This is a genomic window from Polyangium sorediatum, from assembly GCF_029946465.1.
In the GTDB taxonomy this organism is placed as follows: Bacteria; Myxococcota_A; Polyangia; order Polyangiales; family Polyangiaceae; genus Polyangium; species Polyangium fumosum.
The window spans coordinates 115344-167190 of the sequence record NZ_JARZHI010000022.1 but is presented as its reverse complement, the minus strand read 5'-3'; the positions used below and the strand labels follow the sequence as shown (position 1 = coordinate 167190).

Here is a 51847-nt window from a genome sequence, read left to right as displayed (position 1 = left end):
CCCTCTCGCCCGGGCAAAGCCCGGTCGATTCACCCCCCGAGGCGAGCTCGCTTCGCGATCTCGCAGAGCATCGAACCGTTCGATGCTCTAGCTCCCGGGAGCGACGTGCCCGAGGCGCGCCGCGGCGTCGAGCACCCGTGGTGAGGACCCGATGCCTCACCCGTCGCGGCGTCGAGACATCATCCTACCCGCGCGCGGCCCGACCCTCCTACGCAGGTTCCTCGGTATTTTCGGGGGTTCACCCTCTGGCACGACGGTTGCCATTGCGCGCAGAACTTCGCCCCTGTACACCCTCCGGTCCCGAGGAACCATGTCCCGACGTACACTCCTTTCGGCCGCGATGCTGGCCGCCCTCCTCTCCGCGCCTGCGGCCTCCCACGCGCAGAACGCCGCCACCAAACAATACGTGGACGTCGCGATCGCCGACCCGCCCAAGCAGGACGGGCTCGAGATCACCATGAAAAACGGCGCCACGTTCTCGCTCGTGGACACGCGCGACGTCGTCGGCGTCACGCCGAATGGCTCCACGCTCACCGTGGGCCTCAAGTTCGACGGCGTCGCGACGTACCGGCGTCGCGGCCACGAATGGCGCACCGTCCTCGGCATCAACGAGGCGCTCACGAAGACGCCGGCCCTCGAAGAGCCCGTCAAGAGCGCCGACGCCTTCACCATCGAGAGCACCTACCTTTATTTCGTGCGTCCCTGGTTTGGCCCCTTCGCCCGCCTCACCCTGGGCACGCCCCTCTTCCGTGGATTCGACGTCCGCCCCACCGACACCACGTACTCCATCGCCCGCGTCGCCGGCACGGTCGATACCGTCACCTCGCGCCGCCTCACGCTCACCGATCCGTTTCGTCCGCTCACGCTGAAAGAGACCGTCGGCCCCTTCGCGCGCCCTGTCTCCGGGGATCGGTTCAACCTGGAGACCCGCATCGGCGTCGGCGGATTGCAGACGTTTGCCGACGGCCAGCTCATCTTGAAGGACGACACGGCCACGGCCGATCGCGTCGAGGTGCAGGAGCTCCGCGACGTCCTCCAGGTCGGCGTCGAGGGGTCGCTCGAAATGTGGGGCTCGTTCTCGGACAAGAAGATCTCCTACAAAGTCGGCGTGGGTGCGCTGATCCCGGCGTGGAACAATGACATCCCCGCGGCCGGGGAAAGCAAAAAGAACCCGTTACAGCTCACGAACCTGGACATCGGCGCCGCCATTTCCTTCAAAGTCGTCGAGTGGGCGACGCTCGATTACGAGCTCAAGCTCGTCCGCCAGCCCCAGCTCACCGATCAATGGCAGATACGTAACGGAATGATGCTCACGCTCGGCCTCGGATACTCCAGAAAACCCCCCGCGCCGCCCGAGCCTGCGAAGCCCGCGAAACCCGCGGCGGAGGCCGCGCCGGCCGAAGCGACCCCCGCGCCGGCGCCAGCCCCGAAATAAGCATCGTTCGTGGCGGACGACCGGCCCGAACGGCCGGGCACGTCATGTGCAAATCCCCTGCGGGTCCGGGCACTTCTGCGAAGAGAAGGCTCATGACGACGGGGGGAACCGATTGAAATCCAACAAATACATCGTCTTCATTGCCGCGCTCCTCGCGCCGGCGTGCACACCCGACGAGCCCTCCACCCAGTCCGCGGGAAAATCTCTCCTCGACCCGCCGGCGGAGGGCGCGGGCCTTCAATATCGGATGACCTCCACCATCGCCTCGGGGACCGAATCCTACGGTTGCCAGCTCTTCCAGGTGCCGCCCGAGGGGCTCGTGATCCGGGGGCAGGACGTCGTGTTCGGCCTGGGCGGACATCACGTCCTTTTGTATCGGACCCCGTACAAGGAGATTCCGTCCCACGACGAGGAGGGGATTGCCGTCGACGCCCTCACGGAGCACGATTGCTCGCAGGGCGCCACCGCGCGCTGGAAGGTCGACGCCGTGCTCGGCGGATCCGAGAGCTTCGGCAGCGTGGGGATGCTCCATCGATTGCCCGACGGCGTCGGCGTCATCGTCGAGCCCTCCACGGTGCTCGTCATGAGCACCCATTACCTCAATACGACCACCGCCCCGATCGAGGTCGACGCCCGCATCAACGTCTACACCATGCCCCGCGAGGACCTCCGGATCGAGGCCGGCCTCTTGTACATGGACAACCACGTCCTCCGCGTGCCGCCCCTCGGCGAGGCCGCGGCGCGCATGCGTTGCCCCGTGCCCGCCGACGTGCAGGTGGTGAGCTTGCAATCGCACATGCACGCGCGCGGCGCCTCCTTCGACGCCGCGCTCCGCGCGCCCGACGGGACGACCACGTCCATCTATTCGACGACGTCCTGGCAGGAGCCGCCCGTACGCGAGCTCGATCCGCCCCTGGTCTTCCGTCAGGGGAGCACCCTCGACATCCGCTGCAATTACCGAAGCAGCGAGACGCGGCCCATCGCATATGGCCTCTCCTCGACGGACGAGATGTGCCAGCTCATCGGCCCGTATTTTCCGAAAAACGAGGCGTTCGAGCGGTGCCAGGATACGAGCGGCGCGCCGTCGGCGACGTGGGTGGGCAGCGGGAAGGCCAGCGGGACGGAGACCGTCACGTGCCTCGGGGAGGCGTTGAAGGGCGAGAAGGGCGTGGGCTACGCGTATTACGATTGCGTGCACCGCGCCTGTCCCGCCGTCGCGGCCGAGGTCTCGGCGCTCGTGCGTTGCCACGAGGTGAAGCGCGGCAAGGAATGCGCGCAGCGGTGCCAGGGCAGTGATCTCGGCGATTGCGCGGCCTGCCTCGCGCAGGCCTGCGGCGTGGAGGATCAGGCCGCGTGCGACGCGACGTGCGGGTGAAGGGGCATGAGGCTCAGACGGTCGGCGCGACCGTCGCGCCCGCCTGCGTGATCTCGGGCTTCCTCCGGCCGTGACGGTAGGCGCCCACCGCGACCACGATTCCACCGATCACGTTCATGGCCAGCGCGAGACAGACATTGATCAGCGACTCCGCCGTCCCCATCGCCACGAGCGGGGCCATGTTCGGGGCCTCGGCCGCGTACATCAGCGTCGTGACGATCCCCGTGCAGAAGCCGAGGAAGCCCGCGGTCAGGGTGAGGAGCGCGAGCACGGCGGGCAGGAGGAGCCGCCCTTTGCCGGGGTTTCTCGCGTACCCGAGGGCCGCGCCGAACAGAATGATGCCGAAGAAGAGCGTCGGGTACATCCCGAAGCCGCCAAGCCTGAATGCCTCTCCCATGGGAAACCTCCGTTGGTCAGGGTCGTTCGTGGGTCGTATGTCGCCCCGCCGTGGATCCAGCGGGGCGGTGCAGTCGGACCCCGGCCGCGCGTGGATGTTCCCGGGATCGAGCCGTGCCCGACCGCGCATTTTCTTCGCGCCTGCGTGAAAGCCGCGCCATGCGCCCACGCGCGTCACGATCCCCACCCCGCGCTCATCCAGGAGGAGCGGCGCGACGTCGTCGGGTGGGCGGTACCGGCTCTCGGAGAGTGTGGGCGGGTCCTCTAGCCGTGCAGGGGGGGCGGCGCCGCGCGGCACCGCCCCTGAAGATGCCTCGGGGCTATCTCACAACTCGCAATGGGTCGCGGTGGTCGCGTCCTGACGATAGACCCCGGGTTTGCCTGTGACCGGCCGGAAGTCGTACGTGCAGTCGCCGAGCGGCGGGAAGTTCGGGAATCCGGCGCGCTTGAAGACGGCGATGCTGTTTTTCAGGTTGTCCTGCGTCGGCTTGAAGTGCCCGCTGTCATTCGTGATCCATTGAATCGCGCCGTTCGTGACCTGGATCGTGCCTGCACCGATGACGGCGATCCGTTGCTGAACGCTCGCTGCCGGCTCCTGGCTCGGCGTCGGCAATCCGTAGACCGATCCCATCAGGATTCCTGCGTGCGTGGTCAGCCTCGGCTTGTTGCAAGTCGCGGTCGATCCGCCTGGTGCGACGGACGCCGGAATGCAGTTGGCCGTTCCGCGAACCTGGATGTAACGCCCGTCGACGTTGACCAGGTAGATCTTGCTGGTTCTTCCGTCGATCACGTACAGCGTTTCCCTGTGCTGGCCCCCCGTCCACGTATTCACCAAGGTATTGTCGGACTTGTAATACGCGAGCCCGTCGCTCTTGAAGATGACTTCATACGAGGCGAGAGCGTCGTTCGGGATGCCCTTTGCACAAGTGGGCTTGCTCAGCCACGACTCGCACACGCCGTTGTCCTTGGTGCCGTTGTCGTTGTATTCATAGAAGACAGTAAATTCTTTGCAAATCTGATTCTCGGGACAGGCGGGCTGGCAGGTGCCGTTCCCGCCGACGCTCAATCCCGGTGCGCAACTGGTCCCATACCCAGTACACGAACACGATTCCTCGATGCAGCAGAAGTTGAACGGAAAGTAGACGCACTGTTCCCGCGTGCACGTGGTGCACGGCCTCTGATTGACATTGCCGCAGGACGATGAGCTGCTCGCCGCCGCCACCAATCTCGACGACACCGACCCCGTCGTCGAAGGGAGCGTTCCTCGGCTTTGCTGGATGTCGGCCTCGGTGATCGTGTATCCCTTGCTGGCGGCGACTGCGATGAGTCGTTCGTCCGTCGTGGCTGCGCGCAAGGCGGCCATCAGACCGTGATCACCGACCGCGGCGTTCAGCAATGCAACCATCGCCGCGTTGTACGTCGGTTGCGCCGGGTCAGGCGGCTGGGTACACGTGACCGTCGAATACGGAGAGGCAACGGTGGCGGTGGCGAAGTCGAACCACGGTTTTTGCGTCGAGGCGCAAAGCTGCATGCCGGCGGCGTGCTCCACGTACGGGTCGAGCAATTGATTCGCACCGGCGCCGAAGGGTGCGGCGGTCCCGTAATTCGCGGCGCCGTTGGTCCAGGACGCCGTACCGCTCGTGGCCGTCGGCCAGAGGACGTAACTCGCATTCGTGCGGCTGCCGATCTGAGGAACGAAGAGATCGTTCCAGTTCAGCGTGATGGTCTGGTTCGACTGGCCAAAGAAGGAGATGGTCTGGTTCGTCGCATCCACGGTGATGTCCCACACGTAATGCGCGCCCGTTCTCTCGAGGAGAGAAACGACGTTGCCGCCCGCGTCGTATCCGACGATGGCCATGCCATTCCTGTCGTCGGCATAGCTCAACGCCCAGAACGTGATCCCGTTGCCGGTGCCCACGACGGGACAACTCCCGCTGCTGTTCAATGTGTCCGGTCCGTCGAGACACGTTGCCCTCAGGCCGATGGGGAGGCGAGGCGGCGGCGTCGCGTCGACGTCTTCGACCGTCGGCGTAACCACGCCGCTCGGCGCCGGCGTCGTATACGTGCAGCCGCAAACGGCCAGGCCTGCGTTCGCCGCGATGCACGATGCCACGGGCGGGTGACTCCGAACGTTGCTCCAGTTCCCCGCGAATGCCATCTTGAATCTCGCGCAAACGGGCGTGCAGACGCCGGCAGCCGCCGAATTGTTCGCGATCTGCGGACTGCAGCGATCACCCTCTGATGCGCGGGCCGCGGGAGAAACGAGAAGAAATAAGGCGAGACATACGACGTACGAGCTCTGGTTCCGCGTCATGGTCATTCCCCCTCTCTTCCATATCCGATGCCTTCAATAGCAATATCGCAGGAATGATGGTTGTCTGCAGCGGCGAATGAGGCGTGTCAACTGGGCCGTCGTTGCGCGCGCCATGCATGTCGATCTCGCTCGCGAACGCAAACTCTCGAAGCTCGACCATCTCTTCGTCCTCCTCGCCGAAGGCGCGCCCTCGGAGAGGCTGCGTCGATGCGCGCAGGACCCCTTCGCAGGACAGGAGAGGTCGCGACGGTCTCTCGACGGGGTCGCCACGTGGCGACGGCCGCCGGTCCTCGTGCACCAAGGGGGTCGCCACGTGGCGACGGCCGCCGGTCCTCGTGCACCGAGGGGGTCGACACGTTTCTACCCTCGCCTGTCGTCGTGCACCGAGGGAGTCGCCTCGCGTCGACCCCCGTCGGTCCTCGTGCACCGAGGGGGTCGCCACGTGTCGACCCCCGTCGGTCATCGTCTCCCGAGGGGGTCGCCTCGTGTCGACCCCGGCGGGTCATCGTCTCCCGAGGGGGTCGACACGAGGCGACCCTGTCGGCCCGAAGCTCGGTCCTCTGGGCATGGCCGACCTGACAGGCAGGTCTCCGCGGGCCTCAACAGTTCCTCAACAGGACCGCGGTAGGTCCTCTCCATGCTTCAAGACCGCATCCCCCTACCTTCAAGACCGCCTCGTCCTCCTCGCATCCTCGGAATCCCTCTGATCCTCGCGCTGACCTGGAGCGCCGAGGCGCGTGCCGACGAGCGCGGCAAGCTCCATGCGCTGGTCCCGGAGAATGTGACCGTCACGGCGGGCGCGTTGTTTCCGACGTTCCTGATCTACGAGAACCCCGGCCCGTGGGTGGGCGCGGAGGTCGGATGGCGAACGAGCGCCCATACGCAGGTGGTCGCGAACGCCGGCATGAGCGTGATTTGGACCCAAGGGTCGCAACGGTACCTTGGCCCGCTCGGCGTCAGCCTGCGGGTCTTTCCTTGGGAAAACGTCGGACCGTGGGCCCAGGTCGGCCTCGGCGCGATCCCCTACGTCGAGCAAATGAGCGTCCTTTTGCCCCAGAGGATCGCCAGCGCCACCGACGTCGGAGCGACCCTGACGGCCAAGGTCCAGATCGGGGCTCGTTTCTGGGGGTTCGACCTTGGTTTGGGCGTGGATTTCAATCTGCTCCCCTCGCCGTTCTACGAGAAATACACCGGAATCGAGACCCTGCCATGGGACAACACCTTCATGGTGTGGCTGGGGAGGCAGGTATGGACCCGGAGGCCGTCGTGAAGGCATTCAAGACGTGGTCCCTCCTTGCCGCGCTGGTCGCCACCGGGTGCACCCTGACGCCGGATGCGCGAGAGACGCTCGCCTCGCTCCCCGAAAGCGTGCCGGCGCCGGACGACAATCCGACCACCCCCGAAGCGGTCGAGCTCGGGCGTATGTTGTTCTGGGATCCAATCCTCTCGGGCAATCGCGACGTCGCGTGCGCGAGCTGCCACCATCCGGACTTCGCGTACTCCGATGGCCTCGCATTTCCCGTCGGGGTCGGCGGTCGCTTCATCAGCGCCGCGCGCAACACGCCGACCGTGCTCGGCACTGCCTTCAATGGGCTGACGGTCGACGGCCAGGTGCCACCCGAGCAGGCGCAGATGTTCTGGGACAATCGCGCGGAGTCGCTCGAAGCGCAGGCGCTCGGGCCGCTGAAGAACGCCGACGAGATGCGCGGCACGGCGTTCGGCGAGGACGAGATCCTGGGCGAGCTCGTCACACGTCTCGTGGCCATCCCCGCGTACACCACGCTGTTCGAAGCGGCGTTCGGCGCGGAGAGCGTGAATGCGACGAACCTCGCCAAGGCGCTCGCGGCCTTCGAGCGCACGCTGGTGCCGAGGGACAGCTCGTTCGATCGGTACATGGCCGGCGACGACGAAGCGATGACCACGTCGCAGATCCGCGGCCTGCACGGCTTCATCTCCCAGGGCTGCTCGGGCTGCCACTCCGGCCCGATGCTCTCGGACTACAAGCTGCACAACCTCAAGGTGCCGGCACGCATCGGCGAGGCCGGCTACGGCGAATCCGTATTCCCCGAACCCGAAGGCGGCGCGTTCCGGACGCCATCGCTGCGCATGGTGACCCGCACCGCGCCGTACATGCACAACGGCGTGTTCGAGACGCTCAGCGAGACGGTGGACTTCTATCACAACATCGACCACCACATCAAAGTCGACCCGCTGGTCGAGGGGGACGTCGAGGTCGCGCATGGCCAAGGTGATGACATTCTCGTGTTTTTCGAGGCGCTCTCCGAGGGGACGTTCGATCGAACGATCCCGGAGCGCGTGCCCAGCGGGTTGCCACCGGCAGGAGGAAGGTAATCATGAACGCCCGATTGAGCATGATCACCCTCGTCCTCTCCCTCGTGGCTTGCGCCTCTAGCCCCCTCGATGAGTGCACCTTGGCCCCCGTCGACGGCTGCGATAGCGTGGAGACCTGCTGCAACTCCACCGCGTGTTACTTCTTGGCCGACGGTCAGGAGTTTCCTTGTGCGAACGGCAAGGAATGCGACGCCGCCGTGGCCGATGTCAAAGCCCACTGCAAAAGCACCGCCCAATGATCGTGACGTGAGCGACCCCAAGGCCAAGCCCCGCCTCCTCGTCGTGGAAGACGACATGCAGGTCCTCCAGGGGCTCGTCAGCGGCCTCGCGCGTGCTGGGTTCGATGTCACCGTCGCGATGGACGGGGACGCGGCCACGCAGCTCGCCCTCCAGCCCTTCGACGCCCTCGTGCTCGACCTCATGCTCCCCGGCCGCACTGGCTTCGATGTGCTGGCCGCATTGAGCGGGCGTGTATCCATCCCGGTGATCGTCCTTTCCGCGCGCACGGAGCTTTCGTCGCGGATGAAAAGCTTCGAGCTCGGCGCGGTCGACTTCGTCCCCAAGCCCTTCTGGATCGAGGAGCTCGTCGTGCGCCTCCGGACCCGCCTCGCGCTTCGCGAGCAGGTCCCTCCGCGGACGTTGGCCGTGGGCTCCGTGTTCCTCGACCTCGACCGTCGAACCGCGACGCGCGACGGCGAGGACATTGGCCTCACCCGCTTCGAATTCAACATCCTTTCATGGCTCGTCGAGCGCCCGGGCCGGGCGGTGAGCCGGCGCGCTCTCGCGGAGAGCACGCTCAGCGAGGACGCCGGCGTCATCGAACGCACCGTGGATACCCATGTCTCCCGCATTCGGAAGAAGCTGGGCCATGACGGCAAGCGTATCACCACGGTGTGGGGCATTGGCTATCGATACACCCCCGCCGAGGAGCCGTAAGTGAGGTTGTCCCTTCGGGCTCGCGTGGTCCTGGCCATGGTCGTCTCTGGGGCGGCTACGGTCGTGGTCCTGCTCGCCACCACCATCGCTACCGTGAACCGCGTGCCGTTTCTGGAGCGATGGACCGTGCCCGTGGAAGATCTCACGGCGTGCGAGGCAGATCCCGCACATTGGAAGAAGGGGATCTTCGAATTCGGCGACGCGTGGGCCTACGACCTGGAAGGACGCTCGAGGAACGCGAGCGCCCCGCTCCTCGAACGCGCGCTCGTCGAGAAGGCGGTGCGTGACGGGGGGGCCGTGAGTGTGGGGGGGCCGGGTCCCGACCACGTGGAGGTGCAACGCGTGGCCGAGGCAGGGCCGTGCGCATTGATACGGGTGCGCGTCGGGGCGCCGCCCCCGGAGATGGGCAGCGCGGCCCGTCTTGGGGTGGTGCTCGGCACGGGATTTTCGCTGCTCCTCCTGGTCGGCCTCGCCACCTGGTTCGTGTTGCACCCGCTCTTGCATCGCATTGCGCAGATCCGGCGCGCGGCGGAGGCGGTGGGATCCACCGCGTACATCCCCGCCACCGATGAGATCCCGGACGCGCTTGGGGCCATCGCCGCCGTGCTCGACGCCTCCCATAGGCGAATTCTCACGAACGAGGCGGAGCTCCGGGAGCGTCAAGTGGCGCTGGAGCGGCACCTCGCCGAGATTGCGCACGACCTCCGGACGCCGCTCGCATCGCTGGTGCTCGCGGTGCAGGATCTCGTGCCGCTCGGCGGTGGACCGGAGGTCGGCCGGGCGCTCGATGACGCTGAATACGTGAACGCTCTCGTCGACAACCTGCACCAGGGGACATTGCTCCGGCGAGGCCTCGAGTCCTCCGCAGCAGGCGTCGTCGACCTGTGCGAGATCGTGCAGCGGCTCGAAGCCCGGTTCGCAGCGCTTGGGGCCCTCCGCGGCATGGAGGTGGCGGCGTCGTTCCCCGAACGGCCGGTGATCACGTCGGGCGCGCCCGCGCTGGCCGAGCGAGCGATCGCGAACCTCGTCCACAACGCCGTGCGCCACGGTCGCCACGGCGGTCACGTCGCGGTGATCCTCGAGCGGGAGGGCGACACGTTCGAGCTGACCGTCGCCGACGACGGGCCGGGCATTGGGCGAGATCAACTTGCGAGCTTGCAGGAGGCCACGTTTGGCGGCGACGAAGCTCGCCCTCGGAGCGGCGGCTTGGGACTCACCGTCACGCTGGAGGCGGCTCGACGGCTTGGCTGGGAGGTCCGATTCGAGGCCGGTGAGGCGCCGGGCCTCCGCGTGGTCGTGGCAGGCGCGTGCCGGCCCGCTGGCCTCGGCTGATCTTGCTCGAGGCCGGATGCCGTCATGGCTCGACGTCGCGCGCGGCGAACTCCGCCGCCGCACGCTCGATCTCCGAGCGCGTCGAGGCCACGTCGTACGCGGCAGGCACCTGGGCGAGCGCCTCGCCCGTCGTCTGCAATACCATCAAGTTGAATGCCACGAGCACCTCGGCCGTGGTGAAGTTGCAATGCCCGTACCGGGGGATGGGGATCTGGATCGTGCCGAACTCGCCATGCGAGAGCAGCTTCACCTGGTAAAGGCTCTGGTGCCAGGAAGGGATGATCTCGTCCCCGAGGGTGTGCATGGTGACGAGGGGAATCGTCGGGGTGCCGGAGGTCTCGTAATGCGCGACGCTCGCGAGCGCGATCGGGCTGGCCGAGAAACGCTGGACCTTCTTGTTGAGCGCAATGTCGTTGAAGGATCCGTGATAGAAGCGCGATTGGTTGTCGAACGGGTTGCCGCCGAGCTGTGTGATGCCGTCGTTCGTGGCGAACACGTTGTACCACAGGAGGCCCAGCGTCGTGTTCACGGCCGTCGCGGGATCGGCGATGTCGATCGGGGCCTTGGAGGTGCTGATGAGCTGGGCGGTGGCGAGGGGCCGCGCGGATAGCAGGGCGGCGATGCTCGGTGCGTACGTGGTCTCCCATTGCGCTATGACCGTCGGCGGGATCGAGATCGGGCTCGGGGGCAGGGCGCCCGGGAAGAAAGAATCGAAGAGCACCCGGAAGTCGCCCCAGAAATTGAGCTGCCGCCGGAAGCTGCCAATCGGCCCGCAAAGGGACAGGGCGCCGTCGAACCGCTGCGTCCCGAGCTCGTCTTCCGCCAGGATCGCGGTGACGAGTCCCCCTTCGGACGGCCCGGTCACATAGGCGCGGTCGAACGCCGACGGGAACGCGTCGATGAGGTTCCGGACATCCTCCACGCCCTCGAGGACCGCGAGGCCGTTGCGGCGGTAGCTGGTCGTGGCAAACGCATACCCCAGCGATTGCACGAGATCGGGCAGATAGGTGCCGTCCGCCATCACCAGACCATGATAATCGAGGGGTGCCATCGGCGGGACGTACCCATGGGCATACGCGACGACCTCGCCGTTCCACCCCTCGGCCGGGATGCAATACAACGTCCGGGCGCCCGAAAGCACCGGGCCCTCGAAGCATTCACCAGGTACGGCTGCCCGGGCGGTCGATGCGGTGAGCGCGCCGCTCCCGATCAGCGCAAGTGAAAGCGCGAGACGAAGCACACCTCTCTTCATACGGTCCTCTCCCCCAGGGGACGACGTATCGTCCGCGATCGGAGGTGGAGGGTAGCACCCCGATGGGCTGGCGAGAGGAAAAGATGGTAAAGGGCGCGAGAAGGAAGAACCATTCGCGCTCATTTGTCGTGGACGCCGTGCGGGCCAACCGATGCCGTTGCGTGGATGAGTTCTAGCGCTTCTTCACCCGTCCGACCGAGCCGTCGTAGTGGCCCTCCCGCCGGACGTAATACACGAAGTAGAGCCACTCCTCGCCGCTGCCCGTCCGCGCGACGCTCGGCTCGCCGACCGCCACGATATCGCCGGGTCCGTCGGGCAGCGCGTCGAGTCCGAGCTCGACGACGGGATCGCCGAACGAGGCCGGCAGCGCCGGATCCCCGCCCGAATAAGCGCTCGTCGAGATGTCGCGGAAGTCACGCGAGAAATAAAGCTTCGACGCGGCCTCGTCCACGAAGGGCTGGAACTCCTCGACGTCGGGCTTGCTGATCGCGGCGACGACCGTCTCGGAGAACGTCGCGCCCGGCAGCGCGCCCGAGGGTTTGGCGACGAAGATGTCCTTCTCCACCGGCCCCTCGGTATCGAACCAGACGTAGCCGTGACCCAACGCGGGATTCGAGTGGAATGGATCCAGCGGCACGAGCGGGAGCTGCGTGGGGGGGAAGGGGTCGGCGATGAGGAAGTTGTTCTCGAACGAATACTTCCCAAGGCTCACGGGCGCGCCGAGCTGGATGTCGGCCTGATACAGATCGGGCCCCGTGTCCGCCCCGTGCAGCGGGTCGAACGCGAAGAGCACGGACGCGGCGCCGTCCTTCGGCGCGCCGAGGTACGTGAAGCCGAACGGCGAATACGTGTAGCCATTCATGTCGATCGCGATCACGAACGGCGCGGCGAACGAGCCGTCCGGCTGCCTGCGGAACCCGTACGCGGCCACGGGCGGCAAGGCGAAGAGCTCCTGCGCCACGCCGAGCTGGGGAATCGTGTGGTCGATCTTGGTCGGCGACAGGATCCGCCCCGCGCCCGGCATGTCGGGCCGCTCGGGGGCGGCGTACGGGCCATGCGTCGCATTGCATGTGGGTGACATCGGGCTCGCGGCCTCGCCCGTGCAGCCGGGCAGGTCCTTGCCTGCAATGCAGCAGAGCAGGTCGGCCGGTGAATACGTGCTCACGATGAGCCATTCTCCATCCGGGCTCACCTCGGCCGAGTCCTCCGTGCCCGTGGTATTGACGAGCCCGGGGACACGCTCCGGCTGCCCCCACGCCGCGCCCACGACCGGCAGCACCACGGCCGTCGCCTCGGCCGAGAGATCCGCGACCTTCGCCCGCACCACCACTTCCCCGGCGTCGCCCGCGGCGAGCGTGGGTTCGACCGTGACCCGATAGGCGCCCGCGGAGACCTCGGCGACCGTGCCGGCCGTGCCGCCCTCGGCCGTGAATTCCACCGAGAGCCCGGGCACGGGTTTCCCGTCGCTCGACGTCACGCGCGCCGTGACCTCGACGGGATACGGCGCGGGCCCATCTTGCCGCGCGAGATCGAGGTGGATCGACGCGGGTGTTCCCGCCGTGGGTTTTGAGGGGTCACCCTCCGAACCACACGCGGCGAGGGAAAAGGGGACGAGGAGCGCGAGGGATCGGTATCGCATCGAGCCATTCTAGACGAGCTTGCCCCCTCTTGTCTTCGCCCCGGACGGCGGCCGCGCGCGGACGAACGAAGGGCGTTCCCATGCGCGCGCCTCGGTGTAGAGTGCGCGCCATGAGGTTCGGAAAGCTCGAAGGTCTCTTCCGCTCGGCCCGCGCCCTCGCCGTGGGCCTGTCCGTGCTCGCCCTCGCCGGTTGCGGCGGCGCGCCCGCGCCCGATCCCGGCAGCGCCACGCCCGCCACGGAGCAAACCACGTCGCCCGCCGAGGGCATGCGGGGAACGCTCTCCGAGGAGGCTTTCAAGGCGCTGCACCAGCTCGACGCCACGAAAGCCCCGGCGCCGCGCGGCGAGCGCGTCACGATCGACGGCACGAGCGCCTACCTCAGCCTGCCCAAGGGGAAAACCGCGCCCCTGCCGGGCCTCGTCGTCATCCACGAATGGTGGGGCCTGAACGAGCACATCCAGCACTGGACCGACCGGCTCGCCGAGGACGGATATGCCGCGCTCGCCGTCGACCTTTATGGCGGCAAGACCGCGAAGAGTCCGGACGAGGCGATGGCCATGATGAAGAGCGTCGACAACAAGAAGGCGATGGCCACGCTCGTCGCGGCGCACGATTTCCTGGAGAAAGACCCACGCATCCAGGCGAAACGCACCGGCGTGATCGGCTGGTGCTTCGGCGGCGCCTGGTCGCTCCAGCTCGCCATGCACGAGCCCGACCTCGACGCGTCCGTGATCTATTATGGCCAGCTCGTCACGGACCCGGCCGAGCTTTCGCCGATCAAGGCGGAGATCCTCGGCATCTTCGGCAACAAGGATCAGGCGATCCCGCCGGAGGCCGTGAATACGTTCGACGCGGCCCTCACCAAGGCCGGCGTCACGCACACGATTTACCGCTACGACGCGCCGCACGCCTTCGCGAACCCCTCGCAGCCGCGGTACGACGAGAAGAGCGCGGCGGACGCCTGGGACAAGGTCCGCGCGTTTTTGCGGCGGAAGCTCGTATCGGAATGAGGCGCGGCTCAGGGCGTGCGGCTGCGATAGAGGCCGTACGCCCCGAGCGCGAACGTCGTCTCGCCGTCCGGGAGCCGCGCGACCCTCCGGAGCGGGTCGCCGCCGGGCGTCTCCCGCGTCGCCCACGATTGCCCCCCATCCTGCGTCATCACGAGCGAACGCTCGCCGCCCTGCAATTCGAGCACGACGCTCGCGTGGGACGGCGTCGCGGCCGCGACCTGCACGATTCGAGCGCCCGGCGATCCTCCGGGCGCCTGCGGGACCCAGGTCGCGCCGCCGTCCTCGGTGCGCAGCAGCAGCGCCTCTCCCGCGGCCGTCACGCCGCCGGCCCACCCCACTTGCGTGCCGGGCGCGAAATCGAGCGACACGAGTTGTTCTTCGTCAGGCAACCACCCGCTGCGGCCGGGCAAGCCACCCCGCCGGATGGTGAACGACTGCCCCTCGTTGTCACTCGTCAAAAGGAGCCCATTCTCGCCCGCCGCGACGAGCCGCCCCGATTCGAGGATCCTTAGGGCGCGGACGTACATCCCGTGTAGGAGCGAGAGTTCGCTGAACGTGGCGCCGCCGTCCTTCGACCGATAGAGCGGACGAGCATTCACGGCGCCCCGCGCGGTCGCGACGAACCCGAGCCCGCCCGGCCCGACCACGGCGGCCGCGAGCGGCTGCCCCTGCGCGGGAAAACCGTCGTGGAGGAAGGTCCGGCCGCCGTCCTCGCTGCGCAGGAAGGTCTGCTGCACGTCTTCGCCCGGGAACGCGAGCCAGAGCAGATCCTCGTAGGCCGAGAGGGAAGGGGGGCGGGTCCCCATGTCCGTGAACGCCGGGAGGTCCGTTCCCTCGTCAAAATGGAACGCGTCGTCCGTGCGGTAGAGCCGGAACTTGAACACCGCGGTCGTGTTCTGCATCGCGATCACGTAGCCACGCGCCTTCGTCGGGAAAAAGATCGCCTTGTTTTCGTTGAGGCCGTCGGGCCAATCCACGGACATCGCGTTTTGCTCGATCGGCGCCGAGCTTCGCGCCCCGTCGGTCGAGCGGCGCAGCCGGTGCGTGAGCAGGAGCCCGTGGTTCGCGGTCCCGAAGCTGATGCGGTTCGCGCCGCGCCACGAGCTCTCGAATTCGGCGCCCCACGTGCCTTTCGTGAACGTCTGCCCGCCGTCGCCCGAGGACCAGACCTCGAACGTGGTGGGCATGTCGACGGTGTTGCAATAGGTCATCACGTGGAGCGAGCCGGGCGTGCCGGCGATGCGTTGGCCCCGCGCGCATTCGGGCGAATACGATCCCCGCACCTCGAACGTATGGCCCCGCGTCGTCGAGCAATGGAGCGCCAGGCCGCCGGGCGCGCCCGGGTTGTCATCGGCCACCACGCACGCGAGCAGCTCGCTGCGCGAGACCCACAAGGAGTCGACGGAGCCGGGGTACACGAGGGGGATCTGCGTGTCGCCGTAAAACGCGCGCAGGTCCGGCTCCTGCGTCGCGCGGATCCGCGTCGTCGTGCCGATTTCGGTCGCGGCCACGAGATACCCCGGCCCCGCCTCGACCACCGTGCGTCCGCCGAAGGGAACGTACACGAAGGATGAATCGCCGCCCTTCGAATGATAAAGGCCGCCCTGCGCGGAGCCGCAGACCAGGCGGCCAAAGAAATGAATGCACCGCGTGAGCTCTTCGGGCGCCTCGGGCGAAGGGATGAACGTCCCGCCTTCGTCGAGAGAAACCCAGGCGCGCCGCGCTCCCGTCAGCACGATCGCGTGCTCGTCCGCCCACACGAAGGCGAGGTCCTCGGTCGTGCCTGCGTCGACGCGCTCGAAGCTCTCACCGCCGTCGCTGCTGTGCAATACGAGCCCGCCCTGGCCGACGATCCATGCCTCTTTGCCGTCCACGTCCACGACGTCGCGCATACGAAATGCGCTGGCGGGCAGGGGCGCGATCTCCGCCCAGAGAGGCTCTTCGCACGTATCGCCCCGCCGCACGAGCCCCGGGGCGCAGGGGGCACGCCTCGGGCTTACCGACATGAGGTCCTCGAATTCCCGGGGACCCGGGAGGCAGGACGAGAGCGAGGCCGTCGAAAGGACGATCCCGATAAACGCGCATTTTCCTGCAAGCATCGGAGCGTCTCCTCGGCCCGCGGGCAGCAAGGTGCATGCCCTTGCCTTGCGCTTCGAGCCCGGCGATGATGCGGGCCATGAAGATCATGCTCAAGCTCGAAAACCTGAAGACCGGCGAGACGTCTTTCCAGGAGTTCCCGGACGAGGAGGCGACATCGGCGTGGCTCCGCGAGCGCCCGCGCTTCACCGACGTGCTCGGCGTGGTCTTCGAGGGCCTCTCGCGCGAGCAGAACGACCGCCTGAAGGGCGCGATGCGGCCGCTCGACCCCGAGGAGCAAGCGGCCGAGAAGGCCCTCGCCAAGGTGCGCGAGAAGGCCGCCGAGGAGCAAGCGCTCGCGCGCGAGAAGGAGAACGAGGCGGCGCGCGCGGCGCACCGCGAGGCGCAGAAGTCGCTCGACCCGAACCGCCCGATGGAAGTCCGTTTCCGGTACGACACGGGCCTGCAGCTCGCCGATCAGGACGATCCGCGCGGCATCTCGGACGAGGTGCGCGCGGCGTGCATGGCGTGGATCGAGGAGCGCAACGAGTGGGTCGCCTCGCGGGGTCAAATCGTGGGCGAGGCCAAGATCACGGTCCTGCCCGGCGCGCTCCCGAAGCCCGGCGCCGACCGCGTGCAGCATGGCTCGTTCGTCCCGGTGACCGGCCCGAAAAAAGCCTGACGCGGGCCGGTCTGTCCGAATTACCCATTCCCTGAGGGCGCGCCGTCCTCATGGCCTCGCCCCACGACGGCGAGGCTCCGCGCGTCGGCCTCGTCGGCGCGCGCGAGCTCGAAGACGATTCGACCGATCCGGATGCGCGCGCCGGGCGAGAGCTCCTGCGATCCCCGCACGAGCGCATCGTTCACGAACGTGCCCGAGGTGCTCGCGACGTCCTCGATCGTGACGCGCCCTTCCTCCACGGTGATCCGCGCGTGCCGCCGCGAGACGGTATCCGACACGAGGCGGATATCGGCGCCCTCCGTGCGCCCGAAGACCTGAGCGCCCTCGCGGAGCGGGACGACGCGCCCGAGGTCCCGCGGAGGCTCTTCGAGGACGACGAGCGCGAACGACGTGGCCATGCGCGCAGGGTACCATGGCCGTAAGTGACCATTGGTCCCGTCCGCGCTTGACGACGGATCGACGGTCGCTTACGACCGCGGGTCCGTTACGGGGTCGTCGACATGCGCAGCACGAGCAAGCCCCAGGCGGGCGAGGGATGGCAGAGGGCGCACAGCGCCGAGCAAAAGGAGCAGCGGCGGGAGGCGATCCTCGGGGCAGCGGCGGAGCTCTTTCGGGAGCGATCGATGGCCGACATCTCGATCGGCGAGGTCGCCGAGCGCGCCGGGCTCGCGAAGGGAAGCGTCTATCGATATTTTTCCACGAAAGAGGAAGTTTTCCTCGCGCTCTTCCTCCAGGCGCTCGGCGCTTGGTTCGACGAGGTCATGCCTTTGCTCCGGGGCCTCGCTCGCGATACCTCGCCGAATGACGTGGCCGCGCTCGTCGTGCGCACGCTCGCGCCGCGGGAGCCCATGCTGCGGCTCCTGGCGAGCAACTCTTGCGACATCGAGCAAAACCTCTCCCTCGAGGCGGCGCGCGCCTCGAAGCGGTGGGAGCTCGAGCATATCGTTCTCGCGGGGGAGGCATTCGAGGCGGCGCTCCCGGCCTTGCCCGAGGGCGGCGGGGTGCGGGCGATCCTGCGGCTCGGCGCGCTCGTCTCGGGCCTCTGGCCGATGGGGCACCCGGTCGGGCCCATGAAAAAGGTGCTCGCGGCGCCAAAGATGGCCCCGCTGCGCGTCGATTTTTACGGCGAGCTCGAAGCCTCGTTCGGAGCGCTCCTCGCCGGCATGTGCCGCGCGTCGTGAGCCTCGCACGGCGGGGACACACGGGCAAACGCCGGAGGGGGGCCGTCGCGGCGCCGGCGTGAAGCTGGGATCGCGGCCGTCCTTCCTGGAGGATGGGGTTCATCAGGCGATGCCGGATTCGACAATCCGGGTTCCGCCCGCTCGAAGAGAAATCCGTCTTCTGACAACATCTCTCGTTGCCTTCACCCAGGAGTTCACGCGGTCGCGGCAAACGCTGGAATCCGGGGGCTGATGCAGCCCTCGCGCCCTTCGTGTTTGCGCTGCACGCGTGCCGGAGGTCGAAGGACGTCGCTGCCGCGGTCGCCGCGGAGGGCGTGCGGGCCCTCGGCGCGACGTCGGGCTCGCTCGCCGTCCTCGTGGCCGACGAGCTCTCCGTCCCTGGCACGAATGATCCGGCCCCGCGGGGGCTCGCCGCGGCGCTCTCCACGCCGGGGCCCACGCGGTTGCGGATCGCGGGGCGCGAGGCGTGGGTGGTGCGGCTCGCCGTCGGCGACAGAGTGCTCGGCATCGTCGCTTTCGAGGGGCTGCGCCGCGAGGGGCCCGCCAAAGCACGTTTGTCCCGGCTCGCGCAGCATTGCGCGCCGGTGCTCGCGCGGGTGCTCGCCGAGGAGGCGGAGCTCTCGGCGTTGCGGCAGAGCCGTGAGCTGCTCCGCGCCGTCACAGAGGGCACGCACGATTGTATCTTCGTCAAGGATCGGGACCTCCGGTACGTCATGATCAACGCGGCGGGCGCGCGGGTCTTCGGGCTCGTGCCCGAGGACGTCGTGGGCAAGGACGACAAGGCGCTCTTCGCGCAAGTCGACGCGGAGGAGATCGCCCAGCGCGACCGGGAGATCCTCACGAGCCAGCGCACGAGGATCTACGAATGCACGTCGACGACCAGCCATGGCGCGACGCGGTCCTGGCAATCGACGAAAGGGCCCTGGTACGACGAGGAGGGGCGGGTCGTCGGGCTCGTGGGCATTTCGCGGGACGTCAGCGCGCGGAGGAAGGCCGAAGAGGCGCAGCGGCTCCTCGCCGAGGTGAGCGGCATTCTCGGCGCCTCGCTGGAGTACGAGAGCACGCTCGCGGCCATGGCGCGGCTCCTCGTGCCGGCGTTCGCCGAAGGGTGCACCATTCACGTGGAGGAGGCCGGCGAGCGGTATTGCCTCGCGGCGCTCGGGCGGGGGGCGGCGTTCGCCGAGGCGCTGCTCGACCTCGTCGCGCCGGGGCGCGCGCTCGGGTTTGGCGAGCTCGACCCGACCACGCGCCGCGAGCTCGAAGCGCGCGGCATTCATTCGCTGCTCGTCGTGCCCCTCGTGATCCACGGGCATGCGCTCGGTCACATGACGCTCCTCGGCGGCGCGCCCGGGCGCTTCATGGCGGAATCGGAGCGCGCCCTCGCCGAGGACCTCGCGCGGCGCGCAGGGATGGCGATCGATCGTGCCCGGCTTTATCGAGCGGTCCAGGAGGCGAGCCGGCTGAAGGACGAGTTTCTGGCCGTCATCTCGCACGAGCTCCGCACCCCGCTCACGGCGATCCTCGGCTGGACCGGCATTCTGCGGCGGGACTCGGTGCCGGAGGCGAGCCGCGGCAAGGCACTCGAGACCATCGAGCGCAATGCACAGGCGCAAGCGCGCCTCATCGAGGATCTCATGGACATGACGAGCATGCTGGCGGGCACGCTCCAGCTCGACGCGGTGGACCTCGACCTCGCGCAGCCGCTCACGCAGGCCGTGCGCGCGATGGGCCCGCTCGCGGACGCGAAAGGGATCCGCCTGGAAACCGCATTCGAGAGGAGCGGGCCGCTCCCCGTCTTCGGCGACGACCTCCGGCTGCGGCAGGTCATCGAGAACCTGCTCGGCAATGCGCTCAAATTCACGCCGCCCGGGGGGACCGTCGAGATCGGCTGCCATCGCGGCGACAAGGCCCTGCTTTGGGTGAAGGACGACGGCGTGGGGATCTCGCCTGCGACCTTGCCGCATGTCTTCGAGCGTTTCCGGCAAGGCGACAGCTCGTCCACCCGCAGCCATGGCGGGCTCGGCCTCGGCCTTTCGATCGTGCGGTATCTCGTCGAGGCGCACGGCGGCGCGGTGGTCGCGGCGAGCCCGGGGAAGGGGCTCGGCGCGACGTTCACGGTCGAGCTGCCGTTGCGCGTCGCAAAGGCCTCGGAGGTCACCCTCGTGGAGGGATCCTCCGCGCCGCGGCGCGACGAGGCGCGCGTGCTCGTCGTCGACGACGCGCCCCCTTCCCGCGAGCTCGTCACGAGCATTTTCAAGAGCGTCCGCCCCGACGTGACCGCGGTTCACAAGGTCGCGGAGGCGGTCGTCGCGATGGCCCCGAAGCTCCCGCCCTCCCGGCAGGACACGGGCCGATCTTGAGCGGTCATGGTGTCCGCAAGAAGCTCCTCGCCACGCGGACGAACGATTCGCGCTCCTCGAATGCAGCGCCGTGGCCGGCGCCGGGCAGGACCCACAGCTTCGCGTCGGGGATCGCGCGATACATCTCGACGGCGAGCTCGACCGGATAAAGCGGGTCACGGTCGCCGTAGACGATGAGGGTCCGTGCCGTGATCGTCGCGAGGTGCGGCGGCGTGAAGCTCATGTCGTCGTGGCGCGCGGCGAACGCGCGGCCCTGTTCCCACAGCGCTACGATTTGCGCGTCGCCGCGCGCGTGCCGCTCGCGCATGTCGCGCCAATCTTCTTCGGACCTTCCTTCCACGGTCATCTGCCGCATGAGGGCGCGCGCTTGCTCGGGAAAGTACGGGGCCGCCGCAGCGATCACCATGGCCTCGACGCGGCTCGGCTGCTGCGTCGCCATGTGCAAGAGCACGTTGGCGCCGCCGCTGATGCCGAGGGCGCGGAATCGATCGATCCCGAGCTCGTCGAGGAGCGAATACATGTCGCGCGCGACGTCCCGAAACACGAACGTGCCGCGGGGATTTCCGGAACGGCCGTGGCCGGGCAGGTCGGGGACGATGGCACGGAACCCCTCGTGGAGGGTTTCGCCGAAATGCTGAAAGTCGCGGCCGCATCCGGTGAAGCCGTGCAAGAGGACGAGCGGATCGCCCTCGCCGTGGATGTCGACGTGTATCTCGATGTCGCCGCGGATGTGCATCTGACTGCTGTGTACGCTCATGGTCGAACACCTCTCCTTCCGGCGAACGGGAGGGTCCCTCATTCGCTCGTGGCGTCGTCCTTCATGTAGGCCTGCCAGGCTTCGATGTCGTACAGGCCGAGGTGCGCGATGGCTTCGCCGTAGGTCCGGATGAGGTCGTCGAACGAGGCACTCCTGTCGCCCTCCGGGTCGACCCGGATTTGCATTCCGACCCAATCGACCCATTCGACCGGCGTGGGCGCGAATTCACGGAAGTAGGCGGTCTTCTCCTCGGCAGAGCGGCCTTGGGCCCATTGCCACCACGCCATCAGGTAGCTCTCACCGTTGCCCATGCGCCAGTGAATGCTGTACCGCGGGATCGCCGGATACCGGAGCCACGGCGGGAGCGGCGAGGTGCGCCCCTGCGCGCGGAGCTCCCGCTCCAGCAACGCTTGATCCTCCGCCTCCTCATCGAACGGCTTGTCTTTGTCCTCCGCCACGAAACCCTCCTCGCGGGCGTCCAGGGGCGCGCCGCAGCGCCGGGCAGTGTCGGAGACACGTCGGGGTGGTGTCAAGTCGCTCGCTTTGGATAGGTGAGCGCGCCCGAGCGGTCGACGCGGGGTTTCTGGAAATGCACGCGGAGCGTTTGTTCCAAGCAAGCGGCCGCGCACGGGTTTCTCAGCGGATCAGCGTGGTCCTTGCTTTGCAACCCCTCGGGCGGCTGCCGTCGTGGGCAGTCGTGGAAAGTCCAGGATGGAGGGAATGCCCATGCGTTCATTCACGATCGCGCGTGCCGCGGTGCTGCCTCTCTTCGGCCTCGTGCTCGTTGCTTGTTCGGTTGGGGGAGACGAGGATCTCGCGCTGGGGCGGGAGAACGCGTCGGGCGCCGAGAAGGGCCGAGAGCCCCAGGTGCCCTCGAAAAGCCGAGAGCCCCAGGTGCCCTCGAAAAGCCGAGAGCCCCAGGTGCCCTCGAAAGCCGGAGAGCCTCAGGTGCCCTCGAAAGCCGGAGAGCCTCAGGTGCCCTCGAAAGCCGGAGAGAAGGACGACTCGCTGGCTGACGACGTGGAGTTCGTGCCGGTCGAGGGCGACGCTGGTCACGTGACGGACGGCGCGTTGTCCGAGGGCAAGGATGTCGAAGGCAAGGAAATCGAAGGCAAAGGCATCGAGGGCAAAGGCATCGAGGGCAAGGAAATTGAAGGCAAAGGGATCGAGCCGTCGGTGCCAAGCGACATCGGCAAGGGCGGGGTGACGAAGGAGCATATGCCGAGCGAGGTCGGCAAGGAGGCCGGCGCAAAGGAATCGGATCTCCCCTCGAAGGGCGACATCCCCTCGAAGGGGGCTTTCGGCTCGAAAGGTGTTCTCCCCTCGAACGCTGTTCGCGAGGTGAACAGCGCTTGCCCGAAGGCGCAGGGGGTCGAGGTCGTCGGGGCTTGCGTGCAGGCGCTCACGTACGCGAAAAACCCGGAGACGGGCGAGTGCTGCGTGTATGCGACGCCCTGCGACGTGCCGAAAACCTGGGAGGCGTCCTTCGTGGCGGAGGCCGTTTGCCAGTAGCGTCGTTGCGGCGCGATTGACAAGACGCGATCCCCTCGGCTTAGATGCCCGGCCATGGAGCCTGTCATCGTGGACGAGGGGGGCGTGACGGTCGTGGAAGGCCAGCCGGACCAGGCATTTCTGACGAGCGCGCGGGACGTGGATCGCGTGATCGAGGCCTGCTTCGGGAGCAGCGCCGGGTGCGTCCTTCTTTACGCGTCGAACCTGCCGGTGGCCTTCTTCGACCTCAGCTCGCGCGTGGCCGGGGACATCCTGCAAAAATTGAGGAACTATCGGATCCGGCTCGCCGTGGTATGCCCGCCGGGGAGCGTCAGCCATAGCAGCCGGTTCGGCGAGATGGTCACCGAGGAGAACCGCGGGGAGCATTTCGGGATGTTCGAGACCCGTGCCGAAGCCGTGGAATGGATCCACGCCTTCGCCTGAAGCGCGCTCATTTCGCGCCCACCCGCACGTACGTCCCCCCCGTGCGACCGAGCGTCTCCGGCGTGTACATCTCTTCGATGTGCGTCGGCGGTGCCACGAATCGGCCGACGTGGGCCGCGCGGGCGAGGTAGCGGAATTTGCGGATGCCGGCGGGGAGCCTGTCGATGAAATACACGACGCGGTCGTCGCGCATTTCGCGCCGCTCGGCCGGCGTCGCCTCCAGGCTCGCGAGCCACGGGCCGCCGACGTGGTGGGCGAGCCGCAAGGGTTCGAGGCCGCCGGGGACCGGGTCTTCGAGGACGACGAAGCGGCGCGGCTCGCGGGTGACGACCTCGATTTCGCAAAGCACGACCTGCCCGGGATCGAAGCGGGGCTCGGCCTCGGCGCTGGCCGCGAGGACGGGGCCGCCGAGGTCCGCGACGGGGCGGAAGGATTTGGTCACGTAAAACCCGGCGTCGAGCGGCTCGCGTGGCATTTCCAGGCGGGCATACCGGAGGATGGCCTCGTAATGGAGGTGGCCTCCGCCCGCGGCCTCGAACGTGAGCGGCGCGCCGCGGCCGCGAAGGAGGGCGGGCATGGGCACGAAGGCCGTGCGGCGGATTTTGCCGGATTCGCCGCCGAGGGGCGCGTCCGCGAGCAAGGTATCGCCGAGGAAGACGCGCGCCTCGACGGGATCGAGGGGCGCCGGGTTTTTCTTGCGGTATGCGTCGAGCGCGAGCAGGGCCCAGGCGGCCTCGTGGGTCGTGCGGTAAGCGCCGCCGGCGCGCGCGTCGATGAGGCCACGCGCGAGGCGGGCCGCGAGCGGGTGCGTGGGGTTCGTCGCGACGAGCGCGCGCAGCGCCGCCGCGTCGGTGCGCACGCTGGAATCGAAATCGTGCGAGGGATGGGCCTCGGACGCGCGTGCCAGGTGCGCCGCGGGGCCGTCGATACGGATGTTCGTTTCGAGGTCGCGGCGGAGCTCGCGGGCTTCGTCCGCGTCGGCGCGGCCTGCAAGGACGAAGGCGTGGAGCAGCAGGGCGCGCGCGAAGAGAGGCAAACGCGCACGTTCGCCGAAGAGCGCGCGCATTCGGCTCTCGTCGGCGCGTCGGGCCCCGGCGAGTACGTCGAGCGCGAAGGCGGCTCGTTCGAGCGCGGAAGGGTCCGCCGCGGGGAAGGGGGCCGCGAGGCTCGCTACGAGAGCGCGGGTCGCGCGATCGAGGGCGCCTTCGGGCACGGGCAAGCCGCGGCGGTGCGCTTCGTCGAGGCCCCATAACGCATAGGCCGTGATATAAAAATCTCCCTCGGAGGAGCCGGGCCATAGGCCGAAGCTCCCGTCCTTTTGCTGGTGCGTGAGCAGCCGCTCCACCGAGGTCCGGAGCGCGGCATCGACGTCGCCGCTTTTTTGCGGGCCCGTTTTTCCGGGCACGAGCGGCACGCCGAGGGAATCGGCGAGGTCGCGGAGCGCGAGGAGCGGGACCATGCGGCTCACGGTTTGCTCGGTGCATCCGTACGGGTATTCGACGAGCTGCTCGATGCCCGCGCCGAGGCCTGCGAGCGGGGTCGAGGCGAGGGATATCGTGAGGCCGCCGGTGTCATTTCGCAGGCCTGCGAGGCTCCCGAGGCGCTCGGCGATGGCCGAGGACGTCTCGCCCGTGAGGGTCGCGGTTTCGAGCGTCGTGGGTACACCAATCTGGGCGTCGAGGTCGACGCCGTCGGATTCGTCGTCCAGGTGGGCATCGAAGGAGAGGCGCGCCTTTCCAGCGGCGTCGGCGCGGAAGGGAAAACGCACGAGCGCGGAATGCTCGGGGTCGACCGTGGCCTCGCGGCGCATGGGGCCCGCGGGCGTGAGGCCGCCCTCGGCGCTCGCGGTCACGACGGTCTTGCCGCCGGGGATGTCGAGCGCGGACACGATCACGGAGGCCTCGAATTGGTCTCCCGCGCGCAAGGCCAGAGGAATGCTCGGGCGGGCCATGAGGTGCTTCGACGTGACGACGGTGGAGTCGTCCGAGCCCGTACGATCGTCCTCCGCCACGGCCACGGCCATGAATCGATAGGCCGTGAGGCCGTCGGGCAAGGTGATGCGGCGCTTCACGCGGCCCGTCGCGTCGGTGAGCAGATCCGGGAGGAAGGCCACGGTTTGTCGGAAATCGCCGCGTCGGGGGCCGATGCTGGTCGCGCCCATGCGGACCAGGGGCGGCTTCGCGCGGCGGCCCCCCGAGAACGTGCGGAGGAGGTCGTTCCGGACGTCCTCCGTCAGAATATTCCCATCCCGTGGCGCATAGATCGCGCGGAAGGGCTCGGGCGTGAGGTAATAGGTGACCATGAGCGAGCCCTCGTCCGCAGCCCACAAGGTGACCTCGGCGCGCACAGGTTTGCCCGCGGCGTCCTTGGTGATGACCTCGACGTCGAGCGTCTCGCCGGGCGCCGCCTGGAGCTTGCTCGGGCGCACCTCGACGTCGAGCTTGCGGGCCTCGGCGCTGACCTCGATCGGAGCCGAGCGCGATTCCGAGCGGTTGCCGAGGAACGTGGTGACCGTGATGTCCGCATTGGGCATCATGGAGAACGTGACCGGAATCTCGACGACCGTCTGCGTGCCCGCGGGCGCGAGGGACACGACGCGCCGGAAGAGCAAGCCCTCGCGTTCGACCGTGACGAGGGCCTCGGTCGTCTTCGAATGCGGAGATTCGAGGACGACACGGGCCGTTTGTCCGACCTGATACTTGATGTGCTCGATGCGCAGGGCGAGCTCCGGCGGCGGAGGGGGCGGAGGCGGAGGCGGTGGGGGCCGCGGGGAGGCGGGAGGCGGGTTCGTGGGCGGGGCCGGGCGCTCGACGCGGAGCGCATACGAGGCTGCGGCGCGGCGGCCCTTTTCGTCCTTCGTCGTGGCGCGGACGATGATCTCGGGGTCGTCTTCCGTCTCGACGCTCTGCGCGGGAATCACGAAGTCACAGCCGACGGGCGCGGGGCCGCTCTTGACGTCGCAGGCGCCGAGCGGGCTGTCTTCGACGACGATGCCTGCACGGCCGACGCGGCGGCGCGAGAATTCGAGGTGGACCGGGCGCGCCTGCCGGTCGCCCGTCGAGGTCACGACGAGCACGGTCGGCGTGATCTTGTCGCCCGGCTTGACCGAATTCTGCTCCGGCACAGCGAGCGCGACGAGGACGCCGGCGGGGTGAACGAGCGCGCTGCCCTCGGCGTAGCGTGTCTCCTGGTTGAGATCCGTCACCTCGACCTTGCAGGCGACCGACTCGACCGCCGTTTGGCCGGGCAATACGACCGGGACCACGAGGGAGAAGGCGCCCTGGCCGTCGAGCTTGCCCGTGCCCCGGGCGATCTGCGCCACGGGCGCCCGCACGTCATGCTCGGTGAGCACGTACTCGGTGAGGCCTGGGACGCTGGGCTCGCCGAGGCCGCGGGTCACGACGATCGAGGCGCGGCCGCCAGCCATCGGCGCGCCGTAGAGCATCTCGCCCTGCGCGGTGCAGGTCATCCGTTCGCCGGGCTCGTAGACCTGTTTGTCGAGGAGCGCCGTGGCCTTGCTCTCGACGGGGCGGTAATGATCCACGGAAAAGCCCCAATAAATGCGCTCCCCGTCGAGCTCGGCCTCGGCGCGGTAATACCCGAGCGGGGCGTCCTCGGCGAGGGGGACGAGGGTGGCGAAGGTGCCGAAGCGCGAGAGGACGTGCCGCGAGGTGCTGATGGGGCGGCGCTCGGGGTCGAGGATGCGCAACGTGACCTGACGGCCGCTCGGCGTATCGAGGCCCGCCGTGACGGGGACGCGGAGGACGCCTTTGAGCTCCACGCGTTCGCCAGGGCGATAGATGCCGCGGGCGGAGAAGAGGCGGCCGACGGGCTCCGGCGCGCGAGGGACGGTGAGGGATTGGTACATCCAATCGTCGCCGCTCCGCGCCACGACAGCGAGCTTGGCTTCGGGTTCGCCGGCTTTTCGCGGGGGAATGCGCAAAGGGAGGGCCGCGAGGCCCTTGTCGTCGGCCACGGCCGCGCCGAGGATCGAGGGGTGGCCGCCGTTCGGAATGTGGTGGACCTCGACCCGCGCGCCTTTCACGGGCGACGTGCTAGAGAGGCGCGTCAGCCAAACGAGCGCCTCGTCCGGGGCGATCTTCGTCAAGGGGCCGAGGTCGGTCAATTGCATTTCGTGTTCGACCGTCTGCGGCGGCTGCCCCGGCGCGCTGCGATACGTCCCGCGGACGAGCACCGGGCCACTCGTGATGCCTGGAGGCAAGTGGTCCTGGACGGCGAGGTCCGACCAACGGTCCTGATTGCGTTTGCCTGTGTGCGGCGCGAAGCTCGACGCGGGCGAGAGCGGGACCTGGGTTCCGGCGAGCCGCGCGAGGGCTTGCGTCGGGTCGAGCGGGAGCAACGAGACGGTCGCGTCGACGGTGTTCGTCACGCCAATTGGCAAGATGCGCTGTTCCGGGACCCAGTATGTGCCCCGCGCGCCGATGACGAGGTTGGCGGGCGTGTCCCCGAAACGAACCTCGCGTTTCACGGCCATCGGGAGGCGCTGGCCGTGGATGTCCTGGAAGGCGCGGCGGGCGCCGCTGGTGCGGAGCTCCAGGCGATAGGTTTGGCCGGGCGCGAAGTCTCCGCGGATGTAGACCTCGCGGCTCGATTCGCCGTCTTCGTAGGCGCCGCTCACGTAATACGCTTCGGGGAGGGGGTCGATGACGATGGCGCGTTCGAGGACCTCGTCCGAGACGGGCGTCGCGAATGTGAGCGTGAGCGTGCCGAGGGTCGGGTCGCAGCGATCCTTTTCGAGGGGATGCGGCTGGCAAGCGACGGAGACGAGGCCCGCGGGGCCGAGGGTGCGAAATCGGATTTCCTCGGTCTTGCCCGCCGGGAGTTCGCCTGCGGCGCCGCGGAGCGAGGCGTCGATACGCACGACGACGTTCGTGTCGCGCGGAAGCGGGGCGCGCGGAGCGAGGACGGCGCGATCGTCGGTCACCTCGACGATCGAAAAAGGCACGGGGCCGCGGCCCGCGTCGATCGTGACGGCCCGCGTGACCTCCGCGGCTTTCACGGGTTGCGTGAAAAAGAGCGTGATCGGCGCGTCCGGGCGAATGCTGGTTGCGCCCTGCGCGGGCTCGCTGCCGGAGAGGGTGGGCCGCGGGGTCGCAAACGAGAGGACGAACGGGGCTTCGAGGGTGCTGCCGTCGAGCGCGCGGGTGCCTGCGGGGACCTCGACACGGAAGGGCGTCGCGGGAGGAAATAGTTTTGACGGGACGAACTGGAGCGCGCTCGATCCGACCCAGGAGAATGCGCCCGGGTGGGCCGGGGTGATCTGGACCGGGGCATCGGGCGCGCCGGGATCCGCGCCGAGCGCGCGCATGGGTTTGCTGAAGACGAGCGTGATTTCAGGGCTCGCGCTGGTGTCGCCGTTTGGGCCGGCGAAGACGACACGAAGCGGGCCGGCCTCGGGGGGGCGAGGGGCGAGGGCCGCGCGAGGGGCGAGCTCGCCCCGGACGGGCGCCGCGGGAGGTTTCAGCGGAAGTGCGCCGGGAAAACAGGCCGCCGAGGCGGCGGCGAGGGCAACGAGCAAGGAGGCGGCGGGCGAGGGGCGGCGGAAACGCATGAGGACTCCGAGAGCGACAGGTGAGGACGCCCGAGGTTCCCCAACTCATTCGTCTTTGGCAGGACGGTAAAGCTCCACGCCCGAAGCACCAAACGTCGTACGCAAAGGCTCGCGTTCGCCATGAGGCCACGCCGCGGGGGTATGGCGCAAGAGAGGATGGGGGCGGAGGGATTCGAAGAGGACGTGGCAAGGGTCGTCGGCCGCGCCGCCGAGCTCGGGCATTGCGTTGAGCCCGAGGCCGGGGCGGTCCCGCGGGGGCTCGTCGCCGAGGGCCTCGGCGAGGGCGCCGGCCATGTCGAGCAAGGCCTCACGAGTGCGCGCGTCCGCGCTCGCACGGGCGGCCGTGCGCATGGCCTTCACGGCCGGGCGAGCTTCCTGTCCGAGGACGTCCTTGCCAGCGGCGGAGAGGGCCGTCGCGAGCGAGAGGCGCAGCTCGGGCGAGCGCGTGGCGAGGAGGCGCGCGACGAGGCGCGGGGCGATTTCGGGAGGCCATTCGTCGGCCTCGCGCGCGAGGGCGTGGACGGCGCGGATCGAGGGGTCGTCCGGGGTCGCCAAGGAGGATGCAATACGCGCAAGGGCGGCGGCGAGCGCGGCGCCGCGGGCCCCCTCTTCGAGCAGGACGACAGACGCGGCGAGGGAGCCGGGCGAGGCGCCGGCGGCAATACGCGCGAGGCGCGGGACGTGCTCGGGGAAATGGGCGAGGACGGCATACAGGCGCGCGCGTTCGTCGAGGGTCTCGGCGTGGACCGATTCGAGGCGCGGGAGGGCCTCGGGCGCGGCCGCGCGCTCGATGGTGTCGAGCAAATACGAGGCGACGCGGGGGCAGGCGCGGACGTCGTCCCGGTCGAGGAGGCGCACGAGCTCCTCGCTCTCGGTCGGGTCGAGGCCACGCACCTCGAAGGCGACGGTGGCCGCGAAGAGTTTGTCGGGGTGGGTGTCGCGCAGGTGTGGCACGACGAACCGGTACCGACCGGGCGGGAGGATACGTTCGCCGCCCAGGAGGGGGAGCTCGGAGACGATCGTCGCCGCGGAGGGGGCGATCTCGGGCTGGGCGGAGACGGTGAGGCAATACCCTTGGGGGGGCGGAAACGCGCGATAGACGTCGTCGAGGCCGAGCCGCTCGATCGTGCCGAAGAGGCCGGGCCAGTGGCGCGCGCCGCGGATGGGGTCGGGGTTCTTGTTGACGAGGCGGAACGCAGAGAAAGGAGTATCGCCCTGGTGGGGTTCGAGGAGGACGAGGGACGTCTCGCCGCCGGGATTCGTGGGTTCGGACGCGGGCGGGTCCGGCGCGGCGATCGCAGGGCCGCGTGCGGCGGCCTCACCCCCGCGCGGGAGGGTCGGCGCGCCGCACCCGACGACAAAAAGCAGGCAGAGCGCCGCGGGAGCGCTCGCGAGGCGGGCGGAACGAGGCATCGCGGCATCGTTGGACGCGTGGGCGTCGATTGCCTTGGGCTTCCTCGATTCTGGCGTGCTGGGCCCGCTCACGTCCGTCGCCATGGATCGTTTCGTCGCGCCTCGCGCGGTAAGAGGGCGCGCTTGCGGGGGTACGAACGGCTCGATAGACTCCGCCGCGATGTCCAAGGAGACGTGGGCCTGCGATCCGTCGCCGGGGCGGTATCGAATCGGGGAAGGTCCGTTTCGCGTCCGCGGCGTCATGTACATGGGGTATTTCGAGTACGCGACCAAGCGCACGCTCGGCGGCTTGCCGGCCGTGTACGCCGCGATGGCCCACCCCGAGGTCGAGGCATTTCTCGAACATACGATTTTCCTCGCGGCGTCGAGCTACGACATCGTGCCGATCGTCCATTTCGCCCGCGCGCTGGCGAAGGTCGAAGGGATGCCCTTCGACAAACTCGTGCGGGGGCGCGCGCGTCACGCAGGCGAGCACAACGTGATGGGGCTATATCGCGCCCAGATGCGCAGCTCGTCGGTCGGAGACATGGCCGTCCGGCTGCCGCGGATCTTCGAGCGGTATTTCGGCCATTGCCGCGCCGAGATGTCGCACGCCGGCGAGGGGCTCGTGGAGGGGCTGTTCGCCGGGATGCCGGCGCCCTTGCTCGGGTATTACGTGTGGTGCAACGAGGGTTTCATCGAGGGGGCGCTCAGCGCCGCCGGCGCGCGGGACGTGCGATATTCGTGGTCGGCCCCGATTCCGGACGGCGAGCGCGACGGGACGCCGCAAAAGGCCGTCACGGTCCGGATCACCTGGGCGGTTTGAGCGAGGGGGCGGGAGCTCGGCAAGCCGAGCTCCCGCCCCCTTCCGCCCCCGCTCATTCGTCGTCCTCGTCCTCCGGCACGACCTTCCCTTCGTAAAGGGCAAACGCGACCTCGAAGCCGTCCTCCTCGAACGACGCGACGACGTCGTCGAACGAGGCATTCTCGTGATACCCGAAGCCGATCTGATCCGTCGGGCCGAGCACGCCCTGGAGCGCCTCGCTTTCGGCCGCGGCGAACGAGCGCAGGACGCCGAGCAAGGTCTCGGCGGCGCCACGCGGGACGGGCTTTTCGGGGTGCCGCACGAAGAGCTCCATCAGGTCCGCGTCGTCCTCGATCAGGAACCAGATGGGCCGCTCGGCGTACTTCTTGACGAGTGTGGCGTCGGCGAATCCGCGCAGATCCCCGAATCGACCCAGGACGACCGTGGGCGCGAGCTCGTCCTCGTCCTCGTCCTCCTCGCCTTCTTCGCCCTCGTCGAGCTCGCCCTCGTCGAGCGGCGAAGGCTCCTCTTGCTCAGGCGCTCGTCCTTGCGCCTTCGGGTCCCGTCGTTTGTCCATCGTGCTCACCGGGGTCCTCGCTCCACGTCGATCCACAACCGCTCGCGTGGGTGTCCCCGATGGACGTGTCCATCGACACCCACGCGTCGTCGTTTTTACCCCACCACGGCCGCGTCCGCGACTAGGATGGAGCGTCGCCTCGCGCCGGCCCCTCGCTTTTCGCGGAGGGGATCGCCTGCGGGAGTCGCCCATGCGTTTCTCGCCCCTCGCGGATAGCCGCCTCGAAATCCTGAATCTGCTCGACCTGCCCGTCTGGATCACGGACCCGGACGCGGTGCGTATCGTGTGGGCGAACCGTGCGGCCGTGGCCCTCTGGCGCGCCGAGGACGTGCGCGAGCTCGTCAACCGGGACCTCGCCCCGTCGCCGACGATCCGCGCGACGTTGCAGCAGCTCCGCGAGCGCGTGCAGACCGGCGAGCGGTTCGGGTCGGAGCGGACGATCTATCCAAAGGGAGAAGCCGTCCGCGTGCACATGAGCTTCAAAGCATTCCCGCTGCCCGACGGCCGCGGGGGCCTGCTCGTCGAGGCGACGCCGATTCGCGATGCGTTCGACCCCGAGGTGGTGCGCGCCGCGGAGGCCGTCCGGTATGCGCCGCTCGTGGTGACGACCCACGCGCTCGACGGCTCGCTCCTGCAAGCGAATACGCTGGCGCGCACGACGTTCGGCAATGCATTCTCCTTCGCGGGGATCTTCGCCGAGCCTGCGGAGGGGGCGCGCGTGCTCGCGCACGTGGCGGGGGGCGAGCCGTTTTTCGAGGACGTGGAGGTCGTGACGACCGAGGGGACGCGGTGGTTTTCGGTCGCGGCGCGGCCGATCCCGGATGCCGTGACGGGCAAACCCGGCATTCTGGTGAGCGCGCACGACATGACGGCGCGTATCGAGGCGGAGCGCGCGAAGGACGACCTCGTGAGCGTGGTGAGCCACGAATTGCGCACGCCGCTGACGGCGATCCGGGGCGCGATCGGGCTCGTCGTGGGCGGCGTGGCGGGAAAGGATCCCGCGCTCCAGGCGGAGCTTTTGCAAATGGCGTCGGAGAACGTGCAGCGGCTCGGGCGGCTCGTGGACGATCTGCTCGACGTGCGAAAGCTCGCGGCGGGGAGCATTTCGCTGAAGCTCGCGAACGTGGATCTCGCGGACGTGGTGCAGGGCGCGGTGGAGCTCTACGCGCCGGCGGCGCGGGCGAAGGAGATCGAGGTGGAGACGGACGTGCCGGCGGGGATGCCGGTGTTCGTCGATCCGCAACGGATCCAGCAGGTGGTCCTGAATTTCCTGTCGAATGCGATCAAGCACTCGCCGGTGGGGGAGGTCGTGCGCGTGCATGCACGATCGATCGCCGAGGGGTTCCGTGTTGAGGTGAGGGATCGGGGGCCCGGGGTGCCGGAGGCGTTCCGGGACAAGATTTTCAGGCGGTTTTCGCAAGCCGACGCGTCGAGCACGCGCAGCATCGGCGGAACGGGACTCGGGCTCTACATCGCAAAGACAATCGTGGTGATGCACGGCGGCCGCCTGGGATACGAGAACGGGAAGGCGGGCGGGGCGGTGTTTTTCTTCGAGGTGCCGGCGCGGGCGACCGATTAACGCGGGGGGCCGGCGAGCTTTTCGGGCGGCGTTTTGTCGAGGAGCGCTTCGCGGAGGAAGGCGAGGAGGGCGCGTTTTTCGTCGGTGGAGAGGCCGAGCGCGCGGACGTCGGGGTCCTGGTTCGGGACGGGGATCCCGAGGCCCTTGCCGCCGCCCTTGTCGTAGAAATCGACGACCTCTTCGAGCGTGCGGAAGGCGCCGTGGTGGAAATACGGCGCCGTGCGCGCGACGTCGCGGGTCGTCGGGGTCTTGAATGCGCCCTCGTCGGCCGGGCGTGAGGTGAGAGCGCCGCGGCCCCGGTCCGCATCGAGGGTGGTGCCGCCGGGTTTGTCGGGGACGCCGAGGACGGCGAAGATGGGGACGGCGAAATCGAGCGGGCGGGAGCCGCCGAAGAAAGGCGGAATGTGGCAGCGGGCGCAGCGGCCCTTGCCGGCGAAGACGTCGAGGCCGCGGCGGTGCAAGGGCGAGAGCGCCGTTTCGTCGCCGCGGGCAAACACGTCGATCGGGGCGTCGCCGGGGACGAAGGCCTCGGATTCGAAGGCGGCGAGCGCGCGGCCGACGTTGTCGGTGGTGACGCCGGGCGTGGGGAGCGCCTGGAAGAGGGCGCGGAGGTCCGCGGCGGATTCGATGGCGTGGAGGAGCTCGTCCGTTTCGAGGCCCATTTCGGCGCGGGCACGGATGACGCCGAGGGCCTGGCGCTCGGGCGTGAGCGCGCGGCCGTCCCAGAGCTGGGCGGCGTGCAGCGGGCCATAAAGCAAGGTCGGGGTATGGCGCAGCGTGACGGCCGGATCGAGGGAAGGCGGGCGGACGAGGCCGTCGGCGAAGCCTCTCTCGGGGACGTGGCAGGTGGCGCAGGAGCGAGCGTTGTTTTTCGACAAACGCTTGTCGAAGAAGAGCTTGCGCCCGAGCGCGGCCCAGGTGGCTTCGTCGCCGCTCGCGCTGCGCGGGCGGATGCGCGGGGCGGGGAGGGTGAGGGCCGAGACGGGTTCGTCCGCGTCGGTTTTCGCGACCGGGAAACGGGCGCGGTATGGCATTCGAACGGGGAGGCCGGCGGCGGCGACGAGGCGGCGGAGCGCGGCGCCGAGGCGGCCGGTGGCGAGGACGAAGCTCGCGCGGTCGTCGAGGTCATCGGCGGTCTTCGCGGCGTCGAGGCGCGCGCGGAGGGGCCGGGCGATTTCTTTCACGGATGCGAGGGCGGCCGGGGTTTCGGCGGTCCCGGGGGTCGCGAGGGCCGCGGAGGCGGATTCGATGAAATCGAGGGTGCCGCGGAGATCGGCGAGGACGGCGGCGGAGCCCTCGGGGACGCCCTGGAACGATTCGAGCGCGAGGGCGCCGAGGTCATAGGCGGCGAGCGAGAGCGCATGCGCGACGACCCCGGGTACGGTCGGGATGCGGCGCGCTTCGCTCTGGAAGAGGCGCAAGGCGCGGTCGAGGGTGACCATTTCGACGCGCGCGGCCGCGGCGTCCCCGAGGACCAGGGCGGCGTCGAGGCGGAGGAGCGCGCCGCCGCCTTCGTCGATGGAGCGCGGGGGGCCGAAGACGACCTCACCGCCGAGGCTCTCCGGCCTGCGCCAGATCGGCGCGCCCGCGGCGAGGGAGCGGCGAAGGGCGAGGTAATGGGAATCGGCATCGCCGCGGCCCTGGGGCATTGCAGCCACGAGGGATTCGAGGGCCTCGAGGCCGCGGCGCGCAGGCTCCTCGACGATCCGTACGAGCGGGGAGGGCGGAGGTTCGGGCGGGGCCGTGGACACGACCGGCTTTGCGCTCGTGTCCGCGGGGGCGGGGGCCTCCGGCTCGTCCGGGCAGCCCGCGAGGAGCAGGGCCGCGAGGACGAGCGCAGAGAGGCGTTCAGGGCTCGAAGATCGCTTTGCAGGCATCGAGTTTGGCCTGGTCGACCGTGGGCATCGCGAACGTGGGGGGCTCGGCGTGCGGGGGGTTTTCGAAGTCGAACATTTCCCAGGGCGCCTCGGCGTTCGCGTCGCGGTTCGTGAGGGCCGGCATCTGGAAGCGGGCCTCGATGAAGCGGACGATCGAGGTGTGGTCGTAGGTCTTGTGACCGACGAAATGCTTTTTCGCGTAGGGCGAGACCACGAGGAGGGGGACACGAACGCCGAGCTGGTCGAATTTCGCGTCGGTATCACCCGGCTCGAGCTTCGGGGTGATCTCGTCGGGCGGGCAGGCGGCCGGAGGCACGACGTGGTCGTAGAGGCCGCCGTGCTCGTCGTACGTGAGGAACAGGGCGGAGCGATCCCAGGCCGAGCTCTTCGCGAGGGCGTCGATGACGGTGGCGGAGAACTGCTCGCCGAGCATGGCGACCGCGGGCGGATGCTCGTCGTTCTGCGCATACCCTTCCCGCGCGATGCCCGGATCGACGAACACGACCTGGGGCAGGTTTCCGGTCTCGAGGTCGTAGAAGTAATTCTCGATCGGAACGAAATGCCCGTGCTCGTCCTTGCTGTACTGGAGGTACTTGTCGACGAAGATCGCGGCGCCGGGGGTGGTGGAGACGTACACGCGCCAGGAGACCTGCCGCAGTTCGAGGTAATCGAAGAGCGTCTTGTCCGGCGTGACGAACGTGTTGTGGACGGCCCCGAAGGAGCTCGCCGCGTAGAGGTACATGCGATTCGGCCACGTGGGGCCGGGGACGGAGGAATGGTAGTGGTCCGCGATGGCGAACTCGTTCGCGAGCCAGTAATAAAACGGCAGGTCGTCCTGGGTGTAGTAACCGAGGCCGCGGCGGCCGCTCAGCATGTCCTCGGGGGCGCCGGCGCTCGGCAGCTCGTGCCAGCCGTCGTTGGTCTTGAAAAACCCGTCCATCTTGCCGCCGTTGATCTGCTCGTGCGTGCCGGTCCATTCGTGGTTCGTGTCCACGAAGCAGAGCTGGCTGTCGCGGAACGTGGCGACGGCGGTGCCGGTGTCGTCGGGGTTCGTGAAGTTCTCGGGCGCGACGTCGACGTCGTCCTGGCCGTACTCGGGCAGCTTTTGGAAGTAATGGTCGAAGGAGCGATTCTCCATCATGACGACCACGATGTGATCGACGGGAATCTCGGCACCATAGGGGTGCGACTTCCCTTGCGTCTCCGCGGGGAGCATGCCCGCCGTGTATCCGCATGCGTCCCGCTTCGCGGCGGCCTCGTCGTCGCTCGGCGGGTCGACATCGCGGTTCCATTCCGCGGGGCCCGGGGGCGGGGGCGGGGGCGGCGGGGCCTCCTCGTCGGGCGTGCAGCCGACGAGGGCGAGGGTCGGGAGCAAAGCGAGGAGCAAAGAGCTGGAGCGGCGCATCGACTCCATCATCGCGCGCGAGGTCGGTGGCTGGCTACGAGAAAATCAGGGCGCAGGCGGAGGGAGCGCGGCCGCCGGGGTCTGCTTGGACGTCACGGGCTTGTCGGGCGCAGGCTTGCCGGACGCAGGCTTGTCGGGCGCAGGCGGCGGGGTCTCGTTGCGGAACGTCGCGGGCTTCGTCGGCCCCTCGTCCGCCGCGGGCTTGCTCTCCGGCTTCGGCTCGTCGAGGTCCTCGCTCGGCGCGGGTTTGTCCTCGACGGGCGCCGCGACGGCGACGGCTTCGGCCTTGTCGTCCGGGGTCTCCTTGGCAGGGGCCGGCGCGGCCTTGGGCGGGGCCGGCTGCGCGACGTACACGACGACCTTGTCGCCCTGCGCGAGGGGGCTCGTGCGCGAGCGGTGGTTGATGCGCTCGAGCATGCCGAGGCTGAGATTGTATCGCTTCGACAACCCACGCCAGGTGTCGCCCTCGGCGGCGGCGATTTCCAGGCGTTTGCGGCCTTTCAGGTTCTCGAAATGGGTGAAGAACTCGGTGGAGCCGACGGGCAGGACACGGGCCTCGGGCTCCTCCAGGACGAGCGCATTCGCGAGGGCGCGCTCGCGCGGGACGAAGACCTGCAAGGTCATTCCGTCATGAAGGGCCGCCGAAGGGTCGAGCGTGTTCCAGCGGGCGATCTCGGCGGCAGAGACGGAGAGCGCGGAGGCGACCTCGCGGGCGGTGTCGCCGGCGACGACACGATAAAAGACGCGGCGGCGATCGCGGTAGGTGAAGGCCTCGGCCGGGACGACGATGACGGGCTTTTCGCCGCGCACGCCGGAGAAGACGCTGGCGACGGTCGGTTTGTCGGGGCCGCCCTCGGGGACGAGGAGGACGGTGCCAGGGCGGACCTGCTCGCCGGAACGGAGGCCGTTCAAGGAGAGCAAGGTGCTTTTCGTGGTGCCGCGGAGGGCGGCGATGTCCTCGATCGATTCGCCCCAGCGGACGAGGTGACGTTCGAGTTTGTCCTCGCGCTCGAGGAGCTTGGCGACGGTCTTGGCCGCGCGGGCGCCGGTGCCGGGCGGGACACGGACGACGAAGGAGGCGCCTTCTTTGGCGTCGGGGCCGAGCGGCGGGGTGCGGCCGACGGGGAGCTGGGGGTTCAAGTCCTCGACGGCGTCGAGGTCGACGCCGGCCGCGGTGGCCACGGTGCGGAGCGCGACGCCGGGGCCGACGGAAAGTTTGTCGAAGGTGACCGCAGGTTCGGGCTCGACGCCGTCGCAGCCGAAGACGGCGCAATTCTTGGCGACGATCGCCATGGAGACGATCTTGGGGACGTAGAGCGCGGTTTCGAGCGGGAGGCCCGCTTCGAGGCGGCTGAGCTCCCAGAAGTCGTTCGTGTTGTATTTGCGAATGGAGGCGAGGAGACCGCCATACCCCATGTTGTACGCGGCGAAGGCGAGCTCCCAGGTCCCGAAGCGGCGGTGGAGGTCGGAGAGGTAACGCGCGGCGGCGAGGGTGGAGCGCTCGGGGTCGAGGCGCTCGTCGATCCAGCGGTCGACGGTGAGGCCATAAATGCGGGCGCCCTCGGGCATGAACTGCCAGAGGCCGGCGGCGCCTACGGGCGAATGAATGGTCGGATCGAACCCGCTCTCGACGAGCGCGAGCCAGACGACATCCTCGGGCAAACCCTGCTCGCGAAGGACACGGCGAATGGCCGCGCCATAACGGCCGCTCTTCTTGACCCACGAGGCGACCATGGAGCGGCCGCGGGGGTTGTTCTTGTAAAACTCGAGGTAACGGAGGACGCGCGCATCCCAGCGGACGGGGATGTCGGGGAGGTCGAGCTTTTTGAGGAAGGAGAGGTCGGCCGGCGCCTGCGGCTGGAGCGGCGCAGGGAGCGGCGCCGAAGGGGGAACGCCGGTGGCGAGGAGGACGGGGCCGCCCCGATCGAGGGTAGGCAGGTCGTCCGAGGGCCAAGCCGCGCCAGCATTCGGGGCCGCAGAGAAGAGGGCGAGGTCGAGCTCGCGGAGGGCGCGGAGCTCGGCCGATTCGTCGACGCTGCGATGCTGCGTCGGCGGCAACCCAGCGATGGCGCGGCGCGTTTTCTCGTCGGGCTCACCGGCTTCCCCGGGCTTGCGCGTGAGGGGTTTTTTGCCGGTAGGCTTCTTGGCGGCGGGCTTCTGCGCAGGTTTCGCGGAGGCCTGGGGTTTGGGCTTCTGCGCGGGCTTGGCGGCCGCAGGCTTGGCGGCCGCAGGTTTCAACCCGGCAGGCGCAGGCTTCGGCTGGGCGAGGCTCGGCGGAGAAACGAGCGCGCCGGCGAGGAGCCAGCCGGCCGTGACGAACACGCGTGCGGCCTTGGGAAAGCGCATGACCCGAGGGCGGGTGTCTCACGGTGGGGACGCGGGGTCAACTTTCGCGCGGGGGCGTGGAGGAGCGCGAAGCGATCCGACCGGAGCCCCCCACCTAGGACAACTGCGCCACCCAGTCCACGATCTGCGGCAGCCCCATGACCTCGTTCACCACGCCGGCCTTCACCGCCGCGCGCGGCATGCCGTAGACGACCGCGGTCTCCTCGCTCTCGGCGATGATCGTGCCGCCGCCGGCCCGGATCGCGCGGGCGCCGGCCACGCCGTCGTCGCCCATGCCCGTGAGGATGACGCCGTACGCCCGCGAGCCGACCGGCGCGAGGCTGCGCAGGAGGCGGTCGGCGCTCGGGATGTACCGGTCGTGCTGCGAGGGAGGGCCGACGCGCAGGCGGATCTCGTTCCAGCCCATGCCGCTCGGGCCCTGCGAGACGACCGCTTCCATGCACATCTTGCCAGGGCAGATGAACGCGCGGCGCGCCGTGACGATGTCGCCGTCGACGGCCTCCGACACGCGGATCGCGCTCTTCCTGTCGAGGCGCTCGGCGAAGGTGCGGGTGAACTTCTCCGGCATGTGCTGGGCGATGAGGATCGCCCCGGCGAACTTCTCGGGGACGCGGCTCAGGATCTCGAGCAGCGCCGTCGGGCCGCCCGTCGACGAGCCGATGCCGACGATGAAGCGCGCCGCGATGTTGGCGACCGAGCGCGCGCTCGGCTGCTCGGGCTGCGGCGTGGAGAGGACCGGTGGCGTCGCCGTGGAGCGCGGCAGCGGCGGGATCGCGCTGTTGCGCTGGCTCACGGCCGCGAGCGGCCGCAGGTAACGGACGAGGAGGACCTTCTGGAGGATCTCGCGGCGCAGCGAGGCGTCGGGCGCGAGCCTCTGGCTCGGCTTCGCGACGAAGTCGACGGCGCCGAGCTCGAGGGCCTTGAAGACGTTTTCTTTTTGGCTGTAGCTCGACACCACGATCACGGGCGTCGGCTGGCGGACCATGAGGATGCGGAGGAACGTGAAGCCGTCCATCTTCGGCATCTCGAGGTCGAGCGTGATGACGTCGGGCTTGAGGCTCAACGCGAGGCGCAGCGCCTCCTCGCCGTCGCCCGCCTTGCCGACGACCTCGACCTCGTCGCTGCCGCTGAGGATGTCCGCGATGTTTCTTCGGTTGTAGGCGGAGTCGTCGACGACGAGTACCCGCAGCGGACCGGTCTTCACCACCGTTTCACCTCTGCTGCATCCCTTGCCGAAGTGCTCATGGCTTCCCCGTTCCGGGCGTTCCGCCCTCCAACCCCTGCGGGGCAAACCGCGAGGCCGTGATGGGCTTTCGATAGACGAGGTCGTCGCGCAAATGGACGAGCTCGAACGCGGTCGAGACGTTGAGGAGCGACTCCGAGTGGCCGAGGAGCAAGAAGCCGCCCGGGAGGAGTCGATCATAAAACATGTCGATCACGCGGCGCCGTGAGGCATCGTCGAAATAGATCAGAACGTTGCGGCAGAAAATGATGTCGACGCGGCCCACGACCGACGCCCGGACCGGATCGAGCAGGTTCAGGTGCCCGAAGTGGCACCAGGCCCGGAGATCGTCCTGCACGTGCATGCCGTCGGGCTTCTCGACGAAGTATTTTCGTTTGAGGTCCGGGGGGATCGCACGGAACGACGAGGAGCCATACACGCCCCGGCGCGCGTGCGCCACGCAGCGGCGCGAGATGTCGCTGCCGAAGATGCGGACGTCGCGGCGGCCGGACAAGCCGGCCTCCTTGGCCGTGATGGCGATGGAGTAGACCTCCTCGCCCGTGGAGCAGCCCGCGCTCCAGATCGAGAGGCTCTCGCGGGAGAGCGGAGGACGGCGGAGCATCGGGAAGAGCTCGGTCCGGAGCGCCGTGAGCTGGTAGTCTTCGCGGTAGAAATAGGTCTCGTTGATCGTGACGAGATCGAGCGCTTCGTCGAGCTCGGCCCGGCCCCGATCCGGCGAGCGGAGGAGCTGGTAGTACTCGCCGAACGAGTGCAAGCCATGCACGCTGAGGCGCTCGCGCAAGCGCCGCTCGATCACGGGGCGCTGCTCCGGGCTCAGCGAGATGCCGCAATGCTGGTTGATGAGATCCCGCAAGAGGCGGAACTCGTCCGGCGCGAGGCGGATCTCATCCGGGAAGCGCATCACGGCCCGAAGAAACCCCTTTCTCCTCGCCAGCGGATCGACGAGAGCGCGCCCTCGAGGGTGTCGCGGACGTCCCGATCGAGCTCGTGCGACGCGCGTTGCGCCAGGCGCTCCCGCAAGGTCGAGTTGTCGCTCGCCGCGATCGTCTCGGCCGCGAGGAGCCGGACGTCGGGCGAAGGATGGTCGAGCAAACGGAGGAGCACTTCGCCGTCGGGGCTGCTCGTCTCGACCTTGAGCAAGGCCGCTTTGACGACGGCTGCATCCGGATGATCGAGCGCCGCGACGAGCGCGGCCTGCCGCCCCGACGTGCCCCAACGCAGGCGCCCGATGGCCTCGGCCGCGGCGATCGCCACGGCGGCCTCGGCCTCACGGGCGAGCGGCGCGAGGGCGTCGATGAGCGAGGCCGCGGCGCGCCCCGCGGCCTCGGGCGGGATCGTGGAGAGGGCCTCGCCGAGCGCGCGGATCGCGGTGGCCACGAGCTCGGCATCCATGGAGCGGCCCGCGATGTCGAGGATGGTGCGCAGGCTCGGGGTCGCGTGCGCGTCGGGCGAGAGCTCGCGCCGCCGCGCCGCCGCGCCGAGGTAACCGAGCGCGCGCGCCGCCGCGAGCTGGACCTCGCGTTCCTCGTCGGCGAGCGCGAGCGAGAGGACGTCGAGCGCCGAGTCGCCGCCGATCTCGGCGACTGCGCCGATGGCCGCGCGGCGCGTGCGCACGTCCTCGGCCGCGGCCGCGCGCGCGAGGAAGCCGAGGTCGCCGGGAGACGGGGGCGGGCTCGATGCGCGGCGCGTGGCCGCGAGGGCGCCGAGGATGATCGCGGCGGCGAAGGCGTCGTCGCCGGGGCCGTTCACGAGGGTATCGCCGAGCGCACGCGCGGCCTTCTCGTGGCGGGTCGCGAGCGAGGCGAGCGCGCCTTCGGCGGCGTGCGCGACCTGGCGAACGGGCGAGGCCACGAGGCGCACGGCGAGCGCGAGGTCCTCCTCGGTGCCGAGCTTCGAAAGGGCGAAGAGGGCGCTCGTGGCGACGCGGCGCTCTTCATCGAGCGCAGCCTTGCGCAGGGCTTCGAGCAGCGCCGTGGGCCGTTCGGGCGCGCCGGGCGCGAGGGCGATGCTGGCGGCGACCTCGATGAGGGCCGCGCGCACGTCGGCGACGAGCGGCGTCGCGCCTTGTTCGGGGGCGATGCGCGCGACGAGGCCGGGCAGCGCGGCGGGGCCGAGGAGGAAGAGCGCGCGCTCGGCCTGCTCCGTGAAGGTCTCCTCGGCGAGCGCGGCGGCGGCCGCGTCGACGACGCCGGGCGCGCGCGCGACCGCGGCGAGGAGGAGCGCCATGGCGCGGTGGTGCGGCGGGTCTGTGCCCTCGGCCGTCGCCACGCGCACGAGGCGCTCACCGAGCTCGGGGCCCCCGGCCGCGAGGGCCGCGGTGACGGCGGGCAGGAGCGGTCCTTCGGCGAGGCGCGCGAGCGCGGCGATGGCCAGCATGAAGGTGCCGCCGCGCGCCTTGTGGAGCATGCGGGCGAGCGCAGGCGCGGCCGCGGGGCTCTCGGAGGCGGCGGCTGCCGAGAGGGCCGCGGAGCGGAGGGAAGGGTGCTCGAGGAGCGGCGCGAGGCGCTCCCAGGGGATCACGGCGCCGAGGGCGTTGAGGCCTTCGAGCGCGGCGAGCTTGGCGAAGGGATCGGCGCTGTCGAGGCAACGGAAGAGGAGGCGCTGGACCTCGACGGGCGCGATCGGGCCGAGCTGCGCGATGGCCTCGACCGCGCCCTGGCGGACGTTCTCGTCGGGGTCGCGGAGCGAGCGCTCGAGGATGACGAGGGCGTGCGGATCCCGCGTGTAGCCGAGCGCCTGGACGGCGAGCTTGCGGCCGTCGGCGTCGAGGCGCGCGAGCGAGGCTTCGAGGGGCGCGGTGGCGGCGCTGCCGCAGTTCGCGAGGACCTCGATCGAGGCGTTGCGCAGGCCGACGTTGTCGCCGGGCTCGAAGGTCTTCACCATGGCCTCGATGAGGCTCGGCGCGGGGATGAAGGCGCGCACGGCGTACGTGGCCTCCTTGCGCACGCGCCAGTCGGTGTCGCCGAGCGCGCGGACGAGGAGCGGGAGCGCATCGTAGAGCGGCAGCTCCGCGGCGAGGGAGGTGGCCTGGCGGCGCTCCTCGGCGTCCGCGGCGTCGAGGGCAGCTTCGATCAGCGCAGGCGAGATGAAAGGGAGCGAAGGGGGGGTCACGGCGTGCTCCTCACAGGTCGTCCACCGGCGGCAGGACATCGGCGATGTCATCGACGATCTCCGTGAACCGCTTCGTGTCGAGCACGAAGACGAGCAGCCCGTTGTGGTTCGTGACGCCCGAGATGCCACGCAAATCGCGGCCCCCGCCGACGGGAGGCGTTGGGCGGATCTCGTCGGCGCCGGTGCCGAAGACCTCGGAGACGGCGTCGACGATGAGGCCGACCATGCGCACGCCGGCGTCGACGAGGATCCACTTCGTCGAGCGGGTCGGCGACGTGGGCGGCAGGCCGAAGCGGATGCGCAGATCGAGGACGGGCACGACGTCGCCGCGGTGATCGGCCACCCCCGAGACCTCGGGCGGCGTGTGCGGGAGCGGCGTCACCGGCAAGGGGTTCACGATCTCGCGCACCTGGCCGATCCCGATCGCGTAGTGCACGTCGCCCACGACGAAGCCGACGAGGCTCTTCTGCGGATCGGCGCGGTGTCTCTGGCCATAGTCGGGCATCTGCTGGGTCCGTCTCTCCCGTACGGCGATCCGTCAGGACGAAAGCACCACCTTCAAATCGAGCAGGATGATCACGGACGCGTTCTGGCGAACGACGCCGACGCTCTTCAGGGCGACCCCCTTGCCCTCCTGCGGGCTCGCCTGCGCCTGCGCGGGGCGCGCGATGCCCGCGATGTAGCTCGCGACCTCGCCGCCGAGCGCCGTCGCCGTGTGCTCGATCTCGCTGTCGGCGAGGCGGTAGACCTGCAGGACCTCGTCGACGTAGAGGCCGAGCAGCTCCACGCCCATCGGATCCACGAGCAGGATGCGCGCCTTGCTGGTGACGGGCCCCTCGGAGAGGCGCAGGCGGCGGCGCAGGTCGATCACGGTGACGAGCTGCCCGCGCACGCTGATGATGCCCATGATCGACGCGGGCGCGCGCGGCACGGGCGTGAGCGGGTGGAGCTTCAGGATCTCGCGGATGATCGAGACCGGCGCGGCGTAGACGTCACCCGCGAGGCGGAACGCGAGGTACTCGGTGATGGGACCGCGATCACGCTGCGCCTTCTTGCGCTTGGTGCCCGCGGCGGCGGGGACCACCGCGGACGAGGAGGTGCGGCGGGCCAGGTTAGAAGCCATGGGTGCCTCCGTGCATGCGGGCACGATCCGCGTGCGCGAACATCTCCTCGACGAGCGCCGGCGCGTCGAGCACGAGCGCGATGCGCTGGTCGGCGAGCTGCGTCGCGCCCGCGAAGCCCGCGACGTTCTTGAGGCTCGGGCCGAGGCCCTTGATCACGACGTCCTGCTCGCCCACGAGCGAGTCGACGACGAGGCCGAGGCGGCGCGTGCCGACCGCGGTGACGACGATGAACCGGCGCTTCTGGCGCGGCGCGAGCGCCGTCCGCGCGGAGGGCGAGGAGCCGCTGGCCGGGCGGTACGGAAAGGCCGCGGCCGCGTAGTCCTGGCGGATGCTCTCGCTGCGGAGCGAGCCGCGCGGCGGGACGCCGGGGGCATGGCTCATCGGGGACATCGGGGACGCGTCGAACCCCGAGCCGAAGGGGCCGGTGCCGACCGTGTCCGGCGTGTCGGAGAGGCCGAAGAGGCGGGCCAGGTAGCAGAGCTGCAGCGTGCTGCCGCGTAGGGTCACGGCCTCGCGCCCGTCGATCACGCGCACCGCTTCGGCGTCGAGCCACACGGCCTCCTGCACGTTCGCGAGCGGGATGGCGAACTGCTGGTCGCTCACCTTCACGATCAGCGCGCTGATGATCGCCAGCGTGATCGGCAAGGTCACCGTGAACTTCGTGCCGATGCCCGGCTCGCTCTGCACGTCGATCACGCCGCCGAGCTTCGAGATGTTCGTCTTGACGACGTCCATGCCGACGCCGCGGCCGCTGATCTCGCTGACGGCGCTCTTCGTCGAGAGGCCGGGGATGAAGATGAGGTTCAGGACCTCGCGGCGGCTCATCGTGCGCGCCTCGTCCCCCTGCACGACGCCCATCCGGATCGCCTTCTCCAGGAGGCGCTCGGTGTCGATGCCCTTGCCGTCGTCCTCGATCTCGATGACGACGTGGTTGCCCTTCTGGAACGCGTTCAGCGCGATCGTGCCCACGGCGGGCTTGCTCACCGCCTCGCGGATCTCCCGCTCCTCGATGCCGTGATCGATCGCGTTCCGCATCATGTGCATGAGCGGATCGCTGAGCTCCTCGACGATGAGCTTGTCGACCTCGGTCTCGGCGCCCGTGATGACGAGGTTCACCTGCTTGCCGGCCTCGCGGCTGATCTGCCGGGCCACGCGCGCGAGCTTGTCGAAGACCTGGCCGAGCGGGACCATGCGGACTTCGAGGATCCCGCGGCGCAGGCTGATGACGTTGCGCTCGAAGTCGCGCTGCAGCCGGTGCAGGTTGATCCGAAGCTCGCGGTTCGTGTGCGCGTCGCGCATCTTTTCGAGCAGGCGCTCGAGCTCCGTGCGCACGATCGACAGCTCGCCGACGATGTTCATCAGCACGTCGAGCTTCTGGATGTCGACGCGCACCGTCTGCGCGACGCTCTTGATCGTGCCGAGCTCCTGGGCCTTCGGCGGGATGCTCGCGCCCGCGTCGAGGCGCGGCGCCGGGAAGGGATGCGGCGCCGTCATGTCGAGCGGCGCATGGCCGAGCGGCGGCATGGCGCTCGGCGCGTGGCTCGGCGCGACCGGCGGCGGCGAAGGCGTGGGCGTCGGGATGTGATGCGCCTGGACGGGCGCAGGCGCGGGCGCGGGCGCAGGCACGGGCGCGGGACCTCCGCCCTGCCGCGGCAGCTCCTCGACCTCCACGCCGAGGTGGTGGAGCGCGTTGCGCAGCGTGGCTGCCGACGCGCGCGACCCCATCAGGATCTCCAGCGTGATCGAGTCGAGGTCGTCGCCGTCGTTGGCCGGCAGGTACGTGATGATGTCGCCGTGCGGCTTCGCCGTCGCCTTGAGCTCGTCGAGCCCCTGGTCGATCGTCGCGAGCTGGAACCGAATCTTCAGCCGGTAGAGCGTGTTGCCCTGCGCGATGTTCGTCTTGAGCTTGTGCTCCTCGAACTCGGTGAGCACCGCGAGCAGGTTCGGATCGATGATGTGCCCGCCGTTGCCCGCGGTGCCGCCCGCGCCCGCCCCGCGATCGAGCTGCGTGAGGAGCTTTTCGAGCTCGGGCATCGGCTGATCGCGGCCCTCTTTCTCGGCCTGGAGCAGCTTCCCGTAGAGCTGCACCGAGAGGAAGAGCAGGTCGAGCACGGGGGCCGTGACGTTGACCTTGCCGAGGCGCAGATCGTCGAGCAGCTCCTCGAGCTTGTGCGAGAGGCTCGACATCCGCGTCGCGCCGAAGAGGCCTGCCAGGCCCTTCAGCGTGTGCACTGCGCGGAAGACGTCGTTGATGAGATCCGGGTCGACGTGGCCGGCTTTTTGCGCCTCGTCGAGCGCGAGCAGATCTCGCCCGAGCCCCTCGACGATCTCCTGCGCCTCGGAGAAGAACTCCTCGCGCGCGCGTTCGCTCTCGCTCGTCAACGCGACCCCTCGCTGCTCTCGGCCGGAAGGGAATTGCGCGCTTGCAGGATCGACGTGATGGAGCGCTGCAGCGCCTCCACCGTGAAGGGCTTCGCGAGGAACGCGTCGGCGCCGAGCGCGAGGCCGCGCGCCCGATCCTTCTCGGACGACTGCGTCGAGATGATGATCGTGGCGACCTTGCGGTGCCGCTCGCTGTCGCGCATGAACCGGAGGAGCTCGAGCCCGTTGATGTCCGGCATGTTGATGTCGGTGATCACGAGGTCGTAGTGCCCGCGCGGCAGGAGGCGCAGCGCGTCGAACCCGCTGGCAGCCTCGACGACCTCCACCTCACCGTGCGTGTCGTCCGGGCTCGCTGCGAAGAGCCCCGGCGCATCCTCGAGCGCCGCGCGGATGAACGCCCGGAACGCAGAGGAGTCCTCGACGACCAGGATACGAGCCATGCCCTGAGGTTAGCGGAAACGCCTCACGATCAGGAGGTTTTTGGGGGCGTCTCGCCCGCCGGAGCCTTGCTGCCGTGACCTGCCCCGCGGAGCACGCGGATTTTTTGCCCGGAACGGCGCCCTCGTCGGGGGCCCCTTTTGCGCGAACGTGCAGAACTTGCGTCTCGTGGGGGCTCGGGTGGGGTTCGTGGTCACGGCGCTGTCCACGCGCCCGCGAATTGACAGGGCCGCGAAGGTGCTGCCCTAATGCGGTCCGTGAACGACAGAAACACGGCCGCGCGCGGCGCGGGTACCTTTTCCTACGCCTGGGTGACGCTCTGCTCCCTGCTCGCGCTCGTGCTCGTCGCGTGCGGGGGTGGCTTGAACGTCCGGCTCATCAACTCGGCGCAGAAGAAGCCCAACAACGTCTGGGTCTTCTTCACGGTCGACGCGGGCAAGGACAAGCCCGTCGGCGGCCTCAAGGCCGAAGACTTCAAGATCTACGAGGACGGAGAGATCGTCTCGACCTTCGAGAGCAAGCAGACGATCCAGAACCCCGAGGTCGCGGCGGTCATGTACACGATGCTGCTCGTCGACATGAGCGGCAGCGTGACGGAGTCCGGGCAGGCGGACGCGCTCGTCGACGCCGCCAAGGCCTTCGCCGAGCGCGTCGGCAAGACGCAGAAGGTCGGCGTGTACGCCTTCGACGGCTCCGAGAAGATCCACTCGGTCGTGCCCTTCACCGAGGCGCAAGGCTCGGTCGAAGGCGGCCTCGAAGGGCTGCGCAGCTACAAGCCCAAGGACCCGTCGACGAACCTGCACGGCGCCGTCGTCGAGGGCCTCGCGACGCTCAAGAAGGAGCTCGACAAGGACAAGCGCCCGCTCAAGTTCGGCTCCCTCGTCGTCTTCTCGGACGGCACGGATCGCGCCGCGCGCGTGACCCGCGACCAGATGAAAGACGACATGGACAAGGAGGAGTACGAGAACTACCAGATCTATGCGATCGGCGTCGGCGCCGAGATCGGCAAGGCGAAGCTCGACGACATCGGGCGCGACGGCACCGAGCTCGCGACGGATCAGGCGAAGGTGAAGGAAGCCTTCGACCGGATGGCCGCGCGCATCGAATCGCACATGAAGCGCTTCTACCTGCTCTCGTACTGCACGCCGGCCCGCAAGGGTGAGCACGAGGTGCGCATCGAGGCGATCAGCAAGCAGGATCCCGAGGGCTCCGGCGACGTCGAGTATAAGTTCAACGCCGACGGCTTCGGGCCTCCGCCCGACTGCAACCCGAATGCGCCTCCGGCCTTCGATCTGAAGGAGCCGGCGCCGAAGGCCGCGCCTGCCGCCAAGTAGGACGACGTCGAGCCATCGGCTCGCCAAGGCCCGCGCGCATCAGGGTATGCTCGCGGGCCTCGTTCATTTTCGAGGGGAACACGCATGCCTGTTTCGAAGGTGCTGCTGGTCGACGACGAGCCGCACATCCGCAGGATCGGGGAGCTGAGCTTGAAGGGCGTCGGCAAGTGGAAGGTCGTGCTCGCGTCGTCGGGGCACGAAGCGCTCGACGCGGCGGCGCGTGAGTCGCCCGACGTGATCCTGCTCGACGTGATGATGCCAGGCATGGATGGCCAAGAGACGCTCGGCGAGCTCCGCGCGCGCGAGGTCACGGCCGCGATCCCGATCATCTTCATGACCGCGAAGGTGCAGAAGCACGAAGTCGATCGGTACCGCGAGCTCGGCGCCGCGGGTGTGATCCCCAAGCCCTTCGACCCCATGTCTCTCCCCGGACAAATCCTCGACATCCTCGCCTCGTACGCAAGCACACGCGCTTGATCGTGGCGCACCGCGTGCAAGGGAGTGGGTGGAGCGTTCATGAAAGCAGCACCCCTCCCTGGCAATGAGATCGAGCGGCTCGCAGCGCTGAGTGATGCGGCGATCCTCGATACGCCTCCCGAACCTGCCTTCGACGATCTCACGCATCTCGCGGCCTCGATCTGCGGCACGCCCATCGCGCTGGTCTCGCTCATCGATCGCGAGCGCCAGTGGTTCAAGGCGAGGGTCGGGCTCGACGCGACCGAGACGCCGCGCGAGGTGGCCTTCTGCGCGCACGCGATCCTCGGCCAGGAGCTCTTCCTCGTCCCCGACGCGTACGAAGACGAGCGGTTCGCCGACAACCCGCTCGTGACCGGCGCGCCGAACGTGCGCTTTTACGCCGGGGCGCCGCTCGCGACCTCGGACGGCCACAACCTCGGGACCCTCTGCGTCATCGACCACGGCCCGCGAAAGCTCGACGAGGCGCAGCGGAGCGCGCTCTCAGCGCTCGCGCGTCAGGTCGCCGCGCAGATCGATCTCCGCCGTGCGAACGGGCGGCTCGTGAAGCTGAACGGCGAGCTCGTGGCGCGGGCGCGCGAGGCGCAGGCGGTCATCGAGCAACGCAAGGCCATCGAGCGCCTCAAGGACGAGTTCGTCTCCACGGTCTCGCACGAGCTCCGGACGCCGCTCACCTCGATCCGCGGGGCGCTCGGGCTCCTCGAAGGCGGCGTGCTCGGCCGCCTGCCCGACGAGGCGATGGAGCTCGTGCAGATCGCCCGGACCAACACCGACAGGCTCGTGCGGCTCATCAACGACATCCTCGACCTGGAGAAGATCGAAGCGGGCAAGCTTGAGTTGTCCCCGAAGCACGTCGACGCGCGGCGGCTGATCTCGAGCCTCGTCGAGAGCCTCTCGCCCGTGGCGGCCGAGGCCAAGGTCGAGCTTTGGGCGGACGTGCGGGGTGAGGTCGAGCTCGTGGTGGATGAGGACAGGATCGCTCAGGTGCTCACGAACCTGATGTCCAATGCCCTCAAGTTCTCGCCGTCCGAGGCGCGGGTCGAGCTCGGCGTGGAGGTGACGGCGGCCGGCCGCGTGCGCTTCGACGTGCGGGATCGGGGGCCCGGGATCGCGGAGGCGGACCTCGCGCGGCTCTTCAACCGGTTCGAGCAGCTCGACGGCGAGCACCGTCGCAAGGTGGGCGGCACGGGCCTCGGGCTCGCGATCTCGAAGGCGATCGTCGAGCAACACGGCGGCACGATCGGCGTCACGTCGAAGCTCGGGCAAGGCAGCACGTTCTGGTTCGAGGTGCCGCAACGCGGAGCGCCGCGCGAGGCCTCGCCGCGCTTCGAAACTTAGGGCCCTCCTCGCCGGCCGCGCATATCATCGACGCACCCGATGGCGCATACGAAGGACGACGAGATCCGAGCGGCGCTCCTGGAGTTACGCAGGGAGTACCTTGCGGAGCTGCCGGACCTCTTGCAGCAGCTCGCCGAGGTCGTGTCCGCGGCGAAGCAGGGCACGCAGAACGCGATGCGCGCCGCCGTGTCGAGGGCGCACGCGCTGCGCGGGACCGCGGGCTCGTATCGATTTCAGGAGATCAGCGACGCGGCCGGCCTCGTCGAGGACGGGCTGCTCGGCATCCAGGGCGGCTGGCTCCCCGCGGAGCAAGCGTGGCCCGAGATCGAGCGCGCGGTCGCGGGCGCGCGCGCGGCGTGTGATCGCGCGGTGGCCGAGCTCAGGCCGTAGGCGCCGCGCCCCAGCCGGCCCGCTCGACGATGCCGTCGATCGTGTCGACGAGGCGGCGCAGATCGATCGGCTTCGCCACGAACTCGCGCACGCCGAGGACGGCGAACTTCCAGCGCTCCTGCGGGCCCACGCGGCCGCTGAGGACGACGACACGCGCGTGGTCGCCGCGCGGCAAGGCGCGCAGGTGCGAGAGCGTGTCCACGCCGTCGAGGTCGGGCATGTCGAGGTCGAGCAGCAGGAGATCGGGCGGCTCTTCGCGCGCGGCGTCGAGCGCGGCCTGGCCCGAGCGCGCCACGCGGATGCGCACCGATCGGCCCTTCAAGGCGAGCTCCGCGGCCTTCGCGGCGAACTTGCCGAACGCGGGATCGTCGTCCACCGCGAGCACGCGGAGCGGCCGCAGGCTGCTCTCGCCGGGTTGCCGCGTGCTCGGCGGCGGCGCCTCGCTCGACGGCGCGGCGGCGGCCTTGGGAGAGCCGACGCGGACGAGGTCGCGCGCGAACGCCCCGCAGCTCGGGTAGCGATCGGCGGGGTTTTTCGCGAGCGCGCGCGCGAGCACGGCGTCGAAGGGCGCGAGCTCGGGGTGCACCGACGAGGCGAGGGGCACGGGCGCGCGCTGGTGGGCCTGCAGGAGGTGCACCATGTTGCGCATGGGGTACGGCGTGCTGCCCGTGAGGAGCTGGAACGCCACGCATCCGAGCGCGTAGAGGTCGCTCCACGGACCCACCGTGATCCCGTGCGCGCCGAACCCGGCTTGCTCGGGCGCCATGTAGAGCGGCGTGCCCTCGATCGTCTCGGGATTCGGATCCGTCGACTGCTGCGCGAGCCCGAAATCGATGAGCACGGGCCTGCCGGTGTCCTCCTCGATGACGATGTTGCCGGGCTTCACGTCGCGGTGGACGATGCCCCGGGCGTGCGCGGCGTCGAGCCCGTCGGCGATGCGGCCGAGGATGGTCAGCGCGCGGTGCTGCGGGAGCAGGCTCTTGCGCTGCTGGTAGTCGTCGAGGATCGCTTCGAGCGAGCGGCCCTCGACGTACTCCATCGCGAAGAAGTACGAGGAGCCGTGGCGGCCGAACGCGTACACCTGCACGACGTGCTGATCGCGCAGCGTCGCGAGCGCCTTCGCTTCCTGCTGGAGCTTCTGCTCCGCGAGCATGTCGTCCCACGTCGGGACGATGAGCTTCAGCGCCACCGTGCGATCGAGCCAGGTGTCGCGCGCGCGGTAGACGACCCCCATGCCGCCGCGTCCGAGCTCCCGTTCGACGCGGTACGTTCCGGCCACCACCATGCCCGGCGCGGGCACGATGGAGGGCCGCGCGGGCGCATCGATGACGTTGCCTTGCTCGTCGATCGACGAGGTCTCGATGAAAGCTTCGCCGGATCTGTCAGGCGACGAAGGTGTGCTCATGAAGCGCTGCCCGCCCCGGCTCG

General features: G+C 69.3%; 42 protein-coding genes. 19 read left to right on the top strand and 23 right to left on the bottom strand.

What is annotated here, in order from left to right; genetic code table 11:
• Positions 1-310 precede the first annotated feature (310 nt).
• Entirely contained in the window at positions 311-1435 is a 1125-nt protein-coding gene (locus QHF89_RS24575) for a hypothetical protein (protein WP_284720903.1), read from the top strand.
• A gap of 112 nt (positions 1436-1547) precedes the next feature.
• Positions 1548-2810, top strand: coding sequence for a monooxygenase (locus tag QHF89_RS24570; protein WP_136971915.1), 1263 nt, complete (start codon positions 1548-1550; stop codon positions 2808-2810).
• Between the two features lie 13 nt (positions 2811-2823).
• Here the strand turns inward: QHF89_RS24570 and QHF89_RS24565 are convergent, their stop codons facing one another.
• From QHF89_RS24565 to QHF89_RS24555, 3 genes are all read right to left on the bottom strand, one after another.
• The gene (locus QHF89_RS24565) at positions 2824-3207 is read right to left on the bottom strand and encodes a hypothetical protein (protein ID WP_136971914.1); all 384 of its coding nucleotides are present in this window, start codon (positions 3205-3207) and stop codon (positions 2824-2826) included.
• Between the two features lie 324 nt (positions 3208-3531).
• Positions 3532-5124, bottom strand: a complete 1593-nt coding sequence (locus QHF89_RS24560) for a Nif11-like leader peptide family natural product precursor (RefSeq protein WP_284720902.1) — start codon at positions 5122-5124, stop codon at positions 3532-3534.
• Positions 5125-5437: 313 nt separating this feature from the next.
• Positions 5438-5680, bottom strand: a complete 243-nt coding sequence (locus QHF89_RS24555; RefSeq protein WP_284720901.1) for a hypothetical protein — start codon at positions 5678-5680, stop codon at positions 5438-5440.
• A gap of 477 nt (positions 5681-6157) precedes the next feature.
• Between QHF89_RS24555 and QHF89_RS24550 the strand changes: the two genes are divergently transcribed.
• From QHF89_RS24550 to QHF89_RS24530, 5 genes are read left to right on the top strand one after another with little or no spacing between them, the layout of a single operon-like run.
• Entirely contained in the window at positions 6158-6790 is a 633-nt protein-coding gene (locus QHF89_RS24550) for a hypothetical protein (protein ID WP_284720900.1), read from the top strand.
• A complete protein-coding gene (locus tag QHF89_RS24545; RefSeq protein WP_284720899.1) occupies positions 6769-7872 on the top strand; it encodes a cytochrome-c peroxidase in 1104 nt (367 codons plus the stop codon). Before QHF89_RS24550 ends, QHF89_RS24545 begins: the two co-directional genes overlap by 22 nt.
• A gap of 2 nt (positions 7873-7874) precedes the next feature.
• Entirely contained in the window at positions 7875-8111 is a 237-nt protein-coding gene (locus tag QHF89_RS24540) for a hypothetical protein (protein WP_136970207.1), read from the top strand.
• A 7-nt stretch (positions 8112-8118) separates the two neighbouring features.
• On the top strand, positions 8119-8808 hold the full coding sequence (locus QHF89_RS24535; protein ID WP_284720898.1) for a response regulator transcription factor: 690 nt from the start codon (positions 8119-8121) through the stop codon (positions 8806-8808).
• Complete coding sequence (locus QHF89_RS24530) at positions 8809-10140, top strand: sensor histidine kinase (RefSeq protein WP_136970209.1); 1332 nt, start codon at positions 8809-8811, stop codon at positions 10138-10140.
• Positions 10141-10162: 22 nt separating this feature from the next.
• On the opposite strand, the gene QHF89_RS24525 is transcribed toward QHF89_RS24530, so the two are convergent.
• Entirely contained in the window at positions 10163-11392 is a 1230-nt protein-coding gene (locus tag QHF89_RS24525) for a hypothetical protein (RefSeq protein WP_284720897.1), read from the bottom strand.
• A 172-nt stretch (positions 11393-11564) separates the two neighbouring features.
• A complete protein-coding gene (locus tag QHF89_RS24520; protein WP_136970211.1) occupies positions 11565-13031 on the bottom strand; it encodes an Ig-like domain-containing protein in 1467 nt (488 codons plus the stop codon).
• Between the two features lie 110 nt (positions 13032-13141).
• On the opposite strand from QHF89_RS24520, the gene QHF89_RS24515 reads away from it, so the two are divergent.
• On the top strand, positions 13142-14041 hold the full coding sequence (locus tag QHF89_RS24515; protein WP_136970212.1) for a dienelactone hydrolase family protein: 900 nt from the start codon (positions 13142-13144) through the stop codon (positions 14039-14041).
• Positions 14042-14049: 8 nt separating this feature from the next.
• Here the strand turns inward: QHF89_RS24515 and QHF89_RS24510 are convergent, their stop codons facing one another.
• The gene (locus QHF89_RS24510; RefSeq protein WP_136970213.1) at positions 14050-15933 is read right to left on the bottom strand and encodes a WD40/YVTN/BNR-like repeat-containing protein; all 1884 of its coding nucleotides are present in this window, start codon (positions 15931-15933) and stop codon (positions 14050-14052) included.
• Between the two features lie 284 nt (positions 15934-16217).
• On the opposite strand from QHF89_RS24510, the gene QHF89_RS24505 reads away from it, so the two are divergent.
• A complete protein-coding gene (locus tag QHF89_RS24505; protein WP_136927706.1) occupies positions 16218-16799 on the top strand; it encodes a hypothetical protein in 582 nt (193 codons plus the stop codon).
• A gap of 20 nt (positions 16800-16819) precedes the next feature.
• On the opposite strand, the gene QHF89_RS24500 is transcribed toward QHF89_RS24505, so the two are convergent.
• Positions 16820-17197 carry an FHA domain-containing protein gene (locus QHF89_RS24500; protein ID WP_136970214.1) on the bottom strand — a complete coding sequence of 126 codons (378 nt, stop codon included), beginning with the start codon at positions 17195-17197 and terminating at the stop codon, positions 16820-16822.
• Between the two features lie 102 nt (positions 17198-17299).
• Here QHF89_RS24500 and QHF89_RS24495 point away from each other — a divergent pair, with 102 nt between their 5' ends.
• Together QHF89_RS24495 and QHF89_RS24490 are read left to right on the top strand one after the other, a co-directional pair.
• A complete protein-coding gene (locus tag QHF89_RS24495; RefSeq protein ID WP_136970215.1) occupies positions 17300-17980 on the top strand; it encodes a TetR/AcrR family transcriptional regulator in 681 nt (226 codons plus the stop codon).
• Positions 17981-18231: 251 nt separating this feature from the next.
• Positions 18232-20340, top strand: coding sequence for a PAS domain-containing sensor histidine kinase (locus QHF89_RS24490; protein ID WP_284720896.1), 2109 nt, complete (start codon positions 18232-18234; stop codon positions 20338-20340).
• A gap of 4 nt (positions 20341-20344) precedes the next feature.
• On the opposite strand, the gene QHF89_RS24485 is transcribed toward QHF89_RS24490, so the two are convergent.
• The gene (locus tag QHF89_RS24485) at positions 20345-21097 is read right to left on the bottom strand and encodes an alpha/beta fold hydrolase (protein ID WP_136970217.1); all 753 of its coding nucleotides are present in this window, start codon (positions 21095-21097) and stop codon (positions 20345-20347) included.
• Positions 21098-21135: 38 nt separating this feature from the next.
• Positions 21136-21555 carry a hypothetical protein gene (locus QHF89_RS24480; protein WP_136970218.1) on the bottom strand — a complete coding sequence of 140 codons (420 nt, stop codon included), beginning with the start codon at positions 21553-21555 and terminating at the stop codon, positions 21136-21138.
• A 517-nt stretch (positions 21556-22072) separates the two neighbouring features.
• On the opposite strand from QHF89_RS24480, the gene QHF89_RS24475 reads away from it, so the two are divergent.
• Together QHF89_RS24475 and QHF89_RS24470 are read left to right on the top strand one after the other, a co-directional pair.
• Positions 22073-22609 (top strand): hypothetical protein, encoded by a 537-nt coding sequence (locus tag QHF89_RS24475; protein ID WP_136970219.1) that lies wholly within the window; start codon positions 22073-22075, stop codon positions 22607-22609.
• A gap of 54 nt (positions 22610-22663) precedes the next feature.
• The gene (locus QHF89_RS24470) at positions 22664-23032 is read left to right on the top strand and encodes a DUF4180 domain-containing protein (RefSeq protein WP_136970220.1); all 369 of its coding nucleotides are present in this window, start codon (positions 22664-22666) and stop codon (positions 23030-23032) included.
• A gap of 7 nt (positions 23033-23039) precedes the next feature.
• On the opposite strand, the gene QHF89_RS24465 is transcribed toward QHF89_RS24470, so the two are convergent.
• Entirely contained in the window at positions 23040-28604 is a 5565-nt protein-coding gene (locus QHF89_RS24465) for an alpha-2-macroglobulin family protein (protein WP_284720895.1), read from the bottom strand.
• 45 nt (positions 28605-28649) lie between these two features.
• Complete coding sequence (locus QHF89_RS24460) at positions 28650-30017, bottom strand: hypothetical protein (protein WP_136970223.1); 1368 nt, start codon at positions 30015-30017, stop codon at positions 28650-28652.
• 160 nt (positions 30018-30177) lie between these two features.
• On the opposite strand from QHF89_RS24460, the gene QHF89_RS24455 reads away from it, so the two are divergent.
• Positions 30178-30822, top strand: a complete 645-nt coding sequence (locus QHF89_RS24455) for a hypothetical protein (protein WP_136970224.1) — start codon at positions 30178-30180, stop codon at positions 30820-30822.
• Between the two features lie 52 nt (positions 30823-30874).
• On the opposite strand, the gene QHF89_RS24450 is transcribed toward QHF89_RS24455, so the two are convergent.
• Positions 30875-31387, bottom strand: coding sequence for a hypothetical protein (locus tag QHF89_RS24450; RefSeq protein WP_284720894.1), 513 nt, complete (start codon positions 31385-31387; stop codon positions 30875-30877).
• Positions 31388-31568: 181 nt separating this feature from the next.
• On the opposite strand from QHF89_RS24450, the gene QHF89_RS24445 reads away from it, so the two are divergent.
• Positions 31569-32957 (top strand): ATP-binding protein, encoded by a 1389-nt coding sequence (locus tag QHF89_RS24445; RefSeq protein ID WP_284720893.1) that lies wholly within the window; start codon positions 31569-31571, stop codon positions 32955-32957.
• Here the strand turns inward: QHF89_RS24445 and QHF89_RS24440 are convergent.
• The 10 genes from QHF89_RS24440 to QHF89_RS24395 all read right to left on the bottom strand — a co-directional run bounded on the left by QHF89_RS24440 (position 32954) and on the right by QHF89_RS24395 (position 46885).
• On the bottom strand, positions 32954-34834 hold the full coding sequence (locus QHF89_RS24440; RefSeq protein WP_284720892.1) for a cytochrome-c peroxidase: 1881 nt from the start codon (positions 34832-34834) through the stop codon (positions 32954-32956). The genes QHF89_RS24445 and QHF89_RS24440 overlap by 4 nt on opposite strands.
• Positions 34806-36239, bottom strand: a complete 1434-nt coding sequence (locus tag QHF89_RS24435) for a phospholipase C (protein ID WP_284720891.1) — start codon at positions 36237-36239, stop codon at positions 34806-34808. The genes QHF89_RS24440 and QHF89_RS24435 overlap by 29 nt, the downstream gene beginning before the upstream one ends.
• A gap of 45 nt (positions 36240-36284) precedes the next feature.
• Positions 36285-38585 carry a transglycosylase SLT domain-containing protein gene (locus tag QHF89_RS24430; RefSeq protein WP_136970227.1) on the bottom strand — a complete coding sequence of 767 codons (2301 nt, stop codon included), beginning with the start codon at positions 38583-38585 and terminating at the stop codon, positions 36285-36287.
• 94 nt (positions 38586-38679) lie between these two features.
• Positions 38680-39789 carry a chemotaxis-specific protein-glutamate methyltransferase CheB gene (cheB, locus tag QHF89_RS24425; protein WP_136970320.1) on the bottom strand — a complete coding sequence of 370 codons (1110 nt, stop codon included), beginning with the start codon at positions 39787-39789 and terminating at the stop codon, positions 38680-38682.
• Between the two features lie 37 nt (positions 39790-39826).
• Complete coding sequence (locus QHF89_RS24420; protein ID WP_136970228.1) at positions 39827-40729, bottom strand: CheR family methyltransferase; 903 nt, start codon at positions 40727-40729, stop codon at positions 39827-39829.
• A complete protein-coding gene (locus tag QHF89_RS24415; RefSeq protein WP_284720890.1) occupies positions 40729-42939 on the bottom strand; it encodes a HEAT repeat domain-containing protein in 2211 nt (736 codons plus the stop codon). Before QHF89_RS24415 ends, QHF89_RS24420 begins: the two co-directional genes overlap by 1 nt.
• Before the next feature lie 10 nt (positions 42940-42949).
• Positions 42950-43444: a chemotaxis protein CheW gene (locus QHF89_RS24410; protein ID WP_136970230.1), complete on the bottom strand. Its 495-nt coding sequence runs from the start codon at positions 43442-43444 to the stop codon at positions 42950-42952.
• Positions 43445-43477: 33 nt separating this feature from the next.
• Positions 43478-44062, bottom strand: a complete 585-nt coding sequence (locus QHF89_RS24405; protein ID WP_136970231.1) for a chemotaxis protein CheW — start codon at positions 44060-44062, stop codon at positions 43478-43480.
• Positions 44052-46445 carry a chemotaxis protein CheA gene (locus QHF89_RS24400; protein ID WP_136970232.1) on the bottom strand — a complete coding sequence of 798 codons (2394 nt, stop codon included), beginning with the start codon at positions 46443-46445 and terminating at the stop codon, positions 44052-44054. The genes QHF89_RS24405 and QHF89_RS24400 overlap by 11 nt, the downstream gene beginning before the upstream one ends.
• Positions 46442-46885, bottom strand: coding sequence for a response regulator (locus QHF89_RS24395; protein ID WP_136927685.1), 444 nt, complete (start codon positions 46883-46885; stop codon positions 46442-46444). Before QHF89_RS24395 ends, QHF89_RS24400 begins: the two co-directional genes overlap by 4 nt.
• A gap of 255 nt (positions 46886-47140) precedes the next feature.
• On the opposite strand from QHF89_RS24395, the gene QHF89_RS24390 reads away from it, so the two are divergent.
• The 4 genes from QHF89_RS24390 (at position 47141) to QHF89_RS24375 (ending at position 50419) form a co-directional block, all read left to right on the top strand.
• A complete protein-coding gene (locus QHF89_RS24390; protein WP_284720889.1) occupies positions 47141-48217 on the top strand; it encodes a VWA domain-containing protein in 1077 nt (358 codons plus the stop codon).
• Between the two features lie 84 nt (positions 48218-48301).
• Positions 48302-48694 (top strand): response regulator, encoded by a 393-nt coding sequence (locus QHF89_RS24385; protein WP_136927683.1) that lies wholly within the window; start codon positions 48302-48304, stop codon positions 48692-48694.
• A 39-nt stretch (positions 48695-48733) separates the two neighbouring features.
• Positions 48734-50029: a sensor histidine kinase gene (locus QHF89_RS24380; RefSeq protein ID WP_136970234.1), complete on the top strand. Its 1296-nt coding sequence runs from the start codon at positions 48734-48736 to the stop codon at positions 50027-50029.
• A 39-nt stretch (positions 50030-50068) separates the two neighbouring features.
• Positions 50069-50419, top strand: coding sequence for an Hpt domain-containing protein (locus QHF89_RS24375; RefSeq protein WP_136927681.1), 351 nt, complete (start codon positions 50069-50071; stop codon positions 50417-50419).
• Here QHF89_RS24375 and QHF89_RS24370 read toward each other — a convergent pair.
• Positions 50409-51824, bottom strand: coding sequence for a protein kinase domain-containing protein (locus tag QHF89_RS24370; RefSeq protein WP_136970235.1), 1416 nt, complete (start codon positions 51822-51824; stop codon positions 50409-50411). The genes QHF89_RS24375 and QHF89_RS24370 overlap by 11 nt on opposite strands.
• Positions 51825-51847: the final 23 nt, after the last annotated feature.

Coding starts and splice junctions, on each gene's coding strand:
- QHF89_RS24380 (WP_136970234.1), top strand. CDS start 48,734: ATGAAAGCAGCACCCCTCCCTGGCAATGAGATCGAGCGGCTCGCAGCG.
- QHF89_RS24565 (WP_136971914.1), bottom strand. CDS start 3,207: ATGGGAGAGGCATTCAGGCTTGGCGGCTTCGGGATGTACCCGACGCTC.
- QHF89_RS24550 (WP_284720900.1), top strand. CDS start 6,158: ATGCTTCAAGACCGCATCCCCCTACCTTCAAGACCGCCTCGTCCTCCT.
- QHF89_RS24395 (WP_136927685.1), bottom strand. CDS start 46,885: ATGGCTCGTATCCTGGTCGTCGAGGACTCCTCTGCGTTCCGGGCGTTC.
- QHF89_RS24465 (WP_284720895.1), bottom strand. CDS start 28,604: ATGCGTTTCCGCCGCCCCTCGCCCGCCGCCTCCTTGCTCGTTGCCCTC.
- QHF89_RS24525 (WP_284720897.1), bottom strand. CDS start 11,392: ATGAAGAGAGGTGTGCTTCGTCTCGCGCTTTCACTTGCGCTGATCGGG.
- QHF89_RS24460 (WP_136970223.1), bottom strand. CDS start 30,017: ATGCCTCGTTCCGCCCGCCTCGCGAGCGCTCCCGCGGCGCTCTGCCTG.
- QHF89_RS24515 (WP_136970212.1), top strand. CDS start 13,142: ATGAGGTTCGGAAAGCTCGAAGGTCTCTTCCGCTCGGCCCGCGCCCTC.
- QHF89_RS24545 (WP_284720899.1), top strand. CDS start 6,769: ATGGACCCGGAGGCCGTCGTGAAGGCATTCAAGACGTGGTCCCTCCTT.
- QHF89_RS24500 (WP_136970214.1), bottom strand. CDS start 17,197: ATGGCCACGTCGTTCGCGCTCGTCGTCCTCGAAGAGCCTCCGCGGGAC.
- QHF89_RS24520 (WP_136970211.1), bottom strand. CDS start 13,031: ATGCGATACCGATCCCTCGCGCTCCTCGTCCCCTTTTCCCTCGCCGCG.
- QHF89_RS24540 (WP_136970207.1), top strand. CDS start 7,875: ATGAACGCCCGATTGAGCATGATCACCCTCGTCCTCTCCCTCGTGGCT.
- QHF89_RS24385 (WP_136927683.1), top strand. CDS start 48,302: ATGCCTGTTTCGAAGGTGCTGCTGGTCGACGACGAGCCGCACATCCGC.
- QHF89_RS24575 (WP_284720903.1), top strand. CDS start 311: ATGTCCCGACGTACACTCCTTTCGGCCGCGATGCTGGCCGCCCTCCTC.
- QHF89_RS24375 (WP_136927681.1), top strand. CDS start 50,069: ATGGCGCATACGAAGGACGACGAGATCCGAGCGGCGCTCCTGGAGTTA.
- QHF89_RS24455 (WP_136970224.1), top strand. CDS start 30,178: ATGTCCAAGGAGACGTGGGCCTGCGATCCGTCGCCGGGGCGGTATCGA.
- QHF89_RS24430 (WP_136970227.1), bottom strand. CDS start 38,585: ATGCGCTTTCCCAAGGCCGCACGCGTGTTCGTCACGGCCGGCTGGCTC.
- QHF89_RS24435 (WP_284720891.1), bottom strand. CDS start 36,239: ATGCGCCGCTCCAGCTCTTTGCTCCTCGCTTTGCTCCCGACCCTCGCC.
- QHF89_RS24470 (WP_136970220.1), top strand. CDS start 22,664: ATGGAGCCTGTCATCGTGGACGAGGGGGGCGTGACGGTCGTGGAAGGC.
- QHF89_RS24485 (WP_136970217.1), bottom strand. CDS start 21,097: ATGAGCGTACACAGCAGTCAGATGCACATCCGCGGCGACATCGAGATA.
- QHF89_RS24555 (WP_284720901.1), bottom strand. CDS start 5,680: ATGGTCGAGCTTCGAGAGTTTGCGTTCGCGAGCGAGATCGACATGCAT.
- QHF89_RS24505 (WP_136927706.1), top strand. CDS start 16,218: ATGAAGATCATGCTCAAGCTCGAAAACCTGAAGACCGGCGAGACGTCT.
- QHF89_RS24440 (WP_284720892.1), bottom strand. CDS start 34,834: ATGCCTGCAAAGCGATCTTCGAGCCCTGAACGCCTCTCTGCGCTCGTC.
- QHF89_RS24510 (WP_136970213.1), bottom strand. CDS start 15,933: ATGCGCGACGTCGTGGACGTGGACGGCAAAGAGGCATGGATCGTCGGC.
- QHF89_RS24405 (WP_136970231.1), bottom strand. CDS start 44,062: ATGGCTTCTAACCTGGCCCGCCGCACCTCCTCGTCCGCGGTGGTCCCC.
- QHF89_RS24410 (WP_136970230.1), bottom strand. CDS start 43,444: ATGCCCGACTATGGCCAGAGACACCGCGCCGATCCGCAGAAGAGCCTC.
- QHF89_RS24445 (WP_284720893.1), top strand. CDS start 31,569: ATGCGTTTCTCGCCCCTCGCGGATAGCCGCCTCGAAATCCTGAATCTG.
- QHF89_RS24370 (WP_136970235.1), bottom strand. CDS start 51,824: ATGAGCACACCTTCGTCGCCTGACAGATCCGGCGAAGCTTTCATCGAG.
- QHF89_RS24495 (WP_136970215.1), top strand. CDS start 17,300: ATGCGCAGCACGAGCAAGCCCCAGGCGGGCGAGGGATGGCAGAGGGCG.
- QHF89_RS24420 (WP_136970228.1), bottom strand. CDS start 40,729: ATGCGCTTCCCGGATGAGATCCGCCTCGCGCCGGACGAGTTCCGCCTC.